Origin of the sequence: Levilactobacillus sp. HBUAS70063 (assembly GCF_038374745.1) — a bacterium.
Taxonomy (GTDB): Bacteria; Bacillota; Bacilli; order Lactobacillales; family Lactobacillaceae; genus Levilactobacillus.
Window position 1 is genome coordinate 230,685 of the sequence record NZ_JBANSM010000004.1, and the last position, 57,671, is coordinate 288,355.

General features: G+C 51.8%; 54 protein-coding genes, 2 tRNA genes, 1 CRISPR repeat array and 1 other annotated feature (2 of these 58 cut by a window edge). Of the genes, 40 read left to right on the plus strand and 16 right to left on the minus strand.

All coding sequences use genetic code 11. The features are described 5' to 3' along the window. On the plus strand, positions 1-2,838 hold the 3' portion of the coding sequence (locus V8I28_RS07915; protein WP_341779578.1) for a YfhO family protein. It extends 183 nt beyond the left edge of the window; the window shows 2,838 of its 3,021 coding nt (coding positions 184-3,021); the start codon falls outside the window, past its left edge; its stop codon occupies positions 2,836-2,838. 421 nt (positions 2,839-3,259) lie between these two features. Here V8I28_RS07915 and V8I28_RS07920 read toward each other — a convergent pair whose 3' ends face one another. After that, the gene (locus V8I28_RS07920) at positions 3,260-3,517 is read right to left on the minus strand and encodes a hypothetical protein (RefSeq protein WP_341779579.1); all 258 of its coding nucleotides are present in this window, start codon (positions 3,515-3,517) and stop codon (positions 3,260-3,262) included. A 385-nt stretch (positions 3,518-3,902) separates the two neighbouring features. Next, positions 3,903-3,976 (minus strand) — tRNA-Glu (locus V8I28_RS07925). A 179-nt stretch (positions 3,977-4,155) separates the two neighbouring features. Here V8I28_RS07925 and V8I28_RS07930 point away from each other — a divergent pair. Then, positions 4,156-4,228: transfer RNA gene (locus tag V8I28_RS07930), tRNA-Gln, on the plus strand. A gap of 325 nt (positions 4,229-4,553) precedes the next feature. Here V8I28_RS07930 and V8I28_RS07935 read toward each other — a convergent pair. Beyond that, entirely contained in the window at positions 4,554-6,362 is a 1,809-nt protein-coding gene (locus tag V8I28_RS07935) for a SpaA isopeptide-forming pilin-related protein (protein WP_341779580.1), read from the minus strand. 350 nt (positions 6,363-6,712) lie between these two features. Next, on the minus strand, positions 6,713-7,390 hold the full coding sequence (locus V8I28_RS07940; RefSeq protein WP_341779581.1) for an EAL domain-containing protein: 678 nt from the start codon (positions 7,388-7,390) through the stop codon (positions 6,713-6,715). Positions 7,391-7,665: 275 nt separating this feature from the next. On the opposite strand from V8I28_RS07940, the gene V8I28_RS07945 reads away from it, so the two are divergent. Both V8I28_RS07945 and V8I28_RS07950 read left to right on the plus strand, forming a co-directional pair. Then, complete coding sequence (locus V8I28_RS07945; protein WP_341779582.1) at positions 7,666-8,790, plus strand: GGDEF domain-containing protein; 1,125 nt, start codon at positions 7,666-7,668, stop codon at positions 8,788-8,790. Between the two features lie 103 nt (positions 8,791-8,893). Continuing rightward, complete coding sequence (locus tag V8I28_RS07950; RefSeq protein ID WP_341779583.1) at positions 8,894-9,100, plus strand: hypothetical protein; 207 nt, start codon at positions 8,894-8,896, stop codon at positions 9,098-9,100. 84 nt (positions 9,101-9,184) lie between these two features. Here the strand turns inward: V8I28_RS07950 and V8I28_RS07955 are convergent, their stop codons facing one another. Then, positions 9,185-9,514 carry a hypothetical protein gene (locus tag V8I28_RS07955; RefSeq protein WP_341779584.1) on the minus strand — a complete coding sequence of 110 codons (330 nt, stop codon included), beginning with the start codon at positions 9,512-9,514 and terminating at the stop codon, positions 9,185-9,187. A gap of 171 nt (positions 9,515-9,685) precedes the next feature. Between V8I28_RS07955 and V8I28_RS07960 the strand changes: the two genes are divergently transcribed. The 3 genes from V8I28_RS07960 (at position 9,686) to V8I28_RS07970 (ending at position 14,454) form a co-directional block, all read left to right on the plus strand. Then, the gene (locus V8I28_RS07960; protein WP_341779585.1) at positions 9,686-11,419 is read left to right on the plus strand and encodes an ABC transporter ATP-binding protein; all 1,734 of its coding nucleotides are present in this window, start codon (positions 9,686-9,688) and stop codon (positions 11,417-11,419) included. Beyond that, positions 11,412-13,253: an ABC transporter ATP-binding protein gene (locus V8I28_RS07965; RefSeq protein WP_341779586.1), complete on the plus strand. Its 1,842-nt coding sequence runs from the start codon at positions 11,412-11,414 to the stop codon at positions 13,251-13,253. Before V8I28_RS07960 ends, V8I28_RS07965 begins: the two co-directional genes overlap by 8 nt. A 190-nt stretch (positions 13,254-13,443) precedes the next feature. Next, positions 13,444-14,454 (plus strand): serine hydrolase domain-containing protein, encoded by a 1,011-nt coding sequence (locus V8I28_RS07970; RefSeq protein ID WP_341779587.1) that lies wholly within the window; start codon positions 13,444-13,446, stop codon positions 14,452-14,454. 636 nt (positions 14,455-15,090) lie between these two features. On the opposite strand, the gene V8I28_RS07975 is transcribed toward V8I28_RS07970, so the two are convergent. Beyond that, a complete protein-coding gene (locus tag V8I28_RS07975) occupies positions 15,091-15,795 on the minus strand; it encodes a type 1 glutamine amidotransferase (RefSeq protein ID WP_341779588.1) in 705 nt (234 codons plus the stop codon). Then, positions 15,792-17,141 (minus strand): Mur ligase family protein, encoded by a 1,350-nt coding sequence (locus V8I28_RS07980; RefSeq protein WP_341779589.1) that lies wholly within the window; start codon positions 17,139-17,141, stop codon positions 15,792-15,794. Before V8I28_RS07980 ends, V8I28_RS07975 begins: the two co-directional genes overlap by 4 nt. A gap of 204 nt (positions 17,142-17,345) precedes the next feature. On the opposite strand from V8I28_RS07980, the gene V8I28_RS07985 reads away from it, so the two are divergent. The 26 genes from V8I28_RS07985 to V8I28_RS08110 all read left to right on the plus strand — a co-directional run bounded on the left by V8I28_RS07985 (position 17,346) and on the right by V8I28_RS08110 (position 41,888). Further along, complete coding sequence (locus tag V8I28_RS07985; RefSeq protein WP_341779590.1) at positions 17,346-17,930, plus strand: thymidine kinase; 585 nt, start codon at positions 17,346-17,348, stop codon at positions 17,928-17,930. Positions 17,931-18,128: 198 nt separating this feature from the next. Continuing rightward, on the plus strand, positions 18,129-19,214 hold the full coding sequence (prfA, locus tag V8I28_RS07990) for a peptide chain release factor 1 (RefSeq protein ID WP_341779591.1): 1,086 nt from the start codon (positions 18,129-18,131) through the stop codon (positions 19,212-19,214). Continuing rightward, entirely contained in the window at positions 19,207-20,052 is an 846-nt protein-coding gene (gene prmC / locus V8I28_RS07995) for a peptide chain release factor N(5)-glutamine methyltransferase (protein ID WP_341779592.1), read from the plus strand. Before prfA ends, prmC begins: the two co-directional genes overlap by 8 nt. A gap of 31 nt (positions 20,053-20,083) precedes the next feature. Further along, a complete protein-coding gene (locus V8I28_RS08000; protein ID WP_341779593.1) occupies positions 20,084-21,100 on the plus strand; it encodes an L-threonylcarbamoyladenylate synthase in 1,017 nt (338 codons plus the stop codon). Positions 21,101-21,265: 165 nt separating this feature from the next. Continuing rightward, positions 21,266-22,507, plus strand: coding sequence for a serine hydroxymethyltransferase (glyA, locus tag V8I28_RS08005; protein WP_341779594.1), 1,242 nt, complete (start codon positions 21,266-21,268; stop codon positions 22,505-22,507). A gap of 93 nt (positions 22,508-22,600) precedes the next feature. Beyond that, positions 22,601-23,236 (plus strand): uracil phosphoribosyltransferase, encoded by a 636-nt coding sequence (upp, locus tag V8I28_RS08010; RefSeq protein ID WP_233669776.1) that lies wholly within the window; start codon positions 22,601-22,603, stop codon positions 23,234-23,236. Between the two features lie 420 nt (positions 23,237-23,656). Next, the gene (atpB, locus tag V8I28_RS08015; protein WP_341779595.1) at positions 23,657-24,376 is read left to right on the plus strand and encodes a F0F1 ATP synthase subunit A; all 720 of its coding nucleotides are present in this window, start codon (positions 23,657-23,659) and stop codon (positions 24,374-24,376) included. 34 nt (positions 24,377-24,410) lie between these two features. Further along, positions 24,411-24,623, plus strand: coding sequence for a F0F1 ATP synthase subunit C (atpE, locus tag V8I28_RS08020; RefSeq protein ID WP_168898770.1), 213 nt, complete (start codon positions 24,411-24,413; stop codon positions 24,621-24,623). 50 nt (positions 24,624-24,673) lie between these two features. Continuing rightward, complete coding sequence (gene atpF / locus V8I28_RS08025) at positions 24,674-25,189, plus strand: F0F1 ATP synthase subunit B (RefSeq protein WP_341779596.1); 516 nt, start codon at positions 24,674-24,676, stop codon at positions 25,187-25,189. Next, complete coding sequence (gene atpH / locus V8I28_RS08030) at positions 25,179-25,721, plus strand: ATP synthase F1 subunit delta (RefSeq protein ID WP_341779597.1); 543 nt, start codon at positions 25,179-25,181, stop codon at positions 25,719-25,721. Before atpF ends, atpH begins: the two co-directional genes overlap by 11 nt. A 30-nt stretch (positions 25,722-25,751) precedes the next feature. Further along, complete coding sequence (gene atpA / locus V8I28_RS08035) at positions 25,752-27,293, plus strand: F0F1 ATP synthase subunit alpha (RefSeq protein WP_341779598.1); 1,542 nt, start codon at positions 25,752-25,754, stop codon at positions 27,291-27,293. 30 nt (positions 27,294-27,323) lie between these two features. Continuing rightward, complete coding sequence (locus tag V8I28_RS08040; protein ID WP_341779599.1) at positions 27,324-28,223, plus strand: F0F1 ATP synthase subunit gamma; 900 nt, start codon at positions 27,324-27,326, stop codon at positions 28,221-28,223. Between the two features lie 22 nt (positions 28,224-28,245). Continuing rightward, positions 28,246-29,661 carry a F0F1 ATP synthase subunit beta gene (gene atpD, locus V8I28_RS08045; protein WP_233669782.1) on the plus strand — a complete coding sequence of 472 codons (1,416 nt, stop codon included), beginning with the start codon at positions 28,246-28,248 and terminating at the stop codon, positions 29,659-29,661. 13 nt (positions 29,662-29,674) lie between these two features. Next, positions 29,675-30,094 carry a F0F1 ATP synthase subunit epsilon gene (locus tag V8I28_RS08050; RefSeq protein WP_341779600.1) on the plus strand — a complete coding sequence of 140 codons (420 nt, stop codon included), beginning with the start codon at positions 29,675-29,677 and terminating at the stop codon, positions 30,092-30,094. A 382-nt stretch (positions 30,095-30,476) separates the two neighbouring features. Beyond that, positions 30,477-30,704, plus strand: coding sequence for a DUF1146 family protein (locus tag V8I28_RS08055; RefSeq protein WP_168898763.1), 228 nt, complete (start codon positions 30,477-30,479; stop codon positions 30,702-30,704). A gap of 31 nt (positions 30,705-30,735) precedes the next feature. After that, complete coding sequence (gene murA / locus V8I28_RS08060) at positions 30,736-32,043, plus strand: UDP-N-acetylglucosamine 1-carboxyvinyltransferase (RefSeq protein ID WP_341779601.1); 1,308 nt, start codon at positions 30,736-30,738, stop codon at positions 32,041-32,043. A gap of 468 nt (positions 32,044-32,511) precedes the next feature. Next, entirely contained in the window at positions 32,512-33,516 is a 1,005-nt protein-coding gene (locus V8I28_RS08065; protein WP_341779602.1) for a rod shape-determining protein, read from the plus strand. Between the two features lie 23 nt (positions 33,517-33,539). Beyond that, entirely contained in the window at positions 33,540-33,833 is a 294-nt protein-coding gene (gene yidD, locus V8I28_RS08070; RefSeq protein WP_341779603.1) for a membrane protein insertion efficiency factor YidD, read from the plus strand. Between the two features lie 12 nt (positions 33,834-33,845). Further along, positions 33,846-34,070 (plus strand): DUF2969 domain-containing protein, encoded by a 225-nt coding sequence (locus V8I28_RS08075; RefSeq protein ID WP_341779604.1) that lies wholly within the window; start codon positions 33,846-33,848, stop codon positions 34,068-34,070. Positions 34,071-34,165: 95 nt separating this feature from the next. Beyond that, a complete protein-coding gene (locus V8I28_RS08080) occupies positions 34,166-35,371 on the plus strand; it encodes an FtsW/RodA/SpoVE family cell cycle protein (protein ID WP_341779605.1) in 1,206 nt (401 codons plus the stop codon). A gap of 17 nt (positions 35,372-35,388) precedes the next feature. Continuing rightward, the gene (locus tag V8I28_RS08085; RefSeq protein WP_341779606.1) at positions 35,389-35,691 is read left to right on the plus strand and encodes a glycine cleavage system protein H; all 303 of its coding nucleotides are present in this window, start codon (positions 35,389-35,391) and stop codon (positions 35,689-35,691) included. Positions 35,692-35,832: 141 nt separating this feature from the next. Then, positions 35,833-36,684, plus strand: a complete 852-nt coding sequence (locus tag V8I28_RS08090; protein ID WP_341779607.1) for an SPFH domain-containing protein — start codon at positions 35,833-35,835, stop codon at positions 36,682-36,684. Positions 36,685-36,730: 46 nt separating this feature from the next. Continuing rightward, positions 36,731-37,702, plus strand: a complete 972-nt coding sequence (locus V8I28_RS08095; RefSeq protein WP_341779608.1) for a DUF2785 domain-containing protein — start codon at positions 36,731-36,733, stop codon at positions 37,700-37,702. Positions 37,703-37,776: 74 nt separating this feature from the next. Continuing rightward, the gene (locus V8I28_RS08100; RefSeq protein WP_341779609.1) at positions 37,777-38,916 is read left to right on the plus strand and encodes a D-alanine--D-alanine ligase family protein; all 1,140 of its coding nucleotides are present in this window, start codon (positions 37,777-37,779) and stop codon (positions 38,914-38,916) included. 136 nt (positions 38,917-39,052) lie between these two features. Then, positions 39,053-40,675: a glycerophosphodiester phosphodiesterase gene (locus tag V8I28_RS08105; protein ID WP_341779610.1), complete on the plus strand. Its 1,623-nt coding sequence runs from the start codon at positions 39,053-39,055 to the stop codon at positions 40,673-40,675. Between the two features lie 355 nt (positions 40,676-41,030). After that, complete coding sequence (locus V8I28_RS08110; RefSeq protein WP_341779611.1) at positions 41,031-41,888, plus strand: helix-turn-helix transcriptional regulator; 858 nt, start codon at positions 41,031-41,033, stop codon at positions 41,886-41,888. Positions 41,889-42,102: 214 nt separating this feature from the next. Here the strand turns inward: V8I28_RS08110 and V8I28_RS08115 are convergent, their stop codons facing one another. The 4 genes from V8I28_RS08115 to V8I28_RS08130 all read right to left on the minus strand — a co-directional run bounded on the left by V8I28_RS08115 (position 42,103) and on the right by V8I28_RS08130 (position 45,086). Further along, positions 42,103-42,582: a universal stress protein gene (locus tag V8I28_RS08115; RefSeq protein WP_233669794.1), complete on the minus strand. Its 480-nt coding sequence runs from the start codon at positions 42,580-42,582 to the stop codon at positions 42,103-42,105. 96 nt (positions 42,583-42,678) lie between these two features. Further along, a complete protein-coding gene (locus tag V8I28_RS08120) occupies positions 42,679-42,966 on the minus strand; it encodes a hypothetical protein (protein ID WP_341779612.1) in 288 nt (95 codons plus the stop codon). A gap of 373 nt (positions 42,967-43,339) precedes the next feature. Then, on the minus strand, positions 43,340-44,614 hold the full coding sequence (locus tag V8I28_RS08125; RefSeq protein WP_445928198.1) for a replication-associated recombination protein A: 1,275 nt from the start codon (positions 44,612-44,614) through the stop codon (positions 43,340-43,342). 19 nt (positions 44,615-44,633) lie between these two features. Beyond that, a complete protein-coding gene (locus V8I28_RS08130) occupies positions 44,634-45,086 on the minus strand; it encodes a YueI family protein (protein WP_341779614.1) in 453 nt (150 codons plus the stop codon). A 76-nt stretch (positions 45,087-45,162) separates the two neighbouring features. Between V8I28_RS08130 and V8I28_RS08135 the strand changes: the two genes are divergently transcribed. Together V8I28_RS08135 and V8I28_RS08140 are read left to right on the plus strand one after the other, a co-directional pair. Beyond that, positions 45,163-45,762 (plus strand): DUF1054 family protein, encoded by a 600-nt coding sequence (locus V8I28_RS08135; protein WP_341779616.1) that lies wholly within the window; start codon positions 45,163-45,165, stop codon positions 45,760-45,762. Positions 45,763-45,815: 53 nt separating this feature from the next. Then, positions 45,816-46,862, plus strand: coding sequence for an AI-2E family transporter (locus V8I28_RS08140; protein ID WP_341779617.1), 1,047 nt, complete (start codon positions 45,816-45,818; stop codon positions 46,860-46,862). A gap of 58 nt (positions 46,863-46,920) precedes the next feature. On the opposite strand, the gene V8I28_RS08145 is transcribed toward V8I28_RS08140, so the two are convergent. The 5 genes from V8I28_RS08145 to V8I28_RS08165 form a co-directional block, all read right to left on the minus strand. Then, on the minus strand, positions 46,921-47,121 hold the full coding sequence (locus V8I28_RS08145) for a hypothetical protein (RefSeq protein ID WP_341779618.1): 201 nt from the start codon (positions 47,119-47,121) through the stop codon (positions 46,921-46,923). 127 nt (positions 47,122-47,248) lie between these two features. Further along, positions 47,249-47,842, minus strand: coding sequence for a DUF3862 domain-containing protein (locus V8I28_RS08150; protein ID WP_341779619.1), 594 nt, complete (start codon positions 47,840-47,842; stop codon positions 47,249-47,251). A 64-nt stretch (positions 47,843-47,906) separates the two neighbouring features. Further along, a complete protein-coding gene (locus tag V8I28_RS08155) occupies positions 47,907-48,269 on the minus strand; it encodes a TM2 domain-containing protein (RefSeq protein ID WP_341779620.1) in 363 nt (120 codons plus the stop codon). A gap of 183 nt (positions 48,270-48,452) precedes the next feature. Further along, positions 48,453-49,058: a 30S ribosomal protein S4 gene (rpsD, locus tag V8I28_RS08160; protein WP_233669802.1), complete on the minus strand. Its 606-nt coding sequence runs from the start codon at positions 49,056-49,058 to the stop codon at positions 48,453-48,455. Positions 49,059-49,256: 198 nt separating this feature from the next. Then, the gene (locus tag V8I28_RS08165) at positions 49,257-49,727 is read right to left on the minus strand and encodes a GAF domain-containing protein (RefSeq protein WP_341779622.1); all 471 of its coding nucleotides are present in this window, start codon (positions 49,725-49,727) and stop codon (positions 49,257-49,259) included. Positions 49,728-49,914: 187 nt separating this feature from the next. On the opposite strand from V8I28_RS08165, the gene ezrA reads away from it, so the two are divergent. From ezrA to V8I28_RS08190, 5 genes are all read left to right on the plus strand, one after another. Next, positions 49,915-51,648 (plus strand): septation ring formation regulator EzrA, encoded by a 1,734-nt coding sequence (gene ezrA, locus V8I28_RS08170; RefSeq protein ID WP_341779623.1) that lies wholly within the window; start codon positions 49,915-49,917, stop codon positions 51,646-51,648. Between the two features lie 825 nt (positions 51,649-52,473). Then, complete coding sequence (locus tag V8I28_RS08175) at positions 52,474-53,619, plus strand: cysteine desulfurase family protein (RefSeq protein WP_341779624.1); 1,146 nt, start codon at positions 52,474-52,476, stop codon at positions 53,617-53,619. Positions 53,620-53,648: 29 nt separating this feature from the next. Continuing rightward, entirely contained in the window at positions 53,649-54,866 is a 1,218-nt protein-coding gene (thiI, locus tag V8I28_RS08180) for a tRNA uracil 4-sulfurtransferase ThiI (RefSeq protein WP_341779625.1), read from the plus strand. 155 nt (positions 54,867-55,021) lie between these two features. Then, a CRISPR array of direct repeats spans positions 55,022-55,478; the repeat unit is 30 nt; unit sequence GTATTCCCCACAGGTGTGGGGGTGATCCTT. A 174-nt stretch (positions 55,479-55,652) separates the two neighbouring features. Next, positions 55,653-56,162: a thiol peroxidase gene (locus V8I28_RS08185; RefSeq protein WP_341779626.1), complete on the plus strand. Its 510-nt coding sequence runs from the start codon at positions 55,653-55,655 to the stop codon at positions 56,160-56,162. A 21-nt stretch (positions 56,163-56,183) separates the two neighbouring features. Then, positions 56,184-56,397: a binding site (T-box leader), on the plus strand. Positions 56,398-56,466: 69 nt separating this feature from the next. After that, positions 56,467-57,671, plus strand: the beginning of a protein-coding gene (locus V8I28_RS08190; protein WP_341779627.1) for a valine--tRNA ligase. 1,462 nt of this gene lie beyond the right edge of the window; the window shows 1,205 of its 2,667 coding nt (coding positions 1-1,205); the start codon lies at positions 56,467-56,469; the stop codon falls past the right edge of the window.

Sequence of the window (57,671 nt, forward strand, 5' to 3'; positions counted from 1 at the left end):
TGGTCTTGGAATCTCGGCCTAGGCGCGGATAAGATGACGACCTTCTCTTACTATGTCCTGGGGGACCCCTTCAGTTATCTGATCTGGTTCTTTCCTAAGCACAGTATTGAGATGGGGTATAACCTCTTAATCCTATTGCGGCTCTACGTGAGTGGTTTGGCCTTCATGCTGTTTGCCCGGCAACGACACTTTAAGCCCGGGAGTCAGATGCTGGGGACGTTAACCTACACGTTTACGGGGTACTCTCTGTACGTCAGCATTCGGCACCCGTTCTTCCTATTACCGATGATTCTATTTCCATTGTTGGCCTACGGAATTGACCATGTTTACCGGGGGAAAACGTGGGTACCACTGGCCGTCTTTACCGGTCTGGCACTCATCAGTAACTTTTACTTTGCCTACATCCTGGCCATCGGGAGCCTGGTGTACGCCATTTTGCGGTACTTCAATGTACGCGAAACGATTGCGCAAAAAGGGTGGCCCTTAATCATTAAGCTTGTGGGGGCTGGCTTGGCCGGTTTCTTACTGGCGGGGATTATCTTCATTCCGTCCCTGATTGGGGTTTTGACCTCCACGCGGGCGACCGGCAACTTTGCCAACGGGTACTTTATTTATCCGTTTAGCTACTACTTGCGGCTCCCTAATGCGTTGGTGACTACCGGGAACGCCATGCGTTTCTGGGCCAATCTCGGGCTGGCCGGGCTGACCTTCCTGAGCCTCATGTACGTCGTGCGGCATGCGCGGCGCTACCTGTGGTTTGACATTGGCCTGTTGATTCTGGTCATCGGGTCCTTGCTGCCAGAAGTAGCCGCCGTGATGAACGGGGGGACGACGCCGTCACAGCGGTGGCTTCTCCTGGGTTGCCTGGCCTTTAGTCTGGCCGTGATGTACTTCATCGATGCCTTGCCGCGGATTGACCGTAGCGACCTGTCCGCCATGATTGTGGGGACGCTCTTCTTACTGGTCTTGGTCTGGGCGGCTAACGGCTTTATTTTTAGTAATCATACGCATGATCTGGTCGTCTATGGCTTATTGCTGTTGACGCTGGGGGCCATCGTGGTTGGCCACTTCTATCAGTGGTCCCGCCACCGGGTGATTTGGACGCTTCTGGGCCTGCTGTGCTTAAATATCGTGGCCAACGGTTATGGGTACTTTAGTCCGAACTCCGGCGGTGCCAGCAACCAACTGCTGACGCGTGGTGTGGCTAGCAAGTTCCAGAAGAACTTTTATGACGGGGCCGAGAAATACGTCAAGCAGCAGCCGGGCTTCAATCGCAGTACCATTAGCAAATACTATTACTACAGTAATGAAGCGAAGACCAACATGGGGATGAACCTCGGGGCCCATGACATTATGTCTTATTTCTCTATTCAAGATGGTTCGGTTGGGGATTTCAGTGAAGAATTGGCCAATTCCCAGTTCAAGATGAATAAGCCAATCAACCAGGCGGATAATCGAACAACCATGAGTAATTTGCTGGGGACGAAGTACATCTTTGCCCGCAGTAATCAGTTGAAGACGCAGAGCTTCCCATATGGTTATACGCCGGTCAAGAAGAAGGGGTCGGTACTGTTGTACAAGGACCAACCCGTCCATGATCTGGGGAATAACTACGATACAGCGATCTTAAAATCTAAGTATGCACTGCCGCTGGCTTACTTGCAGACGTCGCAGTTGAGCCAGAAACAATTTAAACAATTAAACGGTAGCGACAAGGAACAAGCCCTGACGTACGGGGCGTTGGTAGACCATCCAGCCAAGGGGGTTCCGACGACGACCTACCACAGTCAGAGCCGTACCCTGAAGTATCAAACGCGAACGGACAACAGTACTGTTCTGGACAGTCTGAAGCAGGTCATGAAGTTCCGGCAACAAGGTAATCAGATGGATCCGGACAAGGTTACAACGACCAAGACCTCGTTGATGAAGACCAATCAAGACCGGTCCGTGAATATCACGAATGACAAGGCCCGCCTGCAGCGTCTGACTGGGCAAAACCGGGCAGCGCTACAGCAGAATAACCGGGCTAACCGGCAAACGTTGCACAAGTTGATTAGTGACAATCAGAATCACCCCGTGACGTATCAGTTACATCTCAAACAGCCTCAACAGGCCAAGGGAACCGAATTGTATCTGGAACTGGACGGCATTCAGGCCGAGCGATTCTCCGTGGCGGATAAGTATCAAGCGGCGAAGAATACGAAGGCCTTTAGCAACCAGGCGTTCACCGGAATCGCGCGGATGAACCAACTCCGTTCGGCAATCTGGAATCAAAGTGATGGGGCTTACTCGGTCACGGCAACGACTGCCGATAATGTCACGAGCTTCAATCAACTGGGTCAGTCTAACCTGTCGGACTATCAGGAGAAGCACCATGTGTTACTGAATCTGGGCTATTCGGACAAGAACCGGCAAAATATCAAGCTGACCTTCAAGGGCGTCAAGAGTCTGTCCTTTAAGTCGGCGAAGATTGTGGCGGTACCATTTGGTCGTCAGTATGGGCAACGCATGACGAAACTGCAAAAGCAAGGCTTACAGCATTTGACGGTGAAGGATAACCGGGTGACCGGAACTTCCCGTTCAAACCAGGCCAGCGTCTTGACGACCTCGATTCCATACAATACGGGATGGCACTTGACGGTGGATGGCAAGGAACAACCGATTACTAAGGTCAACGTGGGCTTTGTGGGCGCACGGCTGGCGGCCGGGAACCACCGGATTACGTTAACTTATCGCACGCCGGGGCAACGTCTCGGCATGGTGATGACGTTGTTGGGTGCGGTCATACTGTTGATCGTGGGTGGCTACCACTATTGGTGGCAACGCCGGCGTCGGTAATTTAAGGATTAAAAAGGCATCTCTCGAATCTTCGGGGGATGCAAACCGAGAGAGGGACGTCGTGTGAAAGCGGGGTGCCTTTTTTAGTTTAGTTGTAGTTAAAGAAATCCCAAATGAGCGTGGCGGCCAAAATGAGCAGAAAGCTGAGCTCGGCAAGAAAGTAGTGGTGGGGTGGAGTCTGACGCCGCCCCATCATTAGCGTAGGTCTCCGTAAACCCATAAAGTTTCGTGACCGCGAAACAAACGTGGTGTGGATTTAGCCATTTTAAGAGAAGCCTCCCTGAAAGAATTAACGGTACAGACCAATTCTAAGGGATGAACTGGTAATTGACAAGAAGTTTATCTATTTAATTATTTATAATGTATAATTGAATTTATTTTTACCGGGTGCTGGCCATCTCGGGCAACGGCGTCAGAGGCTTTAGGAGGCCGTTTGCACGGAACTGGCAATAACGGTGAACTTCTCAATTACAAACTGATGGCGGGCGTTGTAGTGGCCGTAAACGGCGACCTGTGAGCCGGTTGAGGCTTGGGCTAGGAAGTTAAGCGCGTGCTGATGAATGAGACCGTTGATGGTAGTTCCATCGGTGGCGTTTATTTTGGCGTAGAGTAGCAGCGGTTCTAGGCTTAGGACTTTAGGGGCGGCTGTGAGCTTGCCGTTGATTGCGAGTTTTGTCATGATTAATCACCTCACTAGCATTATACGAACAAACGTTCGATTAAGCAACTTTTTAAACTCGTCAATTTTTGGCAATGGTCTGGGTGGGACGCTCAAACCTTATGCTGGCGACTAAAAATTCCCTAAGCGGTTATTTGGCAACGCTTGGGGAATTTTTATTTAGAGAGTCATGTCAGATTGTTGGTTGGTCTGATGCGCTAACAATGAAGCAATTCCCACGGTGATGGTGGCAGAAAGAATGGTGATTTTTCGCAGATGATAGGGACACCCCCGATTGCGAAGACGGCTGGTATTTTCTGTGATTTTGACCAAAAAAAAAACACCCAATAAATGCCGTGATATCAGCATCTATTGGGTGTTTCGTACATCGGTAATTCTCTAATTATCACCCGCACGGGGCTCGAACCCGTAACTCCGCCTTGAGAGGGCGACGTCTTAAACCAGTTTGACCAGCGGGCAATGTCATTAACTAGGCAATTACTAATGTACGCTATTTGCTGAAAATTGTCAATTGCTGTTTGCATAAAATTACAAAAAATGGGAATTCATACAGTTTAGCGAACTTTTTTGGGAAAATGAGTTGACACTAATATCCAAACAAGTTACTATTAAATAGTTGTTTCGACAACGAGCCTTATTGGGTATTCGCCAAATTGGTAAGGCAGCGGACTCTGAATCCGTAATTTACTGGTTCGAGCCCAGTATACCCAATCCTAGATTTTCGGTAGTCGTCATAAAAGCTATCAAAGCTTGATATGACGGCTTTTTCTTTACCTTCAACTTTTCGCGAGTGACCCCGAATCGGAGCTAAACCGGAGCCAGAACCGGAGCCAATGACAGCCAGTTTGACAGCCAATTGGGCATTCAATTAAGACATTCAATTAGACATTCAATTAGACATTCAGATAATGACTAGCGGCTAAATGGGCTAAAAAGCCATTTCTGAATTACAGCGACCAGCCGCTTATCTCCCGTTTGCAGGCCAGAAAAAAAACGATCCCGCCATCAGGCAAGATCGTTTTTTTCGGTTCAGTCGTTAAAACCAACCACCGCGGCGTTCACGATACCAGAATCCTAGGCTGGCAATCAGCAGAATAATACCGGCAAGGGTCAACAGATGACTGATGAGCTTGTGTTCGCCGGTTTGGGGGAGTGTGCTGCCAGTGTTATGATTCTGACTGGCCGTAGCCGGCCGACTGGTGTTTGCGCTAGGCTGACCGCTAACGGCCGCGTTACTCGTGCCGTTAGTGGCAGGCGTGGCGTCCTGAGCACCGGTTGCTGGTTCGGTAGCGCCGTTGCCAGCGTTATCGGCCGGATAATTGCCGGCAGGCGTGCCGGAACCTGGCTGACTGACCGTTGGCTGGTTAGGCTTAGTAGGCTTCGGTGGCTTAACGGCCGGTGTCGTGGTAGTCGGGTGCTCCGGATTTACCGGCGTTTCTGGCGTTGCGGGGTGCGTTGGTGTCGTGGTGCCCGGATGTTCGGGACTTTCCGGATGTTCCGGATTTACCGGCTGCTCTGGATTTTCTGGATGTTCCGGATTCTCCGGATTGACGGGTGTGGTCGTGCCCGGATTCTCAGGCTCGGTCGGCGTCGTTGGTGGCGTGGTCGTCCCTGGATTTTCGGGTTCGGTCGGTGGTGTTGTGCTGCCACCAAGGGCCGTATCCTTAGCGGCAACCGTGACCATGTTGGTGGAATCGGCCGTAATTTCAAATGGAATTGGTGTCTTATCCAACGCATAGCCCTCGGGCGCCTTCGTTTCAACGAATTGATAGTGTCCAGCGGCTAAACCGTCGCAGGTCACGATCCCCTCGGCATCGGTAATCAGATCGCTCTTAATCACCGCACCCGTGGCATCTTGTAACTCGTACACGGCGCCAGCTAAGGCTTTGCCAGTCGCTGCATCGGTCTTGGTCAGCATGACCTTACCGAATTCTTGGTCGGCGGGGCCACCGTTACCGCTACCGTTGCCGCCCCAGGCAATGCTGGACCCCACGTTTTGACCGTTCAAGCTGGCGTTGTTCTTCCACAGGCCGCTGGTGCCATTAACGTCGGGCTTCGTGTGGTAGGTCATGTTAACGGCAGTCGTGACGTCATCAAAGGTAAAGATAATGGTATTCCCAGCGGTGTCGACAGTGGGCGTTAACTGACCGCCATCGCCGACAAAGCTACCGCTGTCATCGTATTTCCCAGTATAGGCGTGAACGCTTCCCGGAATGTAGGTCTGGCCGGGGCCGAGGTTATCGGTGACGACCGTTTCGCCTAGATGCGTGCTGTTCGGGTTAAAAGCAATGTTCCACGTTAACTGCGACGGGGAACCGTCCGGATTGTGACCGGAAATCCAGCCAATCTTGTTAATTCCCCAATCGAGGCCGACGTTTTCGTTCTCCTGCGTTCCTTTGACGTAGAATTGAAGATGGCCGCCCCGGTTTGTGGCGGTACTCGACAGAACGTCGTTAAACGTAATGGTTCCGGTCGAGGCACCTTCCGCAATCGAGAAAGTCCCAATTTTCTGGCCGTTATCATCATAGAGTGGGAAGCTTAGGTCCTTACGCCCCACCGCATTTGGTGGCAGGGTGACCGTCGCCGTATCCCCACTTTGGATGGATTCGCCATCTGGAAGTCCCCATTGGTAGAAGACTTCGTAGTTGTCCCACTTGCTCAGGTCGCTGCCGTTAGGAATGTTTTGGCCGCTGGAGTCTGTGATCACGGCATTATTTTCGCCTAATCCGGAAATTTCAATAGCCCTAGCGTGAGCAGTGATTTCGCTAGCACCAATGCCGCCGATCAAACAAATTATCACGGCTATCAGGATTCCTAGCACAACGTGGACGCGTTTTCTTTGCATCGTAATCCTCCTCCAATCGTTCAAGATGAGTCGGTCACTGAATCACCAGTCCGCCGGCTAACTTGAGAAAAATCTATTTTAAGACCTCTCATTCACTGCTCTAGCTTTACTATACTGGCAATTTTGGGGGAGGGGCGTTTGGAGAGAGCAAAAGACTAGCGTTGAAAAAGTAAAGCCGTTAACCGCAAAGAAAAGGGCTTTTTCCGTTGATTTAACTAAAAAAAGCGCGCCACTGGACTAGCGCCACAGTCATTTAACGGTTAAGCCGGTCACCGGGTAAGGCGTTCACTGGGGCGCCGAATTTAGCGCAAAAGAAAAAAGTCACCCCGCAGAATGACTTTGCCCAATGCTCAAAATTTATCGCCGTCTAATTTGAATAGATGTGGCTTGCCGTAGAACCAGCCTTGCCGCAGGTCGATCTCTAAGTCGTCGGCCATGTCGCTTTCTTCTTGGTTTTCGACGCCCTCTAAGATGAGCCGGAGCTTGTATTGGTCCGCAATACCCTTCCAGAACTTCAGGTTTTCGGGGATCTCGGCTTCTCGACCTTCCTGCCGAAAGTTTTGCATGGCAAATTTAATCTCGCTGGCGTATCTCAGAATTGGCTTGAGGTGGTCGTATGTATTCAGGCCGGTTCCGATATCGTCGAGGCTCAATTGAATCCCGTGTTCATCGAAGAAGTGGACCTGATCGATAATCTGCTGGTTTGTGACGTGTTCGTCCGTGACTTCCTCCGTGACCTCTAGCACGAGGTTGACCGGGTAAATCTGCTTCTGCGCGTTGAGAATGGCCTGCGCAATGGTGCAATCAATGAATTGTCCCTGGTTAACATTAAAGGATACCGACCCAATCTTGAGCATCAATTTTTTGGCCGTCCGCGCGATTAAATCCGCCTGGACGTCGATGGGAATGGATTCGAAGTTGTGGGGAAGAATCCACTTATCGTCGACGTGTTGGCGAATCAACAGTTCATAACCAATCAGCGAATTGTTAAGCGCATCCAATTGTGGCTGCAAAAAGTAACGATACATAAGCGTTCAGAGCCTCCTTCAATAAATTGTCTGTAACTATCATACTTTATTTTAGGCAATTAAAATAGGGGTTTCAAGAAAAGTTGGTAATCGCCCAAAAATTAATGTAACAAGTTAACCAATTAGAGTAATAAAGTGCTATAGTATTATCGTCAGGTTTGGATTATAGTTATAACAATGGATTAGTTATGCTGGCAATTTGATTTGGCAAAACTAAAAAAATGTCTTAAGCTTCCCATCGTGGGAAAACTACTGAAAACAAGGAGATTGATCAGATGACTTGGTCAGTTTGGTTGGTACCACCGATGCTTACCAGTATCTTTTTCGTGTTAGGCGTGATTACCCTTTATTGGTCAATCTTTAACTGGGCGACCTCTAAGGCGGAATCGCAGAATAAACCGGTGAATGTTAAAAGGGTTCAAACCATTGTCGGTTTAGTTTGTGCCGTGACTTCTGTGTTTGCCTTACAATTAATCGTGCGCGATAGTCATTTATCGTGGACGTTCACGAATTTTCAATTATTGTTGTTGATTTTTGTGGCGTATTTCTTACAGGTGCGGATTCCCTATTGGGCCGTCTTCGTGGCCGGGATTGCCTTCATGTTGCTAAACGGCAACGTTGATCAACCGTTATCCTGGGGCTACACGTTCCTATTCGTGATCTTTTATGAAGTGTCCTATGTCCAGAGCACCCATCTCTGGCGGGCACCGTTCACTCGGTACGCTATCGTGGCGATGGCCTTCGCGCTACCGCTCTGGTACATCGTCAAGTTACGTTTCCAGTTGCCATGGTCGACGTACCTAGATGAAATGATTAACTATCTCATTCTTGTGGTTCTGATGTACGGTTACTTTAAGATTCAGGACAAGGACCGGCGCATCAAGGATCGGCTCTTCCAGTCGGCTAACTGGGACGCGCTGACTAAGGTCCAGAACTTCGCGGCCTACGACCGGGCCATTGGCTACGAATTTCGGCAGAGCGCGGCACACGACCGGGACCTGTCGATGGTGATGTTTGACATCGACCATTTCAAACACGTCAACGATACGTATGGTCATTTGGCCGGTGACGAGGTGCTCAAGCAGGTGGCTAAGACGGTCACCAATACGCTCAAGGCCAGTGATTCCAAGATTGTTCTGTACCGAACCGGGGGCGAGGAGTTCAACATCATCTTCCCGAACTATACGGTCGATGAGACGGAAAAGATTGCCCAGAAGGTGTTTGACGCCGTGAAGGACCTAACGATCGCGTACAACGATGTGGCAATCAAGGTCACGATTTCCGTGGGTGTCTCGGCGCTGAGTCTCAAGGACAGCAACCCGCTGGACTTCTACAAGCGGGTGGACGCCAACCTTTACCGTTCCAAACAGAATGGGCGGCAACAGATTACGGTTGGGTAAGTTTTCATTAAGCCCCGGCTTAAATTCGTGAAAATGGGACGGTTATCGTGTAAACTAGTCTTCTAGTCATGGGAGTGATCCCTGACGGATTGGAGCGATCACCGTGATTGTATTAATTTTACTGTTATTGTTACTGTTTCCATTGTTACGCTTGACTTTCGGCTTGGCAGGCTGGTTGTTGGGAATTGTGGGGACGGTCATTATCGGGGCCATCGTTCTCGTTGCGTTTGCGGCGCTGTTCCGGTTCTTTATCGTGGCGGTGCTCGTCATTGGCGGCGGACTGTGGGCCTCACACGCCTTATTTAATTAGGGCCGTGGTCAACGATTGACTGCGCTTAGAAATTTTTATAAAGCAAAAAGCTTCGGCAGATGCCGGAGCTTTTTTAACGGTACGTTATTCAAATGACATTTCTACAAGGTAGGTGTGTTCATTGGTGACATAACCGGTGGTAATCCATACTTCTTGGTAATCCAGCTTGGAACTATTGGTTCGTGCGAAGAAATCCTCCAGCAGGTCGCCATTTTTAGCTAAGAAATCATCACCCATGCGGTTGACCAGTAAGTTGTTGGCCGGGAAGTAAATGTCGGCATTAGCCACGGGAACCGTGTCGGGAACGCCCACGGTCACAACGTTACTGTTGGGCTGGGGGATGAATTTGACTTTATCTTGGTGCCGGTGAATATAGGATAGTACGTTATAGATTGAATCAGAGTTGCTCGCCACAGTTGTCTTGCTCCCTTCGGTGTCTATATTGTAACAAATATTTTTGCGTTTACCAGTAGTTCGCGAAGAGATAATCCGTTATTGCAAACGAATTTCAGGCGAGTATAATTGCCACATATGTAGTTTATACAGTTTCCAGAGATAAAAGAGAAGAAAGAAGGCCAAAATTCAATGATGCGACTTGCCCGAAAACACTTGGACTGGTGGGCAGTAGTCCTTGCTGTGGGCTTTATGATCATTCAAGTTATTTGTGATCTTTCGTTGCCAACGTTAACCTCTGATATTATTGATAAAGGGATTGCACAAAACGACATTGGCTACATCTGGCAGACCGGTGGGAAAATGCTCCTGCTGAGTTTCATTGGGGTTCTGGGTTCCGCGGGTAACGTCTACTATGCGGCAACGCAGTCTCAACGGATGGGTCAACGTATCCGGACATCACTGTTCAAGAAGGTTACGTTCTCCTCAACCGAAGAATTTGAGACGGTGGGGAACGCGTCCCTGATTACCCGGACGACCAACGATGTGGTGCAGATTCAAAACGTCATGGTGCAGATGCTGCGGATGATGTTGATGGCGCCTATCATGCTGATTGGGGCCGGGGTCTTGGCCTACGTGAAGAGTCCGAAGCTAACGCTGGTCTTTCTGGTGGCCCTACCGGTATTGGCTATCTTTACCGGGACCATCATGTATTTTGCGGTGCCCTTATTTAAGAGCTTACAAAAGAAGATTGATCGGATTAACTTAACCTTCCGTGAAGGATTAACCGGGGTTCGGGTTATCCGGGCGTTCAACCAAGATAAGTTTGAACAAGACCGGTTCGAAGGCGCCAACCAAGACTATACCCAGACTGGGATTAAGGTCTTCATGATTGTTTCGCTGATGTTTCCCGTGATTACGTTAATTATTAGTGGCACCAACATCGGAATTGTTTGGTATGGTGGCCAGTTGATCGCCAGCCAATCCATGGCCGTGGGGAATCTGGTCGCGTTCATGACTTATGCCACCCAGATTCTGATTAGTTTCATGATGGTTTCCATGATTTTCGTCTTCGTTCCCCGGGCCCAGGCCTCTGCGGCACGGATCAACGAAGTCATGGACCTGAAGTCTAAGATTAACGATGCCGATCAACCCGTTAGCTTGGCCGATACGCAGGCCAGTTTGACGTTCGACCACGTTAATTTCCGTTACACCGGCGCCGAGGAATTGGCCTTAGCCAACGTGAACTTTAACGCCACGGCCGGTCAGACGGTGGCCATCATCGGGGGGACCGGTTCTGGGAAGTCCACGCTGGTCAACCTGATTCCGCGGTTATTTGACCCCGAGAGCGGCCAAATTCGCGTGAACGGGACGGCGCTGACGGCGGTCAGTCAACACGACTTGCATCAGGCCATCTCCATCACGCAACAGAAGGCCGTCCTCTTCTCCGGAACCATCAGGAGTAACATGGTTTACGGGATGCCGGACGCCACGGATAGTCAGATTTGGCACGCCCTAGACGTGGCACAAGCCAGCGACTTCGTTAAAGAAGAGGGTGGCTTGGACGCTGTGGTTGAACAAGACGGGGATAATTTCTCCGGCGGTCAACGACAGCGACTAGTCATCGCGCGGACCATTTTGAAGCGGGCGAGCGTCTACATCTTTGACGACTCCTTCTCTGCCTTGGACTTCAAGACCGATTCCTTACTGCGGCAAGAACTGCGAAAGGATGAGCAGGTTCAAAATGGGGTGACGGTTATCGTGGCACAACGGGTTTCTACTGTGGCCGATGCCGACCTCATCTTAGTCATTGATGGCGGGAAGATCGTGGGTCAAGGGACTCACGAGGAGCTGAAGGCCACCAACAAGACGTACCAAGAAATTCTGGACTCACAACTCCGAAAGGGGGATGTCGTCGATGCGTAATGGACGCGGATCCGTAACTAAACAGCGGCCACAAAGTTTCTGGGGCACGACGATTCGGCTCTTCCGTTACATGGGCCGTTGGATTCCAGGCATTGTGATTGTGTTAGTTTTTGCCGCAATTGCGGTTATTTTGCAGATTAAGACCCCTAAGATTTTGGGAAAAGCCACGACCGAGCTGTTTAAAGGGGTGCTCAAGGGCCAAGCCGAATTAAAGGCTGGTATTCCAATTCACAGCTTACCGGTTGATTTCGGTAAGATTGGCCAAATCCTACTGGTCGTGGGAATCATGTACGCCGCCGCGGCGGTCTTCAACGTGATTCAACAAGTGATTATGAACTGGATTGCCCAGAAGGTCGTTTACCAACTGCGGCGTGATCTCAAGCAAAAGATGCAGCACCTCCCGATTAGTTACTACGATACGCATAGTAACGGGGACTTGATGTCGCGGATGGCTAACGATATGGATAACATCGGTGGGACCTTGCAACAGACGCTGTCCCAACTGGTGACCAGTGTTCTGACGTTCTTCGGGGTGCTGTACATGATGCTCACGATTAGTGGGTGGCTAACCTTAGTCGCGTTGCTGTCGGTTCCGTTGAGCTTAGTCGTCGTCATGATTGTGGCGCCGAAATCACAACGGTTCTTCGCCAGTCAACAGAAGAACCTGGGGCTACTGAACGATACGGTTGAAGAGACCTACGCGGGCCACACCGTGGTGAAGACCTTTAACCAGGAACAGAACACGCAGGAACAGTTTGAAAAGCACAACGAAAAGTATTATCGTTCCGCTTGGAAAGCGCAGTTCGTGTCGAGTCTGATCTTCCCTCTGATGAACTTCGTGAAGAACTTGGACTACCTGGCCGTCGCCGTTATCGGTGGGATTCAGGTGGCCAACGGGCAGGTTAGCTTGGGGAACGTGCAGGCCTTCCTGCAATACACTAACCAATTCTCACAACCGATTACTCAGATGGCCAATTTGACCAACACCATTCAGGCGACGATTGCGTCCGCCGAACGGGTCTTTGCGGTCTTGGACGAAAAGGAAATGGACGAATCCGCCGATGCGGCGTTGCCAGCTAAGACGGCAGACGCGGGCAACGTGATTGAATTCGATAACGTGGCCTTCCAGTACGATCCTAAGACTCCACTGATTGAAGACTTTAATCTTAAGGTCAAGCCGGGTGAAATGGTCGCCATCGTGGGGCCAACCGGTGCCGGGAAGACAACCATCATTAACCTGTTGGAACGCTTCTACGACGTGGGTTCCGGTCAGATCAAGTACCGTGGTGAGAACACGACCAGCGTATCGCGGCCGGAATTGCGGAAGCACTTTGCCATGGTGCTTCAGGATACTTGGTTGTTCACCGGTTCCATCTTCGATAATATTAGGTATGGCCGGGAGAATGCGAGCGACGAAGAGGTCTACGCGGCAGCCAAGGCGGCTCACGCGGACACCTTCATTCGGCAACTTCCCGATGGCTACGACACCGTCTTGAACGAAGCGGCTTCGAATATTTCCCAAGGGCAACGGCAGCTGTTGACGATTGCGCGGGCCTTCGTGGCCGATCCGGACGTGCTCATCTTGGATGAGGCCACGAGTTCGGTCGACACGCGGACGGAAATGCTGATTCAACAAGCCATGGAACGCTTATTGGCGGGCCGGACGAGTTTCGTGGTGGCGCACCGGTTATCCACGATTCAAAACGCGGAAAACATTGTGGTCATGAATCACGGCCACATCGTTGAAACGGGGAATCACGATAGCTTATTGGCGGCCGATGGCTTCTACGCCGACCTGTATAACAGTCAATTTGCCGGGAATAACTTGGCTTAATTGCGATAATGAAAGGCTCTGGACTTGGTGTCCAGGGCCTTTTTAGCTACGGTGAACGGTCGCCTGGTCGTTTGCCAAGGGACGTACGCCGGTTAGGTGAGCGATCGCTATTTCTTAAATCTTGATAATCCAGTGGTCAGGGTCCCGGCGTTCGGGGTAGAATGGAACGGAGAGAAAGTAGGCGGTAGATATGACGTATCCACAAACCAAAGCGGCGTTACGCCGACTGATTCGCGATGGCATTGTCCCCGGGGTGAGCTATGCCTTTGTCGATCAAGACCGGGTTGAAACGGGGGAGCTGGGACGAGCGGCCCTGGTCCCCCAGCCCGAGATTTTACGGCCGGGCATGGTGTACGACGTGGCCTCGTTGACGAAGGTTGTGGGCACCCTGAGTGTGACCCTGCAACTCCTGGCACAGGGGCGCTTGCGACTAAGTGATTCGCTGAGCGACTGGTTGCCGGAATGGGCGGATCGGCGGGTGACCATTCGGCATCTGTTAACGCATACGTCCGGTATCACCGGCTACATCCCCAACCGAAATCAGCTGAACGCCCAGGACTTATCGGCGGCGCTGCTCAAGCTACACGTGGGACCGACGTTTAATCGAAAAATGATCTACGCCGATGTCAACTACATCTTCATGGGATGGATTGTTGAGCGGATTCTGGGCGAGCCCATCCAGACCGCCATCCAGAAGCGGGTGTTGACGCCGCTGGGTATGATCCACAGCACCTTTACGCCGCAACAGCCAATGGCTTGCGTCCCCACGGCTGTGACCCGGGAGCGGGGGCTGATTCGCGGGGCGGTGCACGATCCCAAGGGATTCGTCTTACAACGGCGCTGTGGGTCGGCCGGCCTCTTCAGCACGGCCCGCGACCTAGCCACGTTCTGTCAGGCCTATCTGTATCCGGAAAAGGCAGCGGGGGTCCTCCCGCCAACCTGGGTAAGGAACCTGACGGCCGATTGGACCCCCAACGGCCGGGCCAACCGGTCGTTGGGCTGGGCGCTGACCGCCTCGCAGTGGCCGACCAGTCACCGGGTCATCTGGCATTCCGGCTTCACGGGAACCTATCTGGTGATCGACCAGGTTGCCCGCCAGGCGATGGTGTTCCTGACGAATCGGGTCCACCCGGTCGCACCGAACCTGCCGTATCTGGACCAGCGCAACGCCGTGATCGGCACGTACTTGGCTGAGAAATAGGGACTAGCGTGGACTGGTCGCCTTACCGTTCGCGGCATCTAGGCTGGATCGCTGGGGAAGGCCGGCCCGAGCCATAGAGCGGTCTCGAACCTTGCTTTGAGCCGGAAAACCCGCGTCTCAAAGTCACCGATTTAGCGGCAAAGAACACCGCTAAATCCCCCGGCTGAGCCTAGATTCCGCTTCACTCCCGGCTGCGTTCACGCTAGCTCGTATGACTAGCTAAGTGCGGGGGTTTGGGTGATCGTCGTGGATTCTGCAAGTTGGGTGAATCGGCGATGATGGTCTGGCTGTCGTGATTTTAGCCAACCATTGTGGGCATCTGCCATTCTAGCTGGGAGTGAAACCCCAGATGAGCTCAGCCATGGGATTCCCTTAACAGTTGGCTCTTGTCGGTTAGAAAATGGCGACTGGGAATCGCCGGTTTGGGGCGGTTTCAAGTGAGGGAAAATGACAGCTCTTGGGCTTTTCCCGTCCTGCCCACCGCGTTCCAGACCAAATTTGGCGAACGGTAAGGCGACCAGCTTGAATGAAGTTGCCAGGATGGTGTCTGGACGTAATCATTTAACAAATAGTCAGTGTTCAAAAAAGCTGGCATGAACCGCCTCAAGAGAGGGATTCATGCCAGCTTTAGTGGTTTTAGAAGGTTGCCGGAATCGGCAGGGCTTCCTGTTGACTGAAATCGGCGTCAGGGAACTTGCGTTTCAACGCCGCGACCAGCAGATGCTTGGCGATTTCGCCGTTACGGGTCAAGATAGGGCCGTGGAAGTAGGAGCAGTAGACGTTCTTGTAAATCGCGCCTTCCGTGCCATCTTCGCCGTTATTGCCCTTGCCGCTGACCACGTTACCCAGTGGCCGTTCGCCGGCGCCCAGGTAAGTCAGGCCTTGGTGGTTCTCGAAGCCGTGGTAGGTTTCACCGGTTTCTTGATTCTTAATCACAATGTCGCCGATGAAGCGGTTGTGGTCCTGGGCTAACGTGTAGTGGTCTAGCGCGCCAATCCCGGGAAGCTTCTCGCCATCGGCCCCGATGTAGTAGTGGCCGAGAAGTTGGAAGCCACCACAGATGGCCAGTAGTGGTCCACCGGATTCGATGAACTTGGTGAGTTCGGCCTTTTTGGTCTGAATGTCTTTTGAAACGATGGTCTGTTCGAAGTCCTGACCGCCGCCGAAGAAGGCGAGGTCGTAATCGGCAGCTTGGAAGTCTTCTTCCAGACTCACAATCTTAACGTTTAAGTGGACATCCATTTGCTTGGCATAGTAGTTCAGCGCCAGAATGTTGCCGACATCTCCGTAGGTGTTCATCAAGTTTCCGTAGAGGTGTGCCACATTTAATTCGTAGGTCATACGCCTAATCCCTCCTTGATGTAGCCCTTTGCGGCCAAAATTTTACGCATCTGTAGCATCGCCGTATAGGTCGCCAGCACGTAGACCCGGTCGGTAGGGACCTTCTTGATCTCGTCCACAACCTTTTCCAAGTCGGGTTCCACGATGTGCCGGTCGTCGGGGATACCCGCGACCTTGAGTCTAAACGTGATATCCTTGTAGCGCTCACCACCGGTAATCACGGTTGGAATATCCCGTTTGGCAAGTTGTTCGAAGTCACCGTCCCAGATCCAACTGGTATCGATCCCGTCGGCGTAGTTGGCGTTCAGCAGGCCCACCAGCGAGAATTTTTGCTTGTCGGTGCCAATCATGTGGAGTACTTGGTCCAGTCCTACGGGGTTCTTGACGAGGATAATCGTGACTTGTTTGCCATCCACGTCGATAACCTCTTGGCGCCCGAAGACCTGCTGATTGCCGGTGAAGGCCCGGGCAATCTGGGCGGGAGCCACCCCCATGAAGCGGCCAACCGAGTAAGCGGCCAGGGCGTTGTAGATGTTGTAGGTTCCGCCGACGCCAATCTTGAAGGCGTGACCGTCCACCTCGAATTCGGAGGAGGTCGGCGTCTGTTCCCCCAGCTTGGTCAACCGGTACGTCAATTCTGGGCGTTCAAACCCACAGTGGGGGCAGAAATACTTGCCCTGATTGCTGTAGGTCAGGGAATGGTAGTGCAGAATGTGTTCACAGACCGGACACAGGACGCCATCCGTATTGGGCTTGGCCTTCAGGTCCTGATCGGGTTGGTCATCGAAGCCATAATATTCGATGGGGTTCGGTAATTCCTTGGAATGGAAAATGGGGGAATCCCCGTTGGCAATGATGGTGGCGTTGGGCGCTAAGGCCACGCCATCGAGAATCTTTTGGTAGGTCGTGTAGATTTCACCGTAGCGGTCCATCTGGTCTCGGAAGATGTTGGTGAACACGAAAGCCTTGGGTTCGATGTACTGGGTCACCTTAATGACGTTGGCTTCATCGACCTCCAAGACGGCCAGTGGGCGGCCGGTCTTGGGATGCTTGGCGTTTAGAAAGGTCGTCACAATCCCCTGTTCCATGTTGGAACCGGTTGGGTTGGTGAGGATCGCCGGGTATTTTTGATGGAGGACGGACACCGTCAGCGCCGTGGTCAGGGTCTTCCCGTTGGTTCCGGTGATGACGATGACGTCGTATTTGGCGCCCAGGGTGCGTAAAATGTTGGGGTCCAGCTTCAGCGTAATCTTCCCGGGCAGAGAGCTGCCTCCGTGAAGAAACGTATGGAGAAACCAGTAAGAGGATTTCCCCGCGAAGGTGGCAAAGCCGCTTCTTAATGACATGGATAGTTCGCTCCTTAATCGCGACAAATTTTTTAATGTCGGGTTCCTTAATATTCAAGCCCTAATTTTAGCATTTTTTCAACGTTTAGGGGAGAACTAAGCCCGAACTTTGATAAAATCCCAAGAAGTTTGCCGGCGTCACGGTCGAATTTTCCTAGGGAATCAGCTATAATAGATGAAAACTGTCAAAAAGGTGGGAATAACGTGGCGCAGCTATTTTTTCGGTACGGTGCAATGAATAGTGGGAAGACCATTGAAATCTTGAAGGTCGCCCATAACTATGAGGAACAACATAAGCGGGTCATTATCATGACGAGTGGGCTGGACACCCGTGACGAGGTCGGCTACATCGCCAGTCGCATTGGGTTGAAGCGCGAGGCCCATCCAATCTTTGAAAAGACCAATCTGTACGATGAAATCAAGCGCATTGACGCGCACGCCAACTGTGTTCTAATTGATGAGGCGCAGTTTTTGAAGAAGGAACACGTGCTCCAATTGGCCAAGGTCGTTGACGAGTTAAAGATTCCGGTGATGACGTTTGGTTTGAAAAATGACTTCAAGAACGACCTGTTTGAGGGGTCTAAATACTTGTTGCTGTACGCGGACAAGATTGAGGAAATGAAGACGATTTGCTGGTTCTGTACCAAGAAGGCCATCATGAATCTGCGGTTCCACGAGGGCCAGCCCGTGTACGAAGGTGAACAAGTTCAGATTGGCGGTAACGAGGCCTACTATCCCGTTTGCCGGCGTCACTACTTCAATCCCCCTTTGGATCAGATTGGCAAATAACGCGGTCAACCACCACTTGGCCGAAAGACCGACTGACATTTTTGCAAAAAAGCATGGTGTTAAGCGGCAGGTATGGTAAGCTGGCTTAGCGAGAGGTAGTCGTATTTAGCGGCGCGGACGCAATACGACTTTTTGTGCCGCACGAAGCACGCCAGAATTTTGAAATAAATGATGAAGAAATGAAACGAGGTTAATCGAATGGACGAAATGTTTGATAAGCTCCAAGCTGTAGCGGATCGCTACGACGAGCTGAATGAATTGATCAGTGACCCAGAAGTCATTGCGGATACGCAACGCTTCATGGCGCTCTCCAAGGAAGAAGGGGAGTTGCGTGAGACGGTCGACAAGTATCACCAATATCAAGACGTCACCCAACAGATTAAGGATGACGACGAGATGCTTCGTGAAAAGCTCGATGACGACATGGATGCCATGGTCAAAGACGAGCTCAAGGATTTAAATGAACAAAAGGAAAAGCTGGAAGAAGAAATTAAAGTCTTGCTCTTGCCGAAGGACCCTAACGATGATAAGAACATCATCATGGAAATCCACGGGGCCGCCGGTGGGGATGAAGCCAGCCTCTTTGCGGCGGACCTCTTCAGCATGTACTCCAAGTACGCCGAACGTCAGGGCTGGAAGACGGAAATCGTCGACGAGAACGCCACCGAAGTTGGGGGCTTTAAGGAAATCGTGATGATGATTACCGGTGACAAGGTCTACTCCAAGCTCAAGTATGAAAACGGCGCGCACCGGGTTCAACGGGTGCCCGTCACGGAATCGGCCGGTCGGGTGCACACGAGTACCGCAACGGTCGGAGTGATGCCGGAAGAAGAGGACGTGGACATCGATATCGATCCTAAGGATATTCGGACCGACGTCTACCGTTCCTCCGGTGCCGGTGGGCAACACATTAACAAGACGTCTTCCGCCGTACGGATGACCCACTTGCCAACCGGGATTGTCGTGGCCATGCAAGACGAACGGTCACAACAACAAAACCGGGCGAAGGCCATGCAAATTTTGCGGGCCCGGGTCTACGACTACTACAAGCAACAAGAAGAGAGTGCCTACAACGCCGAACGGAAGTCTGCCGTGGGGACGGGGGACCGTTCCGAACGGATTCGGACCTACAACTACCCGCAAAACCGGGTCACAGATCACCGGATTGGGCTGACGCTAAACAAGCTTGACCGGGTGATGAACGGCGAACTCGATGACATCATCGATGCACTGATCCTATCCGATCAGGCGGCTAAGCTCGAAGACTTGAAGAACAATGGCTAATCAGCCGACCTATTTGACGGCCCTCCGGCAGGGTCAGGACCAGTTGACGGCGGCCCACCAGGACCCCAGCGCGGCACAGTATCTGCTGACCGAAGCCCACGGGTGGACGTTTACCCAGCTGGTCCTGCACTACCGCGCGGTCATGTCGGCCGCCGAGGCGCAGACGTTTCGGGCGCAACTCGACCGGGTCGCTGCCGGTGAGCCGGCGCAGTACGTGCTGGGTCGCGCAAACTTTTACGGTCGCGATTTTGCGGTCACGCCGGCCACGCTGATTCCGCGGCAGGAAACCGAAGAACTGGTGGGCTGGATTTTGGCTGCCACGGACGACGAGACGCCCCTTAGCGTCCTCGACATCGGCACCGGTAGCGGCGCGATTGCGGTCACGCTCAAGGCTGAGCGTCCGAAGTGGACCGTGACGGCGAGTGATATCTCGACGGGAGCCGTGGCCGTGGCACGAACCAACGCCCAGCGTCTGGCGGCGCCCGTTGAGCTGGTCACGGGTGATTTGTTCGCCCCAGTCAGTGGGCGGCGCTTCGACGTGATTGTCTCCAATCCGCCGTATATCGACCGAGACGAGACGGCCGTCATGGACGCTTCCGTGAAGCGCTATGAGCCGGACCAGGCGCTGTTTGCCGCCAATCACGGGTTGGCCTTCTATCAGCGATTTGCGGATAGTTTAGCCACCTACCTGTTGCCGGGTGGCCAGTTCTTTGCCGAGATTGGGTATCGTCAGGGCCCCGCAGTCAAAGCCATTTTCACCACGGCTTTACCCGCGGCGACCGTGACCATCCGTCAGGACATCAACGGCCACGACCGGATGGTTCACGTGCAACTCTAGTTTTTTTGGCGATGGGAGAGAAGAGAACTTTATGGAAACAAAAATTTTTCAACCAAATCAAATCAAAGAGGCGGCCGCCGCTATTCAAGCCGGTCAGCTCGTGGCATTTCCCACGGAGACCGTCTACGGCTTAGGGGCGGATGCCACTAACGAGGCGGCGGTTAAGCAGGTCTACCTCGCGAAGGGGCGGCCCAGCGACAATCCCTTGATTGTTCACGTGACGGGCGAAGCCACGGTGAAGCAATACGCGCAGCCGTTGTCTGCCAAGGCCGAGGCGCTGATTAAGGCGTTCTGGCCGGGACCATTGACGTTGATCTTTAAATTACAACCGGGTAAGTTGTCCAAGGCCGTCACCGGCGGTCTAGAAACGGCGGCCTTCCGGAATCCGGCCAACCAGGTGACGTTGGATCTGATCGAGGCTGCCGGGGTTCCGCTGGTGGGGCCTTCCGCCAACACGTCCGGCAAGCCGAGTCCGACCCTGGCCCAACACGTCTACCATGATTTGAACGGCAAGATTGCCGGAATCTTGGACGACGGCCCAACCCGGGTGGGGGTCGAATCCACCGTCTTGGATATGTCCACGCCGGTGCCGACCATTCTACGGCCGGGCGGCGTCACCGAGGAACAATTGGAAGCCGTGATTGGCACGGTCCAGTCGAACCATCACAAGGTGGGCAAGGGTGAGATTCCCAAGGCACCGGGGATGAAATACAAGCATTACGCGCCGAACGCTCAGGTCACGATTGTGGACGATGAAGCCGATTGGCCGGCCGCACTGGCTTGGGCGGCCCAACAGCCCGGTACCATTGGCGTCATGGCCCTGGACCGGACGTTGGATCACGAGACGTTGCCGGCCAACACCGAGGCCTTTTCGTTAGGGGCCGATATGGCCAGTGCCAGCCACCGCTTGTTTGCGGGACTCCGCCACTATGATTTGGAGTCGCCGGTTACCGGGATTCTGGCGCAGGGCTTTGCGCCGGAAGGCTTGGGCGCCGCCTACATGAACCGGCTGAACAAGTCGGCGGGACAACAACATTTTACGAAATAAACACTTGAAGGAGACGGGGTGGCCGATGGTCGAGAGACTACGGGGACCGCGTCTTTTTGCGTTGCGCGGGGGCCGGGTTATAAAAATATAAATAGGCCAAACTTCCCCCGCAGCTGGGTGAAATTTGGTAAAATAGTGACAACTATAGTTCAGGAGGGATCGCCATTGAATTTTAAAGAACAAGATCCAGCGTTATGGGGCGCCATTGCCGACGAAGAGCGGCGGCAAGAGGAGACCATTGAGTTGATTGCTTCGGAAAACATCGTGAGTCACGCCGTTCGGACGGCCCAGGGCTCCGTATTGACCAACAAGTACGCCGAAGGGTATCCGGGCAAACGGTACTACGGGGGCACCCAGTACATCGACGTCGTGGAGCAACTCGCCATTGACCGTGCTAAGAAGCTGTTTAACGCCGAATACGCCAATGTCCAACCTCACTCCGGGTCACAGGCTAATCAGGCCGTCTATGCGGCATTTTTGAAGCCTGGCGACACGATCCTGGGGATGGGTCTGGACGCCGGCGGGCATCTGACCCACGGCGCCAAGGTTAACTTCTCCGGTAAGCTGTACGAAGCTTACAGCTATGGCCTGAATCCCGAGACGGAACTCCTGGACTACGAGATGATTCGTGACCTGGCCTTAAAGGTTAAGCCGCAGATGATTGTGGCCGGCGCCTCGGCTTATTCCCGGACGATTGACTGGCACGCCTTCCGCGCCATTGCCGATGAGGTGGGCGCCTACCTGATGGTCGATATGGCCCACATCGCCGGCCTGGTAGCGGCGGGGCTCCATCCCAGTCCAGTGGGGATTGCCGACGTGGTCACGACCACCACGCACAAGACCTTGCGCGGCCCACGAGGCGGCTTAATCTTGTCGCAAGCCGAGAACGCCAAGCGGATCAACTCCGCCGTGTTCCCGGGCACCCAGGGGGGACCCTTGGAACACGTGATTGCCGGGAAAGCCGCGGCGTTCTTCGAAGACCTACAGCCGGACTTTAAGACCTACGCGCAACAGATCATCACGAATGCCGCCGCCATGGCCGATGAATTCAAGCAATCGCCTACGGTGCGGGTGGTTTCCGGCGGTACGGATAACCATCTGATGACGCTGGACCTGTCCGCCACCGAGCTGAACGGGAAACAGGCCCAGGAGCTGTTGGATAGCGTGATGATTACCACCAACAAGGAAGCCATTCCTAACGAAACGCTCAGTCCGTTTAAGACCTCGGGGATTCGGTTGGGGACGCCGGCGATTACCACGCGGGGCTTCAACGCCGATGAGAGTCGTCAAGTTGCCGACTTAATCGTTAAGACGCTACTGAATCCCAATGATGACGCTGTTTTGGCGGAGGTTAAGAATCAGGTTCACGCGCTGACCCAGGCGCATCCTTTAACCGCTTTGCCATAAACTTTTTGAAAAAACGTTTTCATTCAAAATTTGTCCGTTCTGATAGCGTAGATAATGGTACAATTATAAGAAATCATAAAGGAGCGTTTATTCATGGGGAAGTTTCAAGTACTCGACCACCCGTTGATTCAACACAAGTTAACTATTATTCGGAACAAGAACTGCGGTACCCGCAGTTTTCGCGAGGTAGTTAATGAAATCTCGACTTTAATGGCCTACGAAGTGTCACGCGACATGCCATTACAGGATAAGGTTATTGAGACACCAGTGGCCAAGATGACGGCCAAAGAACTTGCCGGTAAGAAGGTCGCGATTGTGCCAATCTTACGGGCCGGTATTGGGATGGTCGATGGGATCTTAGAGTTGATCCCCGCTGCAAAGGTTGGTCACATTGGGATGTACCGTGACGAGGAGACCCTGCAGCCCCATGAATACTTTGTTAAGATGCCTTCCGATATTGATCAACGGCAAATCTTTATCGTTGATCCCATGTTGGCGACCGGTGGTTCGGCCATCATGGCAATCGATGCCTTGGTCAAGCGCGGTGCCAGCGAAAAGAACATGAAGTTCGTTTGTTTAGTATCCGCACCCGAAGGCGTTAAGGCCTTACGCGAAGCTCATCCAGATGTCGACATTTATGCGGCGGCTTTGGATGATCACTTGAACGAAGATGGCTACATCGTCCCTGGACTGGGCGATGCTGGTGATCGTTTGTTTGGGACGAAGTAAACTTTAAAGAGATTCAGCTTAGGGCTGGGTCTCTTATTTGTTTCCCGAAATGGGGGTGAGGCCGGGCTTGCGAGCGATTTATCCGGCAGTGAAACACCGATTTCGGCTTAACCGGACTTATTTACAGAAAGGCGCTTGACAAGTCGAAGAATTTATGGAGGCTAATTGCGCGCGCAAACAGGATGTGAAAACGGTTCCGATCCTTTTCAGATCTAAGTTTAGCCAAGTTGTGAATAATGTTTAGACTGTAAAAAATTGTTTTGTTTTTTAGCTGAATTGGTGGTATCATTTCCAGTGTATTTGAATGGAGCGCTCGCTTCGTTCACTATTCCGCAGTTCTCGAAAGAAAACTTGATGAAAACGTTAGGTGCAGCCTTCGAGAAACCGCGTCCATATAGTGTTGAAAAGAGGTGATATTCGGTGAATGATGGTCCAGTTTCGACCTTCCAATTTCTGGGATTGACGTTTAGTACGGCAAACATTGTTTCTGCATCTATTGTTTTTGTTCTTGTGGTTGCCTTAGTATTCTTCACTTCCAGACATTTGGCCATGAAGCCAACCAAGGGGCAAAACTTCTTGGAATGGCTGATTGATTTTACCAACGGAATTTTGAAGGGGTCCATTCCTGCCAAGGAAATTGGCGGCTTTGGATTGTATGGTTTCACGTTATTTATCTTCCTGTTCCTGTCGAACGAATTGGGTTTAATGCTCAATATCGCGATGCCGAACGGTGCCACCATCGTCCGGAGTCCTACGTCCGATCCAATCACGACGTTGACTTTTTCATTGATGACGTTGATGCTTGCGCAGTTTGCAGGGATAAATAAATTGGGTTATAAAACTCACTTTGAGAACTACTTGAAGCCTTTCAAGGTCTGGATAATTATCAGTATCTTTGAAGAGTTCACGAACTTCTTAACGTTGGGTCTACGTATCTTCGGGGTTATCTTCTCTGGTGAAATGCTACTGGGGATAATCTGGAAGCTCGCAGCGTCACATGGCATCGCAACGATGATAGTCGCTGTACCACTCGAAATGGCTTGGCAAGGATTCTCCGCCTTCTTGGGCGCAATCCAGGCCTTCGTCTTCGTTACGTTGTCATCAGTTTACATTTCTCAAAAGCTTGAAGTTGAGGAATAAAGTCTTTTTATAATTTAAGGAGGAAACAAAGATTATGGGAGCTATTGCAGCTGGTATCGCTATGGCCGGAGCCGCTATTGGTGGTGGTGTAGGTGACGGTCTTATTATCGCCAAAATGCTAGAAGGTATGGCCCGTCAACCTGAACTTTCAGGTCAATTACGGACGAACATGTTTATCGGTGTTGGGCTTGTTGAAGCTATGCCTATCATTGCCTTCGTTGTTGCTTTGATGGTTATGAACAAGTAGTTTTAAACACGATGATGTTTATATCTGATAGTAGAAGGAGGTGTCAATAGATGCTCTCACATTTAGTGGTTGGCGCAGGGCTTTACTTCGGTGATTCACTTTTCTATGTTATCTGTTTCTTACTGTTACTGTGGATCGTTAAGGTGCTGGCTTGGAAGCCAGTGACCAAGATGATGCAGGATCGGGCCGACAAGATCAGCAATGATATCGACTCCGCTGAAAGCTCACGGAATGAAGCTGCTGACTTAGTTCAGAAGCGGCAAACCGCGTTAGCTAATTCACGATCCGAAGCACAAACGATTGTTAACGATGCGAAGACGAATGGTCAACAACAACGGGAACAAATCGTGACCCAAGCTCAAGCAGATGCACAGACGTTGAAGCAAAATGCCCAAAAGGACATTGAGCAAGAACGCCAAGATGCCCTGGTCAATGCCCGCAATGACGTGGCGGACCTATCTATTGAGATTGCTTCCAAGATCATTCAACGAGAATTGAAAGCTGACGATCAAAAGGCATTAATTGATTCTTATATCGAAGGGTTGGGGAAGCAACATGAGTCTTAATAGGGCAACTGTAGCGAAACGCTACGCAAAAGCATTATTTGAACTGTTGTCCGAAAAAGACCAACTGGAGTCAGGCTTCACAGAGCTCAAAGAACTTCGAAGTATCTTCCAGGACAACCCGCAATTGAGCACTTTGCTCTCAGACGCTAGCCTGCAGGTTGCTGAACGTGAAGCTTTAGTGCAACCGTTACTGAAAGACGCATCGCCATATATCAAGAACTTTGTTCAAATGGTATATGACTATGGCCGGATGGAAAACGTGGTCGACATTGTTGACCAATTCCAGACCATGTATGATGAGGCGAACCATACGGTTTACGCTGAAGTAACCACGGCAGTACCTTTGACTGACGACCAAAAGACGCAGATCGAGACTTCTTACGCCAAGCGTGTAGGAGCCGATAAGGTTATCTTGACGAGTCGCGTCGATCCTTCAGTGATCGGCGGGGTCATCGTTAAAGCTGCTGACACGGTTCTTGATGGTAGCTTACGAACAAAAATCAATCGTTTACGGCAGCAACTGCTAGCATAACGAATTCGGTAATAAAGAGGTGAAACTTTCATGAGCATTAAAGCTGAGGAAATCAGTGCTCTAATTAAACAACAATTAGAAAGCTACAAGGATGAAATCTCAGTTGAAGAAACTGGTACGGTTACTTACGTTGGTGATGGTGTTGCCCGGGCCCACGGTCTGAACAACGCTTTGCAAGGTGAGTTGCTGTTGTTTGATAACGGGGTTTATGGAATGGTCCAAAACCTCGAATCCAGTGACGTGGGTATCGTTATCTTGGGTGATTTTACTGGAATCACTGAAGGCGATTCTGTTAAGCGGACTGGACGGATCATGGAAGTTCCCGTTGGCGATCAATTAATCGGTCGGGTTGTTAACCCACTGGGCCGGCCAATTGACGGTAAAGGGGACATTTCCACGGACAAGACGCGGCCAATCGAACACAAAGCACCTGGTGTTATGGAACGGCAAGGGGTTAGCGAACCTCTGCAAACCGGGATTAAAGCCATCGATGCCTTGGTTCCAATTGGACGGGGTCAACGTGAATTGATCATCGGTGACCGGAAGACTGGGAAGTCCTCTATCGCCATCGATACGATCATTAACCAAAAGGGTCAAAACATGATCTGTATCTACGTTGCCATTGGTCAGAAGGCTTCTACGGTGCGTGCTCAAGTCGCAACGCTGGAAAAATTCGGCGCCATGGACTACACGATTGTCGTTACCGCTAGTCCTTCCGAACCAGCGCCAATGCTATACATCGCGCCATATGCCGGTGCTGCCATGGGTGAAGAATTCATGCACAACGGCAAGCACGTTTTGATCGTTTATGATGATTTAACCAAGCAAGCCGATGCTTACCGTGAACTTTCTCTGATTTTACGGCGGGCACCAGGTCGTGAAGCATATCCTGGTGATATCTTCTACACCCACTCCCGTTTGCTGGAACGGGCTGCTAAGTTAAGTGACGATCTCGGTGGGGGTTCCATGACGGCGTTGCCTGTCATTGAAACCAAAGCTGGGGACGTTTCTGCTTACATCCCAACCAACGTTATTTCTATCACCGATGGTCAAATCTTCCTGAATAGTGATTCATTCTACTCTGGTATTCGGCCAGCCATGGATGCCGGGACTTCTGTTTCCCGGGTTGGTGGTGACGCCCAGATCAAAGCCATGAAGAAGGTTGCCGGGACGTTGCGGTTGGACTTATCTGCCTACCGTGAACTGGAATCCTTCGCGCAATTCGGTTCTGACTTGGATGCCGCTACGAAGGCTCGACTGGACCGTGGTGCGCGGACCGTGGAAGTCTTGAAGCAAGGCTTGCATGAATCCGTTCCAGTTGCTAAGGAAGTTATTATCTTGTTTGCGCTGACGCATGGTCACTTGGACAAGCTTGAAATTGAGGACGTTTTACGTTACCAAAACGAGCTGTTCGACTACATGGACGCCAGTCATCAAGACATCGAAGACACGATTACCAAGACCGGGAACTTGCCAGAAGGCGATGCCCTGGAACAGGCCGTTGCTGAATTCGATGCAACTTTCCAACCAACTGCTAAGGCCGACAATCAGGCGGCTGACACGGCTAATTAAGATTACTTGAAGGAAGGATGGTGAGAAATAATGGCTGAATCAATTCATGACGTTCAACGTCGAATTAATTCCACGAAAGCGACCCGTCAGATTACGGCGGCGATGCACATGGTTTCGACCGCGAAGTTAAATAAGATTCAGAAACACGCAGTCGGCTACCAAGACTATGTTTCGAAAGTTAAGGCTGTCGTTATGCATCTTTCACAGTCTCATCTGTTAGATAATTCCTCAAGTAGCCTACAGTCGAACCGTCCAGTAAAGAAAACCGCATATTTAGTGATCACCTCCGATCGTGGAATGGTGGGTAGCTATAATAGTAGTGTGCTCCGCGAAGCCAATACGTTCATCAAAGAACGGACACCTAATCCTGACGACTACATGGTGTTAGCCGTTGGGGGAACCGGTGCCGACTTCTACCGGAACCGCGGGATCAACGTGGCTTACGAATACCGTGGGGTCAGCGATGTTCCTGAATTTAATGAAATTCGGGAAATTGTCAAGACCGTTACCACGATGTTTGACAACGAGGTGTTTGATCAGCTCTTTGTCTGCTACAACCACTTTGTAAACCGGATTTCATCCCATTTTCGGGCTGAAAAAATGCTACCGGTTGATAAGGAAACCTTGTCTTCCGATGCGGCAAACGATACGAAAGCAGCACCGTTGACGGCTGAATACGACACGGAGCCTTCTGAAGAAGAAGTCTTACAAGTCGTTCTGCCACAATACGCAGAAAGCCTGGTATACGGCGCTATTTTGGACGCGAAGACTTCCGAACACGCATCAAGTTCTAATGCGATGCAATCAGCCACCGATAATGCGGATGATTTGATTGATACGTTGCAACTGCACTATAACCGTGCACGGCAAGCAGCGATTACCACTGAAATCACCGAAATTACGGGTGGTCAGGAAGCCTTAAATAATTAATGACGGGAGGAATTAACGAATAATGAGTGCTGGTAAAATTGTTCAAGTTATCGGACCTGTTGTTGACGTTGAATTCCCACTGAATGATGAATTACCTGACATCAACACCGCCCTTAACATCAAAAAAGATGATGGTAGTATCCTTGTAACCGAAGTTGCCTTGGAATTAGGTGACGGGGTTATGCGGACGATCGCCATGGACGGTACCGATGGTCTTCGCCGGGGCATGGAAGTCGAAAACACAAAGGCTTCGATTTCTGTTCCTGTTGGTGATGACACGCTTGGTCGGGTGTTCAACGTTTTGGGGAACCCAATTGACGGCGGTGCCGAATTTGGACCAGACGCAGAACGGATGCCAATTCACCGTGATGCACCTAAATATGACGAATTAAACCCTACGACTGAAATCCTGGAAACGGGTATCAAGGTTATTGACTTACTCGAACCTTACGTTCGTGGTGGGAAGATTGGGTTGTTCGGTGGTGCCGGTGTTGGTAAGACCGTTTTAATTCAAGAATTAATTCATAACATTGCTCAAGGCCATAACGGGATTTCCGTCTTCACCGGTGTTGGTGAACGGACCCGTGAAGGTAACGATATGTACTGGGAAATGAAAGGTTCCGGGGTTCTGAAGCAAACGGCCATGGTTTATGGTCAGATGAACGAACCTCCTGGTGCCCGGATGCGGGTTGCATTGACTGGTTTGACGATTGCGGAATACTTCCGTGATGTTAAGGGCCAAGACGTGCTGCTCTTCATCGATAATATCTTCCGGTTTACGCAAGCCGGTTCTGAAGTTTCTGCCCTGTTGGGTCGGATTCCTTCAGCCGTTGGTTACCAACCAACGCTGGCTACTGAAATGGGTCAGTTACAGGAACGGATTACGTCAACGAAGAAGGGGTCAATCACCTCGATTCAAGCCGTTTATGTGCCTGCCGATGACTATACCGACCCTGCTCCTGCCACGACTTTCGCCCATTTGGATGCCACGACTAACTTGGAACGTGCCTTAACGCAACAAGGGATTTACCCAGCCGTGGACCCATTGGCTTCAACGTCAACGGCCTTGGCCCCTGAAATCATCGGTCAAGAACACTATGACGTGGCAACGGAAGTTCAACACGTCTTGCAACGGTACCACGAATTGCAAGATATCATCTCTATCTTAGGGATGGATGAACTTTCCGAAGAAGAACAAACGATTGTTAACCGTGCTCGGCGGATTCAATTCTTCCTGTCACAACCATTCTCCGTTGCTTCACAGTTTACGGGTATGGATGGGAAGTACGTGAAGTTGTCCGATACCATCCGGAGTTTCAAGGAAATCTTAGCTGGTAAGTATGATGACCTACCAGAAGATGCTTTCCGGAACTGTGGTGCGATTGAAGACGCCGTTGAAAAGGCTAAGCAAATGAACGCTGCCGTTGCCAACAACTAGGGAGGGATTCTAATTGGCTGATAATCAATCAGTATTATCCGTTAGTATCGTAACCCCAGATGGCCGGGTCTATGAACACGATGGTGAGCTCTTAGTCATCAAGACTAAGCTAGGTCAACTCGGGATCATGCCCAATCACGTGCCCGTCATTTCCTCGTTGGAAGTCGATGAAGTGCGGATTAAACATGATGGTGAAGAAGACGAAGTTGCCGTAAACGGTGGCTTCCTCGAGTTCTCCGATAATGTCGCCACCATTGTTGCTGACAGTGCGGAACGTCAAGACGATATTGACGTCGGTCGTGCCGAAAGTGCTCGGGATCGTGCGAAAGCCGCCATTAAAAAGGCGCAAGAGGAACACGATGCAGACACCTTGGCACGGGCTGAAGTCGCTTTGCGGCGGGCCATCAACCGAATTAATGTCGCTAACCATTAAGCACAATTTTAAAAGATCATTCTCACTAACGGGAATGGTCTTTTTATTTTGCCCTCGATTCCGGATTGGTCATCCTCGTCAAAGGGGGCGACAATGGGAAAATACCGAGCTTTTGGCCAAGTGGTCTATTTAAAGTTCGGCTTTTTTTAAAAGCTAGACCATTATAAATAATTAACGGGTGACGGATGAATAATTTATAGAGTATTTTTAAAGGCAAGCAGTCCCCAAAATGCTAATCATTGAAATATCTTATAGTTTGTTCAGTTAAAATTATTAATAACGCCAAATGTAATATTACAAACGCCGATTTCGCCGGAATTTCAAGGACAAGGACGAAAAATTATGCTATAGTTGGTGAGAATGTTTAGAAAGGATTGAGTTAATGAAACTTATCGGGCTGCAGGGAATTTTAACCATTATTAGCCATTTGACCTTCATTGCCTTGGCATTTTGGGCAATTTCGGCGTTACACATCGAGCGCCTCATGTCGGTATATCCACGGCAGGCGCGGGTGGTGATTGTGATGTTGTCGGTTGCAATCGGTTATGGCTGCAGCTCGTTCTTTTTAGACTTCATCAATAATGTTCGTAATCTGGGCTATTTACTATAGGCAAGCCCGAAAATTCTTTTGGAGGTATCCCATGGAAAAAATTATTGTTCATGGTGGGAACCGCTTAAACGGTGAGGTAAATATTGAAGGGGCAAAGAACGCGGTATTGCCAATTCTGGCAGCCTCAATTCTGGGCCAAGATGGACTCACCCACTTAGCAAATGTTCCAGTTTTATCAGATGTTTATACGATGAACAAGGTCCTTCGTTTCCTGAACCTGCGCGTTGATTTCAACGAAAAGCAGCGGGAAGTTACCATCGATGCGACCCACCAAGTTTCAAGTGAAGCACCATTTGAATACGTTTCCAAGATGCGCGCATCCATCGTGGTGATGGGACCGCTACTGGCCCGGTTAGGCCACGCTCGCGTGGCGTTACCCGGTGGTTGTGCGATTGGCACCCGGCCGATCGACCTGCATTTGAAGGGCCTGGAAGCCTTAGGCGCCCGGATTGAACAGCACGACGGCTATATCGAAGCCTTTGCCGATCAACTGAAGGGAACTCATATCTACTTGGATTTCCCTAGTGTTGGTGCCACACAAAATATCATGATGGCCGCTTGCCTTGCGCAGGGGACGACCGTGATCGATAATGTTGCCCGTGAACCTGAAATCGTGGACTTAGCTAATGTCTTGAATAAGATGGGGGCACACGTTCGCGGGGCCGGGACGGAAACGCTGCGGATTGACGGCGTTGAGAAGATGCACGGGACCGAACACAACGTGGTTCAGGACCGGATCGAAGCGGGGACCTTCATGGTTGCGGCGGCGCTGACCCAAGGCAACGTCTTGATTAAGGATGGAATCGTTGAACACAATAAGCCGTTGATCTCCAAACTTCAGGAGATGGGCGTTCAGGTGACCGAAGAACCCCGTGGCATTCGGGTCATCGGCCCAGAACGGCTCCAACCAACCGACGTGAAGACGCTCCCTTATCCGGGCTTCCCAACCGACATGCAGCCGCAGATGACCATTCTGCAGTTGGCCGCTGAGGGGACCAGTACGATGACCGAGACCGTCTTTGAGAATCGCTTCATGCACCTCGAAGAATTGCGGCGGATGAACGCGCAGTTCCAAATCAACGGTCGGACCGTGGTCATGCACGGGCCAACCGACTTTAACGGTGCCGAAGTGGCCGCTACCGATTTACGGGCGGCTGCGGCGTTGGTTCTGGCCGGCTTGGTGGCCGATGGCTACACGCAGGTGACCAACCTGAAGTACCTGGACCGGGGCTACTACGACTTCCACAAGAAGTTGACGGCGCTGGGTGCCGAGGTCAAACGGGTTGATTTCCCTGAAGACGACACGGTGGTTTTAAAGAACGCACACGTTAAGAATTAGAACTTATTTGGGTGGCACTCGTGGCCGCCTTTTTTATTACGCCAGCTAAAGGTTGAAAGTAGAATAAACGCGCTGGTTCCCGTGGCGGCAGTGTTCTGTCCACTAAAATTGGTGAAACCAGGAGCCTACGCCTGCCAGGAGCCTACGCCTGCTATGGGGGACACCTCCAGCCTGGAAAGCGGGCTTCCGGTCCGCCCACCGCGCGCCAACCCATATTTGACGAACAGTAAGGCGATCGCTTTCCACTGCGAAACTGTAACCGACTAAACTTAACGCCATGAGTTACGCGATGACCATAGTTTTAGTCGATTTCTGTCTTTTGACCTTTAGTTACGCCAGAGACTAGGGCTAAACGTTAACAATTTGTTTAGTTCCGGGGCTTCTGCGAGAAACCGTTTAGAGTTCAGGTAGATTATGGTATAATGAAATGTTGAAAATTGGCATTAAAAATCAGGAGGACGCATAAGTATGGCGAAAGACATTGGAATTGATTTGGGGACTGCGAACGTTTTAATCTACGTGGTCGGCAAGGGTATCGTATTAAATGAACCATCAGTCGTTGCAATTGACACGAAGACTGATAAGGTATTAGCGGTGGGCTCCGAAGCTTACCGGATGGTTGGTCGGACGCCCGGCAACATCCGCGCAATTCGTCCCTTGAAAGACGGGGTCATTTCTGATTTCGATATCACCGAAGCTATGCTCTCCTATTTCATCAATAAATTAAGCGTCAAGGGCTTTCTCTCTAAGCCCAACATCATGATCTGCGCCCCAACGAACATCACCGAGATCGAACGTAAGGCCATCATTCAGGCGGCCGAGAAGTCCGGGGGCGCCAAGGTTTACTTGGAATACGAACCCAAGGTTGCAGCGTTGGGTGCCGGCATGGACATCTTCAAGCCAAGCGGTAACATGGTGATCGACATGGGTGGGGGAACCAGTGACATTGCCATCCTGTCCCTGGGCGACATCGTGGCTAGCCGCTCCATTCGGGTGGCCGGTGACCGCATGAACACGGAAATCGTGAACTACCTGAAGCACCATCACAACCTGATCATTGGGGAACGGACCGCCGAAACCATCAAGATTAAGATTGGGACGGCCTACCCAGAACCCGGCAATGAAGACAAGACCATGGACGTCCGGGGCCGGGACTCGGTCAGCGGGATGCCAACGGAGACGACCATTACGGCCGCCGAAGTCGAATTGGCCATCCACGATTCCGTCGAACAGATTGTTTCGGCTGCCATGGCGGTCTTGGAAACGACACCACCCGAACTGGCTGCGGACATCATTGACCGCGGCATCATGCTGACCGGTGGTGGGGCGCTCCTGGACGGCATTGACAAGCTCTTCTCCGAACGGCTGACGGTGCCGGTCATCATTTCCGAAGACCCACTGGATAACGTGGCGAAGGGTGCCGGCGTGCTCCTCGAACACATGGATACCAAGACGGCCAAGGAAAACAACTAACAGGACGACAAGGGGGACTGGCCATGAAGTGGTTACTGACGAAATTGGTACGGGGCTATCAGCGCTTCATCTCGCCGCTCTTTCCCCCGACGTGTCGGTATTATCCGACTTGTTCAAACTATATGCTTCAGGCGTTAGCCAAGCACGGCGCGCTCAAGGGTGGCCTCATGGGGTTGGCACGAATCTTACGGTGCCATCCCTTCGTTCGTGGTGGCGTGGACCCCGTACCGGATCACTTCACGCTACGCCGTAATTTTGCGGCCGAACGGGCTTACCGCAAGGAAATGGGCCTTGATAAAAATTCCCCCACTAAATAAAGGAGAGTTGTCATGAGTAAACGAGAAAAATCTGTCCAAGTGACGGTCGATGAACAAGAATTGCCAGACGGCACGACTATGTCCATTCTAAAGATTGGTCAAGACACGATCGGCACGGTTAAACCAAATGAAGACCGGTTTGAAGCGCAGCTGAACGATGGTGACGTTTATCGCGTGAAGACCGTAGACGAGGGCGTTGAACTGCTCTTGCGGGATTACCACCTTCATCGCGGATAATAATTTTTAGTAAAATTGGCCGCAGTGGATCGTTAAAGTTCACTGCGGCCTTTATACTAGAGACAAAACTTAGTTTGAATTAAGGAGCAATCATTGTGGCAAAGAATGCGACAGAACAACGGAACGAGACGGATTCCCGGATTGACTGGGGAATTATCTTCTGTGTCCTAATGCTAGCCTTAATCGGGCTGGCGTCCATCTACGTCGCCGCGACCCATGATAGTAGCGCCACGAGTGTCACGTCCGCCGTGGCTTCTCAGCTGGTGTGGTACGTCATTGGGACGGTAGCGATTATCATTATTATGCAATTCGACTCCGAGCAACTGTGGAAGGTGGCCCCGTTACTCTACGGGTTGGGAATCTTCCTGTTACTGGCGGTGTTGGTCTTCTACAGTCGGGCTTACTATCAGAATACGGGGGCACGGAGCTGGTTTGCCATCGGCAGCCTGACTTTCCAGCCGTCTGAAGTTATGAAGCCCGCCTTCATCTTGATGTTGGCGCGGGTCGTGACGGAGCATAACAACCTGAACCCGATTCACACGATGCGCACGGACTGGGTCCTGATTGGGAAGTTGATTCTCTGGACCCTGCCAGTGGCCGTTTTGCTCAAGTTGCAAAATGACTTCGGGACCATGCTGGTGTTCTTCGCCATTGTCGGTGGGGTCCTGCTGGTCTCGGGGATCACCTGGAAGATTATCGCGCCGGCTTTTGCGATTGTCGGTGGGGTTGGGGGAACCGCGTTAGCGCTGGTCACCACCGATGCCGGGCGGAAGATTCTGGAGAAGATCGGCTTTCAGGCCTACCAATTCTCCCGGGTCGACACCTGGTTACACCCCTCACAAGACACATCTAACAGCGGTTATCAGCTGTGGCAAAGCATGAAGGCCGTGGGGTCCGGCGGTATCTTCGGGACCGGCTTCAACGTGTCCCACGTCTACGTTCCCGTGCGGGAATCCGATATGATCTTCTCTGTTATTGGGGAGAACTTCGGATTTATCGGCGGGTGTATCCTGATCTTCCTGTACTTCCTCCTGATCTATCAAATGATTCGGGTCACGTTCGACACGAAGAATGTCTTTTACGCCTATATCTCAACCGGGGTCATTATGATGATTCTCTTCCACGTGTTCGAAAACATTGGGATGAGCATCGGGTTACTCCCACTGACTGGGATTCCCTTGCCGTTTGTTAGTCAAGGGGGGTCAGCCCTGATTGGGAATCTGATAGGGATTGGTTTAATCATGTCAATGCGGTATCATTATAAGAGTTACATGTTTAGTCGTAACGACGCATTCAAATAAAGAGGAGACTAGTTAATATGGCTGAAATGGTAAAGTATTTTTGGACGAAAGCAGTAGACAACGGTACGCGGATCGGTTTGACAACTGAGGGCCAAGACGAATTAGGCACCATCAAATTCGCCAAGTTACCAGCTGTTGGGGATGTCGTTAAGAAGGGGGACAACCTGTTAAGCGTTGAAGCTGACAAGGCGGTCTCTGACATTCCGAGTCCGGTCTCCGGTAAGGTCACGGCGGTTAACCCCGCATTGGCCGATGACTTTGACGCTTTGAATGGGACGGATACGGACGCTGCGTGGTTCGTGGATATCCAAGAAGCTTAGTGAACGCGTGACGGTGCTGACCCTCGGGGCTGGCGCCGTTTTTTTATGGCCGGGAGTCGCGACGATCGTAACCGGTTTCTTAGTGCTTTACGCCTGAGTCGGGTATAATAGAAGTAGTTATTCGGAAATGGAGTGAGTCACATGAATGAAAAGAATGTGTTTCACATCAACGGCTACTTGGGCTTGTTGATGGTTTTGGCATTGTTTATTCTCGGTGGCTGGATGGCTTTCGAGGGAATCATGTTGCCGCTGGCCGTGATCATCATTATTGTCGCGGCGTTGGCGGCCAGCAGTCTGACGATTATCAGCCCGAACCAGTCCAAGGTGCTGACGTTTTTCGGCCGGTATATCGGGACGATTCGCGAGGCCGGCCTGTACCTGACCGTACCGCTGACCAACAAGTCCACCGTTTCACTGCGGGTTCGGAACTTTAATAGCGCCATTCTCAAGGTCAACGACCTTCAGGGGAACCCCGTGGAGATTGCCGCGGTGATCGTCTTTAAGGTGGTAGATACCAGCAAGGCCCTCTTCTCGGTCGAAGACTACGAACAATTCGTGGAAATCCAAAGCGAATCGGCCATTCGGCACGTGGCCTCGGAGTACGCCTACGATAACTTCGGCGATGGCGAGGCGTTGACCCTGCGGAGCAATCCGACCGAGGTCTCGAACCATTTGACCGAGGAACTGCAGGAGCGCTTGGACGTGGCGGGAGTCAAGATTATTGAAACACGCTTGACCCACCTGGCCTACGCTACCGAGATCGCCTCGGCCATGCTTCAACGGCAACAGTCACAGGCTATTCTGTCCGCGCGGAAGATTATCGTCGAGGGGGCCGTCTCGATTACCGAGGGCGCCATCACACGGTTAGCCAATGAAACGGACCTGGAGCTCAGCGACAAGCAAAAGTTACAGCTAATCAATAACATGATGGTCTCCATCATTAACGAACGGGGCTCTCAACCCGTCATCAACACGGGGAAAGTCGAGTCGTAGTCACAGCGAATTAGAACGGTATGCGTAAACTATTGGAGGGTCACGTATGGATGAACAGATCGGGGAGTTGCAGCGGCAGCTAGGGTCCTTAAATCAAGAATTAAAACAGGGAGTGGTTTTCCAGTCCCTGGGGCCGCGGCTGGGCCAGCTGATGGATGGCATTCACCGCCACCGGCGAACCCCGGTCACGTTGCCCGATGACCAGGACGGGATTACCGAATATTTATCGGAATTGCGAGACGACCTCAACCAGAATCACAGCCTGTACCTGCCGCTTCAGGACATGGATTTTCTGTTGAGCCATCTGGCTTCGCCCGATCCGGAGATTCGGTACAATGGGGTGAATTTCACCATCTATGACGCTCTCCAGCAAAATGCCCTGGGTGTCGATGAGCAGGTCGCCCTGATTCATTTCCTCAGTCGAGACGCCACCTTATTTGCCCACATTCTGGAGCCGACCAACGCCGCCGTCTTTGGCCGGGCCAGTTCGGCCTCCGTGTTGGCGGTGGCCTTGCATTTTGCGGCCGAAAACAAGATTCAGTCGCGGTTGAACTATCAGCAATTGGTCATTCAGGTGGCAACCTACATCTGCTTGGAGACGGACACCCGTGGCTTCGTGAATCAGCAGGGGTGGGCCCACGCCTACGCGGCAATTATCGACCTGCTGATGGTGCTGTCGGAGACCGACGACCTGCCCAGAGCGGATAAATTATTTTTGTTGCTGACGTTAATCGAACGGTTAAAGCGGTTGACCACGCCCCTGATTTACGGGGAAAACGACCGCATGGCCACGTATTTCGTGACGCTGACCAACCGGCACGCCTTGTACGAGGTTACCCTGGTCAAGGCGCTCAAGCAGTGGCGGCAGACGGTGGCCCGTAGACGCCGGCCGGACAACCTCGCGGGGTGGAATCAGTTCTTCAATCGCAAGCGCTTGGCGGACGCCTTACGCTTGCGCCAGGACGCCGGGCCACGACTCAAAAAATATTTAAACTCAACTATCGATTTTTTAGGCTGAAAAGATATTCAATTTTTTAGAGAAATGGTATACTGAAGGCTAACCGAAATATATACGATAGGATGAGTGACAAAATGGATACAAAAGCAAAATTACACGTAGGTCTATTATTCGGTGGTAATTCTTCGGAACATGATGTTTCTAAGCGTTCGGCCCACAACATTTACGATGCTATGGACAAGACGCGTTACGATGTTAGCCTGTTTCTGCTGACGCGTGACGGCTTTGTTCTGAGCGATGCCGCTTCTCGGCGCGTGTTCGACGGTGAGGACGAGGCAGCGGTGGCTGCTGAAGAACAAGCCCAAGTAGACGCTACCAACCCATTGGCACCCATTTGGAATTTATCTCAAGCAAAGGATATTGATGTTTTCTTCCCAATTATTCACGGTAACTTGGGTGAAGACGGTACGATCCAGGGGCTTTTCCGCTTACTGAAAAAGCCTTTCGTGGGGAGTGGCGTCTTGGCATCAGCGACGGCCTTTGATAAGGATATGACGAAGCAGGTTCTGACGACCCACGGTATTCGCAACACCAAGTACGTGGTGATTACGCCAGACAACCGGGACGACTACGATTACGCCACGGTTCAAGAAAAGTTGGGGACCAACGTCTTCATCAAGCCTGCTAACCAAGGCTCCTCAGTCGGCATTCACAAAGCTGGTAACGAACAAGAATTTAACGAGGGCCTCGCTGATGCCTTTCGTTATGACTTCAAGGTACTGGTGGAAGAAACGATTGCGGGACCGGAGGAAGTCGAAATTTCCATTTTGGGGAATGAAAAGCCACAAGCCTCTAAGTTGGGGGCCATTCGGGTACCCGAATCCGATGTGTTCTACGACTACAACAACAAGTTCGTGGACGCCAGTGGCGTGACGTTCGAAGTGCCCGTTGAATTACCGGCTGAACTGACCACTGAGATTACCACGATGGGGCTGCGGACCTACGCTGCCCTAGGATTGAAGGGGATGGCGCGGATCGACTACCTGGTTTCTCAAGATGGTGTGCCGTACGTGGGTGAGGTTAACACCTTGCCAGGCTTTACCAACATCAGTCTGTACCCACAATTGTGGCAAGCCTCTGGCATTAGCTATGCCGATCTGATCGACCGGTTAATCGCCTTGGCACTCGACGAATTCAAGTATCAAGATGAATTAGCTTACGATTTCATTCCGTTGGATGATAACTCGGCGGCTTCAACTTACAAGCCTAAGTAGATCGTGTCAATCAAAGACCGGTGTGGAACGGAGACGTTGCCTGCCGGTCTTTTTATTGGATTTTTTGATGGCAGCGGTTGCACGGCTAGTCCGTGTGCACGACAAGTGACAAGATAGTGTGGGAGGTCAGAAGGGGATGCAATTACGAGAATGGGGGCACCGCTTAACCGCCAGTTGGCGCTGGGGGCTGTTTACGCCGGAACTACTCCTAGGTTGGGAGCTTCTAGCCGGATTATTTGCGCTGGTCCGCTGGTTCGGGCAACGTCCGGGCTGGTCGGGCCCTTTGGTGGTGGCCATCGTGGGCCTACTCGTCATGACGGCCGGGCAATTCATGCAGGTGGCCCGATTGTACGGGCGGGCGACAACGCATCCCGACTGGGCGACCAGCTGGCGCCTCGTGTGGCGGCACAAGTGGGCGTGGCTGGCGGTGGAAGTCGTCGTCACCATCCTGGCCTTGCCGCTAGGACTGTGGGGGCTGAGTAGTCGCCTACTGGTCCGCCTGCCGTTGACGGCCAGCGTCGTCAATCTGGTCTCGCTACATCGGCGGCCGGTAGTGATCACGGCCGGTGTGCTCTACCTGTTGCTGGCCGGCTATCTCCTTTTGTGGGGGCCGCGGCATTTTCGCCGGTTGACGCCCCGGCTCAAGCATCCCGGGACGCCTGGGCAAATGCTGGCCGGACTCGTAGTCTGTGGCCTCTTGACGGCCGGCTGGTGGCTGGTAAGTGAGGGGCTAGTCTGGCTAAACTGGGGCGTCGATCGGTACGGTCGTTGGTCAACGGTGCGCGGGCTGCTGGCCGGGTCGCTGACGGTGGTCTTGATTGGCTTTGCAGTCGTGAGCATCCTGGGGGCGCTGACACTGGTCTGGAGCTGGTGCGGCCAGCCCAAGGTCACTGGTCATGTCCAGTATTACCGGTTGCGCTGGCCGCTACTAGGCGGTGGGGTGGTCTGTGTGTTCCTGGTAGGGGGCATCGTCTTTCAAACGCTCCACGCGCAGCCGCAATTCTCCCGAACCGCCTTGATTAGCCACCGCGGCGTGGACCATCAGCGCGGCATCCAGAATACGATTCCGGCCCTGAAGCGGGTCCACCGGGAACGGCCAACCTACGTGGAGATGGACTTACACGAGACCAAGGACCACCGCTGGATCGTGCTTCACGATGAAGATTTACGGGCTCTGGCATCACGCAACGTCACGCCTCACCAGTTGACCCAACGCCAGCTAGAACGGCTGACGGTGCGTGAAAATGGGCAATCCGCGCGCTTGGCGAGTTGGCCGGCTTACCTCAGAGCCGCGGAACGGCTACATCAGCCGCTAATCGTGGAGTTGAAGACGACACCGCGGGATTCGGCCGGCATGGTTCGGCGCTTTGCCCGGCAGTATGGGCGTCGGCTCTGCCGCGACCACGACAAGGTTCATTCGCTGGATTATCGCGTGGTGGCGCAGCTCCGTCGGGCCATGCCCCAGCTCAAGGTGGGCTACATCTTGCCGTTTAATTGGGTGGCCCCCCGGTCGGTACCGGCGGATTTCTACTCGTTTCAGCAAATTTCGGCGAGCCAACAGTTTATTCTGGCGGCCCATCGGCTGGGCGTGCCCGCCTATATTTGGACGCCGGATTCTCGCGATAAGATGACTCGCATGTGGGCGCTGGGGGCGGACGGCCAGATTACCAATGAACTCCAACGGCTGTGGTCGGTTACCAGCCAGTCATCGCGTCGCGCGCAGTGGGCGGTGCTCCAAAACTTTATTTATAGCTATTAATTGCTTCTACTCGAACTTACTTAATGCTTAATAAGCGGATATTCTTAACTATAAAAGGATTAATATACGGCCAACTGACGGCTGAATATTAATCCTTTTATATTCAAATGATAAAATGGTATAGACAGATTAAAGTTCCTTAATAAAATGGCATAATGCTTGTAATTCCCGGTAAATCACTTATCATGGTAAATAAGATAAACCGGCCGGAGTATGGCCAGTCATTACCAGGGGATGAAGATTAACGCCTACTATTGTTTGCGGTCGGGGAGTAGAAGTTAATCACGTTTTGAGTAATGTTCGGTTTTATCAAGTTGACTGCTACCTAACGTTACGAATCGTAGGGAGAGATAAGATGCGTTTATTAGGGAATAAAGTTAAACAATACCGGAAACAGAAGAATTTATCACAGCAAGAATTGGCCGAGGGCATCTGCACCCAGGCGACCGTTAGTTTGATGGAAAAGAAGAACAAGGTGCCCAGCATCAAGATTATTTTACAAATTTGCCGGCGCCTGAACATTTCTTTGGACGATGTCTTGTCGGGGCTGGGCAGTGGGTTAGATGAGCAATTTAATTGTATTTCCACCGCGGTCCGGCGCGAGGACTTCGCGCTGGCGGCCGAGATGCTGGCCAAGATGAACATGACCAACGTTCAGAATGGGTTTGACCGTGAACGGTATCATTATTACCGGGGCTTTATTGAGTTGGGCGCGCGGCAGCGACCGGATGAAGCTATTTTTCATTTTAATTTATTATTACACCGGTCGTATCGGATGCCCTGGGACCTCTACGCCATTGTGGGTAATGTGGGGATGGCGGCGGCTTACCTGGAACGTCAGGAACTGGACAAGACGCGGTACTATCTGAATGCCGCTAGCAACTATCTGGATGATTTCGAATGGCACGATGAGGAGAGTTTCCAACGGATGATCTGGGCACGCTACCGCATCTCCAAGCTATACCTGCAGTTGGAACAACCGCAGCAGGCCGTTGAGAATGTCGAGGCGGCCCTGCGTGCGGTTAAATACCAGGCATCGTTGTATTTGATCGATGTGTTGTACGAGGTCAAGGGACAGGCGGAACAGGCTTTACTAGCCACGGCGGCTGCCAAGCGCAGTCTGGTGATTGCCAGAACGCTGGCCCTGGTGACCCACAACGTGGCTTTGCAGGAACGCCTGATTCCACAAATTGGTCCGATGCTAACCGAATAAAATGTTTAACGAGCTCGAGGACTGCCTCGGGCTCTTCGTGTCTCATACGGCAGTCGACTAAGCAGAATCGTAAGTGTCAGCCAACTGGCGACCTTGTGGCGTACGTGTCGGCCAGTTAAGGTCGCACGTCTGACGGACTAGGCTTGTTTGTCCCAGAACAAAAAAGTACCGCCACTGATGTTCAGTAGCGGTACTTGGTTTTAAAATCGTAAGATTATCTTTCTGGATGCGTGTTCTTGGCCGGTCGGTTGTTTTGATCGGTCCGTACCACGAGGACATCACATACGGCGGTTCGGGTGACGTATTCAGTAACCGAGCCAATCAGTAACCGTTCCACCGCGTTTAACCCGGTAGCCCCAATCATGATCAGGTCGGTATCGTTATCCCGAGGAACATCGCGGGCAATGATGGTCTTCGGTGCACCGTATTCAATCGCGTAGTCAATGCTTTCTAGCCCATCGGCTTTGGCATCGGCCACGTATTTGTCCAGCGTCTTCTTTGCCGTTTCCGTGACTTGCTCAACCATGCTGGTATCGAAGCTGGAAATATTCTGGAAAGCCCGCGTATCAACAACGTGAACGAGATGTAAATCAGCATCGTTACGCTTAGCAACAGCGACCGCTTTCTTGAAGGCTAATTCGGCCTCGTATGAACCGTCAACTGGAACTAAAATGTGCTTGTATTGTTGTAACATATTGTTCACCTCTCATTACTTTATACTCTTATCATACGTTATTTAACGCCAAATAAAAAGCAATATGGTGAAAAAAGGCGGAAAATTTGGAAACGGTTACCGCTTTGGAAACCAATGCAAAAGTAGGAGCTGAAAGGCCATGATGGCCACCACGCCAGCCAGTAAAGTGACGGAAATAAAGATGGTGTTGTTCATGATAGTGGCGATGGCGGCCAGCACCCCAATGACCATGAGAATGATGCCGCAGATGATGAGGACGTGGCTCAGAACACTGGATTCTTCCGGGTGAAAGACCAGGAAGGGCCGCTGGCGGTGGCTAAAGGCAAACCAACCAATACCAAACGAGAGAAGCGTGTAGCAAATCATAAGAATCGTGATGACCATGAGGGGCCTCCTTAAATAGTTAACTAACTTTTTAGTAGAAATTTGGTTGACCGGTAAACCGGCGTCAATCTAATTAGAATAGCACACTGGCGCCAAAAGAAAAGGGCCATTCAATGGAATGGCCCTCAAAGCACAGAATGCTTTTGATGATCTAAGTGGTGCCGTTAATTGTCTAGTCATGTTGACCCGCGATGACAAATGCAGGGGGGAGAGCGTGGCGGAGTGTCTGACTTCCAAGTGAAAAGGCATGTCATCTTCTCTGCCCTTAGGCAATCCCGTTTAAAAATTACTTGTTCGGCAACTTGTAGTGAGACAACGCGTACACCTTAGAACCACTTGTATAGTAGCATATTCTAGCCGATAATACAAACGGTTACTTCCGGCTGGCTTGGCGCAATCGCTCGTATTGCGCGGCCAATTGGCTTTCGAACCGCCCGTTTGTTTTCGGGTGATAATATTGTGCGGTGCGAAGCGTATCCGGAAGATACTGCTGCTTGACCCAGTCGTTGGGGAAATTGTGCGGGTACTGGTAGGTCGTCCCGTGCCCCAACTTCTTGGCGCCGGCGTAGTGGGCATCCTTCAAATGGTCCGGGACCGCTCCGTTGTGGCCGTTCATGACGTCGGCCAGGGCCGCATCCATGGCGGTAATCCCGGAGTTGGATTTCGGCGATAAGCACAATTCAATGACGGCATCGGCCAAGGGAATCCGGCCTTCCGGTAACCCCAGTTGCTGGGCGGCCGTCACGGCTTGAACCGTGCGGGCAGCCGCCGGGAGGTTAGCCATGCCGATGTCTTCGTAGGCGATGACCATGAGCCGCCGACAGATCGAAGGCAGGTCGCCGGCCGCTACCAGTTGCGCGAGGTAGTGGAGGGCCGCATCGGTATCACTACCGCGGATGGACTTCTGGAAGGCGGAGATAACGTCGTAGTGGGCATCACCATTCTTGTCGCCCACGAGTGCCTTGCGTTGAAAACACGCCTCGGCCACTTCCAGCGTGATGTGGATGTGGCCGTCTTCGGCCGGTGGCGTGGATTGTGCCGCGAGTTCTAAGCCGTTGAGCGCACTCCGCAGATCGCCGTTCGTGGCGCCGGCCATGAAATGAAAGGCGTCGTCGTCCACCGTGAGTGGCAGATCGCCTAGGCCCCGCTCTTTGTCGGTAATGGCCCGGTGGAGCGCCGTTTCAATATCGGTCAGCGATAGGGGGTGAACCTCAAAGATCTGGGTCCGACTCCGAATGGCCGGATTGATGTTGATGTACGGGTTCTCGGTGGTGGCGCCAATCAGGATAATCCGGCCGCTCTCCAAGTGGGGCAACAGGAAGTCCTGCTTGGTCTTGTCCAGCCGGTGAATTTCATCCAGGAGGAGAATTACGGTGCCGCTCATCTTGGCCTCGGCCGCTACGACCTGGAGATCCTTCTTCGAATCGGTGGCGGCGTTGAGCTTGCGGAAGGCGTACTTGGTAGAGCCGGCGATGGCGCTGGCGATACTGGTCTTACCGGTGCCCGGCGGCCCGTAAAGAATCATGGAAGAAAGTAATTTTGCTGCGACCATCCGGGCAATGATCTTGCCTGGACCGACCAAGTCCTGTTGGCCGACCACGTCCTCCAGACGTTGGGGTCGCATACGATAAGCAAGTGGTTGTGCCAAAAAAATAAAGCTCCTTTCGCTATTTACCCAGGAGCTTGTCCAGTAACGTTTTTTTATGGTCTGGCTCGGCCTTGGCCGGTAGCTGTGGGTATTTCTTCTTGAGATCAACGGGATTTTCGTTGATGGCGTGGTCACTGGCCACGATTAAACCGTAGTCGTCCTCGGCCATGCCGTAGAAAATGTCGTTGCGAATCGTAAATTTAAGGTTGTGTTGACTAGCAATCTTGAGATACGGCGCTAGGTCGCCCTGGGCGATGTGGCCGTTTAAGATGACTTGTAAGTGGGGATGGGCTGTGATTTCGGTGACGAAAGCATCCACGTTGTTGCGGTCGGTGACCTCAGCGATGGTCATGGCTAACGACACGCGCTCCCGGAACGTCCCGAGGTAGCGGCGTTGCTCATCCGGATTGACTTTGGGAACCCCAAAGGTAGAATTTTGTAAATGTTTGTCCATTTGACTCTTTTCAGCCATGTCGAATCCCTCTTTTCAATGTGGTGTTGTTAGTATAACATGGAATGGAAGTAACTTTCAGGAAGGGGGACCCACGATGTATCACGATCAAGATTTTCACGTTTTTGACGATCCAACCTTGCCCGGACGATTGGGGAAGATTCGCCAGTATCTCGACCCGAAGTTTGCGGCCACGGTGGCCGACCTGGCGCCGGTCTTTGCGCGGTTGAGTATGCCGATTTACGACCACATTTCCCAGCATCGGCGGCGCTCGAAGAATCCGCCGCCGGATACCTGGGTGGCGTTTAGCACGTCCAAACGGGGGTATAAGATGTTGCCGCACATTGAGATTGGTTTCTGGGATGACCGCTTCTTCATCTGGTTGGCGGTGTTGCAGGAGGCCAAGGATCGGCAGGCGTTGCTGAGCAGCCTTAAAGAAGAGCTGGTGCTCCAATTGCCGGCGGATTTCGAATGTGGTGGGGACCACACGGATAAGGCTTGCGGGGTCCCGTTAAATCGAAAGAACTATCGGGCACTGATGGCCACCCAGACGCAACGGCATGCGGAATGGCAGGTCGGCCGTAACTTCTTGCGGGGCGACTCGTTCTTTACGCTGGACGCGGCGGCACAGGTGAAGGTGATTCAAGACCACGTGTCCGCTCTGTTGCCGGTGTACGATCAGTTGATTCGGTTGTAGGTGTTGGTGAAAGGTAAGCGGGTTAGGCGTAGCCAACCGCAAGGGGGATTTTTGTGATAGACCTATTAAAACGTTGGTGGCAGAATCCATTGACGATGTATTACTTAGCGTTAGTGTTGTTGATTATTATCGTTTGGCGGGCCCACGCCTTTTTATCCTTGGCGTTGTTCACCATCATTTTCATCTACCTAGGGGATGCCGCCATCATGGGGCTGGAACACCACCTGCATCTGCATCATCTCTGGTCCACGTTGCTGGTGTACGTGTTATTCCTGGCCGTGCTGGTGGCCGCCTTTGGCCAGATTATTCCGCCGCTGGTCTCGGAGGCGTCGAATCTGCCGCACACCTTGGATACGTTGGTTCAGACGTATCCGCAGTTGGAGACGCAGCTAACCAAGCTGGTGAAGAACCTGACGCAGAACGCCACGGTCATCAGTAATGGCAAGGCCATGCTGTCGAGTGGGATGGTCAAGCTGTCCCGGTTCAGCTCCGGGGTGGAAACGATTCTGTTGGCGTTCTTCTTTAGCTTTATCTTCAACCTAACTAAGAATCAGCTAAAACACTTCGTTCATGCGTTTACCAAGAGCCGATTTGCCGGGCTGTTCGTGCCCATGGGGAATTTAATCTTAAAATTCGTGCACATCTTCGGGACGGTGATTGAAACCCAGTTGATTATCTGCACGATCAACACGATTCTGATGGTGCTGGGACTGTGGCTCCTGAAGATGCCGAGCCTCCTTATCTTGGGGATTATGGTCTTCTTCCTGGGGTTGATTCCGGTCGCCGGGGTCCTGATCTCCATGATTCCGCTGATGATTATTGCCTTCGTCACGGGCGGCTTGATTCGGGTGATTGAGGTTATTGTGCTGGTCGTCTTGATTCATATGTTTGAGTCCTACTTCCTCCACCCCCGGTTGATGGCGAACGCGACCAACCTGCCAATCTTCGTCACGTTTATCACGTTGATTGTGAGTGAACGGCTCTTCGGGGCTTGGGGCTTAATCGTCGGAGTGCCGCTGGTGGCCTTCTTCCTGGACGTGTTCGACGTGCAGTTAAAGCCCAAGCCGGTGCGATCACAGGCGCCGGTCGATAAATCATAATTAAAAAAATCACGTTTTTCCCGAGTGAGGAAGAACGTGATTTTTAAGTTACCCGGCATTAGTGCATGACGAGCTTGGCCACTAAAAAGATGACGAGTAGGCCGATGTAGTAGATTAACGTTTTCGTCGTGACCTGTGGCGTCTGGCTGTGCCGGTCGCGTAACCAGAGGACGAAGACGACCAGTAACGCGATGACGGCCAATCCGAGTAAGATGTTGAGCACGAGCGATAGGCTCATGACGAGATTTAAGACAGGCATAAAGCTAGCCTCCAAGGATGTAAATTTCTGCGGCTTTTAACGCCAATCGGCAGGTGGGGCGGTGAACTCTAATTCAATTGTATAGAAAAAGGTATGGGGATGGAAGCGGACGCCAGAAGAAGTCTGATTAGCTTGATTGACCCAGGTCAGTTTTTGATTTGCTTATGAGCTTATGGTTCATAAAAGTAAAGGAAATGCTCTTGGTTCCATTCGTGTAGGTTAGGACTTGAGAACTGGTGGAAGCAACATTGGAGACGATTTCCCCAGCAGGGGTTCCCAGACGTTTCTTGACGGAAGTAAAATCTGAACCCGGTTGAATCGCTTTGTATTGGGCGTCGGTTACTTTGCTGGCACGCGCTGCGTCCACGTAGCCCTTGCCGACAGCTATGCCATCGATAAACTGGACGTTTACAGAGGCTCCCTTCAACGATTGGCCAACGTTAGTCCAAGAGTATTGGGTTGCCTTTTTCTTAGCCCCCGGAATTTCGGTCTCAGTTTCCACTGAGGATTTTCCGAACTTTGCTTTGACCGACTTTTCAGTTGAACCGTGGTCCCCGATCTTAATTGCCTCGTATTGGGCGAGTGAGACCGTTTTTTTAGCGGACTTCTTGCTAGAGGATGCAGAACGATCAGTTTTGGAATGGTCAGAAGAATTGGTTGAACATGCGGCGAGGGAGAGACTGGTAAGTAGCGTGAAAACAATTATCAACGTTCGTTTCATGATGGCTTCCTCCTCAAGGGATAGGTGTACACAATTTTTGTCACGGGTGCTAAGGGAACTTGAACTAGCTCTCCGGAGATTTATTGGCTTCTGCGCCTGACCGACGACGGTTGAGGATTAATTGGGCGGTGTCATTTTCGATGCGATCCTGGTCGTCTCTAAGCCAACCGGTTATCAGAAAAAGATCAATGAAAGCCCAAATTCCAGTTATTAACGTGCCCAATCCAAGCGTCAAAATTGTAATAAGGGTCATGGCGATGGCAGATCCGGTCTTGCCCATATAATAACGATGGGCGCCCAGCGTCCCTAGAAAGAGGCAAAGGAGAAATGCGACGGCGGTTGATTTCTTTTGACGTTCAATCTCAGAATTAACGACTAAAATCTCCTCATTGGTGAGTTGACTTTTTAAGTATTGATTGTTAGACATGTACGCTTCCTCCGATAGATTATGTTCAGTTTTAACGATAGTCAACAGTGAAAAAGGTTAAGTATCAGCTAACTTTACTTTATAGAAAATGGAACCCATAAGCAACAAAATTCGAAGAAAAATGCAAAAGAAAAAGCCTCGCCAAGTCGCGAGACTTTTTCCCAACTGATTAAGAACTTAATCTTAACGGTTGTAGTATTCAACGATAAGAGAATCGTCGAGTTCTGCATCTAACTCTTCACGTTGAGGGAAGCGGGTAAGGGAACCTTCCAGCTTGTCAGCGTCGAATTGGACGTATTGTGGACGACCAACAACGGCTTCAACAGCGCCCTTGATGATAGCCATGTCCTTAGACTTTTCACGAACAGAGATAACTTGGCCAACTTCGACTTCGTATGAAGGGATGTCAACGCGCTTACCATCAACCGTGATGTGACCATGGTTAACCAATTGACGAGCTTGACGACGAGTCGTTGCCAAACCTAAACGGTAAACCATGTTGTCCAGACGACGTTCGAGTAAGATCATGAAGTTCGTACCATGGGTACCTTCCTTGATCTTGCCGGCACGCTTGAACAAGTTGTAGAATTGACGTTCAGTCATGCCGTAAGTGAACCGGAGCTTTTGCTTTTCACGCAATTGCGTACCGTATTCAGATAACTTTTGACGACGACCTTGACCATGATCACCAGGTGCGTAAGGACGACGGTTTAATTCTTTACCAGTGCCGGAAAGGGATACCCCTAAACGACGGGAAATACGCCAGCTTGGGCCAGTGTAACGAGACATAGATAGTTCCTCCAATAAAATATTATTTGGAGTAAAATAAGCTGTTTATAAGTTTAGTATTCGTGCAGGTTGCTTTGCAGGTTTCACCGTGTACAGCCGCAGGTTACTTCCTGAACCAATGTAACGGCAACAATCTGTTGACGAGCTTACCACTTATCGCTGCATTATTTTACACAACCACCAGTATACCCAGAATGACTAGGCTTTGTCAACGTGTTTCAGTAAAACACGGGCAAAATCTTCCAGCACGGCCTGGTCGTCGGTGGTGAAGCGCCCCTTGCTAGGGGAGTCGATGTCGAGCACCCCGAGCTTGGTGCCGTCGCTTAAGGTCAGTGGCACCACGATTTCCGAATTGCTAGCGGAATCGCAGGCGATGTGGCCGGCAAAGGCGTGGACGTCGGGGACGAGCTGTGTCGTTTGGGTGGCTAAGCCCGTTCCGCAGACGCCGCTACCATTTTCAATGTGGACACAGGCCACGTTCCCCTGGAAGGGTCCCAGGATTAAGTCGTCCGTCTCGGGTTGGTAAAGGTAGAAACCCGCCCAGTTCACGTCCGTCAGCGTCTGCTTGAGTAGGGCGGATGCGTTGGCCAGGTTGGCAACAAGGTTCGTTTCCCCGTGTAGGAGGGCGTCAAGTTGTTCGATAACTAAAGGATTGACACGGTCACTCATGAAAAGGCCTCCATTGTTCGTAGATTAATTATTTGGTAATCTCCAGAAAGGTGGAGAGAATCCTGAAAACGTAGTGAAGCCAGTGCGTCACTTATGCTATAATCAAGATTAGATTAAATTATAAAATGAACCGAGTTATTTTACAACTCGTTTAAACGTTGAAATGTGGATGAAGGATGGGGTCAATATGATTGTGTTAATAGGAATCGTCATACTTGCGATCGTTGCGTACGTTGGCTTGTTGCTCTACCAACAACGGATTCGGCGCCAAGTCGCGACGTTAACCACTAAAAAGGAAGCGATGGAAGCTATTCCATTAAAGGATGAGCTTCAACTGGTTGGACAGTTAAGTCTGACTGGTCAATCGCTCGAGGATTATGAAAATCTTCAAGCGGACTTTTCCGAAATCACCGAGAACCGGTTTACCCGCATTGATAGCCAATTGGCCCAGCTACTCAGCGATTCGCGGGGCGTCAACCTGATTCAGCTCCGACAGAGTCTGAACAAGGTGACCACCCTGATTACCCAGACGGACGAGCTGATTAAGTCCGTGCAGGAACAATTGACCCACCTTCAAGAGGTCGATAAGCAACATCGCCAAGCGGTCAAGGACCTGGAGCAGAAGTACCAGGAGCTCCGCAAAACCTTGTTGGCGAAGAACTTTGCCTTTGGCCCCAGCATTGATGGGCTGGAGGAACAATTGAGTCAATTGGAAGATAACTTCGATACCTTCTCCCGGTTGACCCAGGAGGGGGACCATCAACGAGCGGCCGACGTCTTGGACCAATTACACGATGACACTGCCGTTTTGGAGGACCTCATCAAGGCCATCCCGCCACTGTACAAGGACCTCACCGTGGTCTTCCCGGACCAAGTGAAGGAATTAAAGGGTGGTTACCAACAGTTGACTGCCGAGAAATTCCAGTTCGGTGATCAGAACGTTCCCGAGCTCATTAATACGATTGAGGACCATATCAGCGCCAACCTGGATACGCTGGGTGACCTGCGACCGGACGACGCCAAGGTGGTCAACGACCGAATTGCCGATCAAATCGACAATGTTTACGACCTTATGCAAACCGAAATCGATGCCAAATCGCCGGTGGAAGCCAATCTTGATGGTGTCGCTAAGTTTATCGCGCACGCACAGAACCAAAGTCACGCGCTGATGACCGAACTGGATCGGCTCAGTCAAAACTACACCCTGGACCATCATGAACTTGAAACGGCCCGGGAACTCAACGAGCAGTTGCGGGGCATCGACGGGATTTATCAACGGGACGTCCAGGACCTGACCGGCAAGACGGCCACGTTCTCCCGCGTGCTAGAACACCAGAAACAACAGCAAAAGGATCTCGAACAAATCGAGCAGCAGCAAGCCGATATTTTGAAGAGTGTTGCTGGTCTGGCCGACGAAGAGCGGCAGGCGCGCGATACGCTCCAGCAGTTCGACTTCAATCTACATAGCTTGCGCCGGCAAGTGGAGAACTTAAACCTCCCTGGCATTCCGCAGAATTACTTGGACTACTTCTTCGTGGTCCGCGATGAAGTGGCCCAGTTGGCGACCGACATGGATCAGCCCCAGATTGATATGGAGCGGATCACCAAGCAACTGTTGATTATCCAGACGGATCTGGACACGTTACAGGAGAAGACGGACGATCTGATTGACAGTGCTGAGTTGGCCGAACAGCTCCTGCAATATGCCAACCGTTACCAGACCAGCCATGAGAACGTGGCTGCGGCCAGCAAGGAAGCCGCCGATTTGTTTGAGAACAAGCACCAGTACGCCCAGGCCCTAGAGACCATTGCGACGGTGTTGGACGAGGTGGAACCCGGCTCCTACAAGCGTTTAGAAGACGCCTACTACCAGAGCAAGGGCAAGGCCAAGCCAAAACGCGACACGGACGAAACCAAATAGAAATTAACGTGGGTCATCGCGACGGTTACCGTTGCGGTGGCCTTTTTCTGACGAGCTAAAGGTTGAAAGTAGAATAAACGCGCTGATTCCCGTAACGGCAGTGTGCTGTCCACTAAAATTGGTGAAACCAGGAGCCTGCGCCTGCCAGGGGTTACGCCTGCTATGGGGGACACCTCCAGCCTGAGAAGGCGGGCTTCCTGTTCGCTTGGCAGCCTTGCCAAACCCGCAAGTCTCCCAAGTCGCCCCACGCTGTAAGCTGAGAAAGAACCTCAGCTAACACCGTCGACACAGCTGGCTCCACCCCTGGCGATCTCCGGCAGGATGGTGCTTGTCAGCAACACCGGCGTTTATCGACAAACTGGTTGTTACGTGGGGTTAAGCCGCTGGTTGCTGGCCAGCACTCTCGCAGCCGTGAGTGAGCCAAATATGGGTTCAGCCGTGGGAGTTCCTTTAGCGGTGGTTCATGCCGCTTAGGGAACTGGCGTCTTTGAGACGTGGGCTATCGGCTCAAAGCGAGGCCGAGACCGCTTTTCAGGCTCGGTCCGGTCCGCCCACCGCGATCCAACCCATATTTGGCGAACGGTAAGGCGGCCGCTTTCCACTGCGAAACTGTAACCGACTAAACTTAACGTCATGAGTTATGCGATGACCATAGTTTTAGTCGATTTCTATTTTTCAACCTTTAGCTGACGAGATGGTGGGTGTTTGTCGTGTACCGGGCCGCTTTTCCGGGTAGGGGGCTTGTGGGAACGCCCGATTGTGTTTATAATGAGAAAGAATTTCTATCGGAGTCGAACCAATAGAAAAGAGATAAGAGGGTTCAGTATGATTTATTTTGATAACAGTGCGACCACCAAGGCAGCGCCCGAAGTGGTCGATACTTATGCCAAAGTCAGTGCAAACTACTGGGGGAATCCCTCAAGTTTGCATAAGTTTGGCGAGCAGGCGTTTAACTTGTTAGAACAGTCCCGGCAACAAATCGCCGACCTTGTGGGTGCCAAGCTGAGTGAGATTCTCTTCACCAGCGGCGGTACCGAGGGTGACAACTGGGCCATCAAGGGCACGGCCATGGCCAAGCGCGAGTTCGGAAATCACTTGATTACGACCGAAGTGGAACATCCCGCCGTTCATAATTCCATGGAACAATTGAAGCGAGAAGGGTTTGACGTGACCTACCTGCCCGTCGATGAACACGGCCGGGTTTCCGCGGACGACCTGCGTGCGGCGATTAAGCCATCCACCATTCTGGTGTCCACGATGGCCGTCAACAATGAAATCGGGGCGGTTCAGCCGCTCGATGAAATTGCGGCGGTCATGCGCGACTTCCCCCGGATTCACTGGCATATCGATGCCGTTCAGGGGATTGGTAAGGGCTTAGCCGACAAGATCTTCAATGACCGGGTGGACTTCGTGACCTTCTCCGGCCACAAGTTCCACGCACCCCGGGGCATTGGGTTCATGTACAAACGTCAGGGCCGCAAGATTGCGCCGCTGATGGCCGGTGGTGGTCAGGAACGGAATTTACGTTCTGGAACCGAGAACCTGCCAGCCATCGCGGCCATGGCCAAGGCGCTACGCTTACTTTTGACCGATGAAGCGGCCAAGGTTCAGCGTCAACGAGAAATTCGTCTGGCCATCCTGCACCATGTGGAGACCTTCCCGAACGTGACGATCTTCTCTAAGGATCTCCCGTACTTCGCACCGCACATCCTGTGCTTTGCCATTGCGGGGGTTCGGGGAGAAACCATCGTGCACGCCTTCGAGGAACACGACATCTTCATCTCCACGACCAGTGCATGCTCATCGAAGAAGCACGTGGAATCCAGCACGTTACAGGCCATGAAGGTCGATGATGGCATCGCCACCAGCGCCGTGCGGATTTCATTGGACGAACACAACACCATGGCGGAAGCCGAGAAATTTAACCAAGTCTTTGACGAACTGTACACGCAATTTGCCAAATTGAACTAAAACAAGAGGAATACGAAAGGGGTCGCGCAATGGAATACAGTGAAATTATGGTCCGTTACGGCGAGCTGTCGACGAAGGGGAAAAACAAGAAAGACTTCATCAAACAGCTGGGCCAAAACGTACGTAAAGCACTCAGCACCTTTGACGACATTGAAGTCAAAGCGCAACATGACCGGTTGCACGTTACCTTAAACGGCGCGGATTCGGACGCCGTCATGAACCGCCTGAAGGGTGTTTTCGGTATCGAAAACTTCTCGCCTTCGGTTAAGGTTGAAAAAGATATTGACCAGATCAAGGAAACGGCCGTGGCAATGGTTAAGGAAGCCTTTAAACCGGGCATGACCTTCAAAATCAACACGCGGCGGCAAGACAAGGAATTTCAGTATGACACGTACCAGATGAACGAAATCCTCGGGAGTACGATTTTAGAAAACGTTCCTGGCTTGACCGTTCAAATGAAGCATCCCGACCTGGAACTTCGGGTCGAAGTGCGGATGAACGGGGTCTTCCTGTCCGGCGAAACCATCCAAGGTGCCGGCGGGTTGCCCGTGGGTACCGGGGGTAAGGCTGTCATGATGCTCTCTGGTGGAATTGACTCACCGGTCGCTTCATACTACGCGTTACGCCGGGGCGTCAAGATTGATATGATCCACTTCTACAGTCCGCCATACACGTCCGAACAGGCTTTGGCCAAGGCCAAGGAATTGACGGCGCGGCTGGCCGGGTACTCGGGCGGTATCCAGTTCATCCAGGTACCGTTTGCCAAGATTCAGGAGACCATCAAGGAAAAGGTGCCCGAGGGTTACCTGATGACCGTGCAACGGCGGATGATGTTGCGGCTGACGGCGGCTATCGCCGAGATGCGTCATGCCAAGGGGATCTTTAACGGAGAATCCCTGGGTCAAGTGGCTTCGCAGACGCTGGAAAGTATGGCGGCCATCAATGATGTGACGTCAATGCCAATCCTGCGGCCACTGCTGTCCATGGACAAGACGGAAATCATCAAGGTTGCCGAAGACATCGACACCTACGATCTCTCCATCTTGCCATACGAGGACTGCTGTACCATCTTCACGCCACCGGCACCCAAGACGCATCCGAGCTTGGAAAAGTCCCGGAAGTACGAGGGCTACATTGACGTGGACGGCTTGATGAAGGAAGCCCTGGACGGCATCGTCATTTCTGACATTCGCCCTGGGGACAATTACCTGAATCAAAACGAAGACGTTTTCGCTGAGTTATTGTAATTAAAATGAGGTCCAGGTGGGATGACTGCCTGGGCTTTTTTGCGCGGCGTTTTGATTGAGAATTAGAAGGAGATAGGGTATGCTGAGATAGACAAACTAACTAAAACTTGGGTGTTGGCGAAAATGAAATGCCGGTCTGACGGGACTTGTTTAGTGTATTCCCCACAGGTGTGGGGGTGATCCCCAGTTAACTTCACCACCCCACGTTTCCTGTTTGTATTCCCCACAGGTGTGGGGGTGATCCTATCGAGCGCCAAGTAACCTTGTTTCTTCGAGGGTATTCCCCACAGGTGTGGGGGTGATCCTATAGGCAATGTTCCGAATGTGCGCATTATTCGGTATTCCCCACAGGTGTGGGGGTGATCCTTATACCGGAATGGCTTGGAATACGTTAGAGACGTATTCCCCACAGGTGTGGGGGTGATCCTTGTTTGTTTGACGAATGTGGATAAATACCCTAGTATTCCCCACAGGTGTGGGGGTGATCCTTTCTCCGGCGCCAGCACGGCGACATCCTTGAAGTATTCCCCACAGATGTGGGAGTGATCCTGGCCGAGCGACAGGGTAGCCAGCGCCACCAACGTATTCCCCACAGGTGTGGGGGTGCTCCTACAGTAGGCTGGTCAACCGATACCCCACCTGAGTATTCCCCACAGACGTAGGGACGACTCACTCAGAGTTTTTCACGATTTTATGGCAAAACACTTGTCATTGCCCCCAGAGTTGCGCGATAATTGAAGCAACTAATCGGTGAGAACCGATAAACAACTGAAGGGGTTGATCTGCGTGGAAGTCACACGACTCGGCGATACATTCTCTTTATCTGGTACGTTGCCAGAAGTAGGAGATCAGTTACCAAAGTTTAAGGTATTCGATCAGGAAAATAAGAAGGTCAAGACGGCTAACCTCATTGGCAAAGTGACCTTGATTAGCGTTGTTCCAGACTTGGATACACCAGTATGCACGATCCAAACGCGAAAGTTCACCCAGCAGGCGGATCACTATCCAGATGCCCGTTTTGCAACGATTTCAAACAACTCGATTGCCGAACAGACAGGATGGTGTGCGGCCCAGGGCGTTGAAAACATCGACTTGTTGTCAGACGAAGAATTGTCGTTTGGCTACGAGATGGGCTTGTACGTCCCAAACTTAGGTAACTTGGCGCGGTCAATTTGGATCATCGATGATACCGGCAAGATTGTTTACCGGCAGATTGTGACCGAACAATCCGATGAGCCCAATTACTTGGAAGCCATCGATGCCTTGGAAAAACTCGTCCCACGTGTTGACCTTTAAGCTAAAGTTGCGTAAACTGTGAAAGTAGCGTTGAGCAAGTCAGTAGCGTGAGAATGTCTGTTCTAGAGAGCCGGAGGTGCTGGAAACCGGTGAGACACTCACGTGAACGTAGCTTGTGAGCTGCCGGGCTGAACCGTAAGTAAGCCCGGACCGGAGCACTCTCCGTTAACAAAGAAGTTAAGTGGGGCATAAACGCCCAATTTAGGTGGTACCGCGAAGACTCTTCGTCCTAATTTTTAGGATGAGGCGTCTTTTTTTCGCCCAATGCGTTAGCTTCTCCCAGTCAAGAAAGGAATTGATTTACATGGCAGACAAGCAAGTTGATATGCCGACCAAGTACGATCCGACCGCCGTTGAAGCGGGTCGTTATCAGACTTGGCTCGATGAAGATGTTTTCAAACCCAGTGGCGATAAGAAAGCCACCCCGTATTCCATCGTTTTACCGCCACCAAACGTTACCGGTAAGTTGCACTTAGGTCACGCCTGGGATACGACTTTACAAGACATGATCATTCGCCAGAAGCGGATGCAGGGCTTCGATACACTCTGGGTTCCCGGCATGGACCACGCCGGCATCGCCACGCAGGCCAAGGTGGAAGCCCGGTTGCGCGAACAGGGCATTACCCGTTACGATCTCGGCCGCGAGAAGTTCGTCGACAAGGTTTGGGAATGGAAGGACGAATACGCCGCTACCATCCACAAGCAGTGGGCCAAGATGGGGCTGTCCATGGACTACTCCCGTGAACGGTTCACGTTGGACGATGGGTTATCCGATGCCGTCAAGAAGGTCTTCGTTGCCCTCTACAAGAAGGGCCTCATCTACCGCGGCGAATACATCATCAACTGGGACCCGCAAGCCCGGACCGCCTTATCCGATATCGAAGTGATTCACAAGGACGACAAAGGGGCCTTCTACCATGTGAAGTACCCGTTTGCCAACCCTGAAGATACCTTCAATGGCAAACACTACATTGAGATTGCTACCACCCGTCCGGAAACCATGATGGGGGATACCGCCGTGGCCGTGAACCCCGACGACGACCGATACAAGGACTTGGTCGGCAAGAAGGTGGTTCTGCCACTGGCTAACCGTGAGATTCCGATCATCGCCGACCAATACGTCGACATCAACTTCGGAACCGGGATGGTTAAGATTACGCCAGCCCACGACCCAAATGACTTCTTAGTCGGAAACCGGCACAATTTGGAACGGATCAACACCATGAACGAAGATGCCTCGATGAACGACAAGGCCGGCAAGTACGCCGGGATGGACCGTTTCGACGCGCGGAAGGCCATGGTTGCGGACCTAGACGACCAAGGGTTGCTGCTAAAGGTGGACCCCATCGTCCATTCCGTTGGGCATTCCGAACGGACCGGCGTTCAAGTCGAAGCTCGGCTGTCCACGCAATGGTTCGTGAAGATGAAGCCACTCGCCGAAGCCGCCATCAAGAACCAAGCGGGCGACGACGCGGTTGATTTCGTCCCCGAACGTTTCGAACACACCTT

Excerpts from the sequence above, each read along its gene's own strand:
- V8I28_RS07920 (WP_341779579.1), bottom strand. The coding sequence starts at position 3,517 with ATGACAAAACTCGCAATCAACGGCAAGCTCACAGCCGCCCCTAAAGTC.
- V8I28_RS07935 (WP_341779580.1), bottom strand. The coding sequence starts at position 6,362 with ATGCAAAGAAAACGCGTCCACGTTGTGCTAGGAATCCTGATAGCCGTG.
- V8I28_RS07940 (WP_341779581.1), bottom strand. The coding sequence starts at position 7,390 with ATGTATCGTTACTTTTTGCAGCCACAATTGGATGCGCTTAACAATTCG.
- V8I28_RS07945 (WP_341779582.1), top strand. The coding sequence starts at position 7,666 with ATGACTTGGTCAGTTTGGTTGGTACCACCGATGCTTACCAGTATCTTT.
- V8I28_RS07960 (WP_341779585.1), top strand. The coding sequence starts at position 9,686 with ATGATGCGACTTGCCCGAAAACACTTGGACTGGTGGGCAGTAGTCCTT.
- V8I28_RS07965 (WP_341779586.1), top strand. The coding sequence starts at position 11,412 with ATGCGTAATGGACGCGGATCCGTAACTAAACAGCGGCCACAAAGTTTC.
- V8I28_RS07970 (WP_341779587.1), top strand. The coding sequence starts at position 13,444 with ATGACGTATCCACAAACCAAAGCGGCGTTACGCCGACTGATTCGCGAT.
- V8I28_RS07975 (WP_341779588.1), bottom strand. The coding sequence starts at position 15,795 with ATGACCTACGAATTAAATGTGGCACACCTCTACGGAAACTTGATGAAC.
- V8I28_RS07980 (WP_341779589.1), bottom strand. The coding sequence starts at position 17,141 with ATGTCATTAAGAAGCGGCTTTGCCACCTTCGCGGGGAAATCCTCTTAC.
- prfA (WP_341779591.1), top strand. The coding sequence starts at position 18,129 with ATGGACGAAATGTTTGATAAGCTCCAAGCTGTAGCGGATCGCTACGAC.
- prmC (WP_341779592.1), top strand. The coding sequence starts at position 19,207 with ATGGCTAATCAGCCGACCTATTTGACGGCCCTCCGGCAGGGTCAGGAC.
- V8I28_RS08000 (WP_341779593.1), top strand. The coding sequence starts at position 20,084 with ATGGAAACAAAAATTTTTCAACCAAATCAAATCAAAGAGGCGGCCGCC.
- upp (WP_233669776.1), top strand. The coding sequence starts at position 22,601 with ATGGGGAAGTTTCAAGTACTCGACCACCCGTTGATTCAACACAAGTTA.
- atpE (WP_168898770.1), top strand. The coding sequence starts at position 24,411 with ATGGGAGCTATTGCAGCTGGTATCGCTATGGCCGGAGCCGCTATTGGT.
- atpF (WP_341779596.1), top strand. The coding sequence starts at position 24,674 with ATGCTCTCACATTTAGTGGTTGGCGCAGGGCTTTACTTCGGTGATTCA.
- atpH (WP_341779597.1), top strand. The coding sequence starts at position 25,179 with ATGAGTCTTAATAGGGCAACTGTAGCGAAACGCTACGCAAAAGCATTA.
- atpA (WP_341779598.1), top strand. The coding sequence starts at position 25,752 with ATGAGCATTAAAGCTGAGGAAATCAGTGCTCTAATTAAACAACAATTA.
- V8I28_RS08040 (WP_341779599.1), top strand. The coding sequence starts at position 27,324 with ATGGCTGAATCAATTCATGACGTTCAACGTCGAATTAATTCCACGAAA.
- atpD (WP_233669782.1), top strand. The coding sequence starts at position 28,246 with ATGAGTGCTGGTAAAATTGTTCAAGTTATCGGACCTGTTGTTGACGTT.
- V8I28_RS08055 (WP_168898763.1), top strand. The coding sequence starts at position 30,477 with ATGAAACTTATCGGGCTGCAGGGAATTTTAACCATTATTAGCCATTTG.
- murA (WP_341779601.1), top strand. The coding sequence starts at position 30,736 with ATGGAAAAAATTATTGTTCATGGTGGGAACCGCTTAAACGGTGAGGTA.
- V8I28_RS08065 (WP_341779602.1), top strand. The coding sequence starts at position 32,512 with ATGGCGAAAGACATTGGAATTGATTTGGGGACTGCGAACGTTTTAATC.
- yidD (WP_341779603.1), top strand. The coding sequence starts at position 33,540 with ATGAAGTGGTTACTGACGAAATTGGTACGGGGCTATCAGCGCTTCATC.
- V8I28_RS08075 (WP_341779604.1), top strand. The coding sequence starts at position 33,846 with ATGAGTAAACGAGAAAAATCTGTCCAAGTGACGGTCGATGAACAAGAA.
- V8I28_RS08085 (WP_341779606.1), top strand. The coding sequence starts at position 35,389 with ATGGCTGAAATGGTAAAGTATTTTTGGACGAAAGCAGTAGACAACGGT.
- V8I28_RS08090 (WP_341779607.1), top strand. The coding sequence starts at position 35,833 with ATGAATGAAAAGAATGTGTTTCACATCAACGGCTACTTGGGCTTGTTG.
- V8I28_RS08095 (WP_341779608.1), top strand. The coding sequence starts at position 36,731 with ATGGATGAACAGATCGGGGAGTTGCAGCGGCAGCTAGGGTCCTTAAAT.
- V8I28_RS08100 (WP_341779609.1), top strand. The coding sequence starts at position 37,777 with ATGGATACAAAAGCAAAATTACACGTAGGTCTATTATTCGGTGGTAAT.
- V8I28_RS08105 (WP_341779610.1), top strand. The coding sequence starts at position 39,053 with ATGCAATTACGAGAATGGGGGCACCGCTTAACCGCCAGTTGGCGCTGG.
- V8I28_RS08110 (WP_341779611.1), top strand. The coding sequence starts at position 41,031 with ATGCGTTTATTAGGGAATAAAGTTAAACAATACCGGAAACAGAAGAAT.
- V8I28_RS08115 (WP_233669794.1), bottom strand. The coding sequence starts at position 42,582 with ATGTTACAACAATACAAGCACATTTTAGTTCCAGTTGACGGTTCATAC.
- V8I28_RS08120 (WP_341779612.1), bottom strand. The coding sequence starts at position 42,966 with ATGGTCATCACGATTCTTATGATTTGCTACACGCTTCTCTCGTTTGGT.
- V8I28_RS08130 (WP_341779614.1), bottom strand. The coding sequence starts at position 45,086 with ATGGCTGAAAAGAGTCAAATGGACAAACATTTACAAAATTCTACCTTT.
- V8I28_RS08135 (WP_341779616.1), top strand. The coding sequence starts at position 45,163 with ATGTATCACGATCAAGATTTTCACGTTTTTGACGATCCAACCTTGCCC.
- V8I28_RS08145 (WP_341779618.1), bottom strand. The coding sequence starts at position 47,121 with ATGCCTGTCTTAAATCTCGTCATGAGCCTATCGCTCGTGCTCAACATC.
- V8I28_RS08150 (WP_341779619.1), bottom strand. The coding sequence starts at position 47,842 with ATGAAACGAACGTTGATAATTGTTTTCACGCTACTTACCAGTCTCTCC.
- V8I28_RS08155 (WP_341779620.1), bottom strand. The coding sequence starts at position 48,269 with ATGTCTAACAATCAATACTTAAAAAGTCAACTCACCAATGAGGAGATT.
- rpsD (WP_233669802.1), bottom strand. The coding sequence starts at position 49,058 with ATGTCTCGTTACACTGGCCCAAGCTGGCGTATTTCCCGTCGTTTAGGG.
- V8I28_RS08165 (WP_341779622.1), bottom strand. The coding sequence starts at position 49,727 with ATGAGTGACCGTGTCAATCCTTTAGTTATCGAACAACTTGACGCCCTC.
- ezrA (WP_341779623.1), top strand. The coding sequence starts at position 49,915 with ATGATTGTGTTAATAGGAATCGTCATACTTGCGATCGTTGCGTACGTT.
- V8I28_RS08175 (WP_341779624.1), top strand. The coding sequence starts at position 52,474 with ATGATTTATTTTGATAACAGTGCGACCACCAAGGCAGCGCCCGAAGTG.
- thiI (WP_341779625.1), top strand. The coding sequence starts at position 53,649 with ATGGAATACAGTGAAATTATGGTCCGTTACGGCGAGCTGTCGACGAAG.